At 35.3% G+C, this 57,671-nt stretch carries 52 protein-coding genes and 1 tRNA gene (2 of these 53 cut by a window edge); 31 read left to right on the plus strand and 22 right to left on the minus strand.

The genetic code is table 11. The annotated features are described in order from the left end of the window. Positions 1–270, plus strand: partial view of a 2-C-methyl-D-erythritol 4-phosphate cytidylyltransferase gene (locus J7604_RS04240; RefSeq protein WP_293891544.1) — the end only. 414 nt of this gene lie to the left of the window's left edge; 270 of the gene's 684 nt are visible here — the last part of the coding sequence; its start codon lies off the left edge, out of view; it ends in the stop codon at positions 268–270. On the opposite strand, the gene J7604_RS04245 is transcribed toward J7604_RS04240, so the two are convergent. Continuing rightward, on the minus strand, positions 254–979 hold the full coding sequence (locus tag J7604_RS04245; RefSeq protein ID WP_293891547.1) for an ABC transporter ATP-binding protein: 726 nt from the start codon (positions 977–979) through the stop codon (positions 254–256). The two genes, J7604_RS04240 and J7604_RS04245, sit on opposite strands and share 17 nt — an antisense overlap. Before the next feature lie 2 nt (positions 980–981). Next, entirely contained in the window at positions 982–1,203 is a 222-nt protein-coding gene (locus tag J7604_RS04250; RefSeq protein ID WP_028981867.1) for a DUF2795 domain-containing protein, read from the minus strand. Between the two features lie 296 nt (positions 1,204–1,499). Between J7604_RS04250 and ettA the strand changes: the two genes are divergently transcribed. After that, positions 1,500–3,170, plus strand: a complete 1,671-nt coding sequence (ettA, locus tag J7604_RS04255) for an energy-dependent translational throttle protein EttA (RefSeq protein ID WP_293891552.1) — start codon at positions 1,500–1,502, stop codon at positions 3,168–3,170. 38 nt (positions 3,171–3,208) lie between these two features. On the opposite strand, the gene J7604_RS04260 is transcribed toward ettA, so the two are convergent. Continuing rightward, complete coding sequence (locus J7604_RS04260; RefSeq protein ID WP_293891555.1) at positions 3,209–4,144, minus strand: zinc dependent phospholipase C family protein; 936 nt, start codon at positions 4,142–4,144, stop codon at positions 3,209–3,211. 119 nt (positions 4,145–4,263) lie between these two features. Here J7604_RS04260 and rpsT point away from each other — a divergent pair, with 119 nt between their 5' ends. From rpsT to J7604_RS04300, 8 genes are all read left to right on the plus strand, one after another. After that, a complete protein-coding gene (gene rpsT / locus J7604_RS04265) occupies positions 4,264–4,518 on the plus strand; it encodes a 30S ribosomal protein S20 (RefSeq protein ID WP_028981865.1) in 255 nt (84 codons plus the stop codon). A gap of 106 nt (positions 4,519–4,624) precedes the next feature. Continuing rightward, on the plus strand, positions 4,625–5,320 hold the full coding sequence (gene radC / locus J7604_RS04270; RefSeq protein ID WP_293891559.1) for a DNA repair protein RadC: 696 nt from the start codon (positions 4,625–4,627) through the stop codon (positions 5,318–5,320). Continuing rightward, positions 5,283–5,948 carry a DUF1684 domain-containing protein gene (locus J7604_RS04275; protein WP_293891562.1) on the plus strand — a complete coding sequence of 222 codons (666 nt, stop codon included), beginning with the start codon at positions 5,283–5,285 and terminating at the stop codon, positions 5,946–5,948. Before radC ends, J7604_RS04275 begins: the two co-directional genes overlap by 38 nt. 50 nt (positions 5,949–5,998) lie before the next feature. Continuing rightward, positions 5,999–8,404: a phenylalanine--tRNA ligase subunit beta gene (gene pheT, locus J7604_RS04280; protein ID WP_293891565.1), complete on the plus strand. Its 2,406-nt coding sequence runs from the start codon at positions 5,999–6,001 to the stop codon at positions 8,402–8,404. Between the two features lie 3 nt (positions 8,405–8,407). Next, positions 8,408–8,707 (plus strand): hypothetical protein, encoded by a 300-nt coding sequence (locus J7604_RS04285; protein ID WP_293891568.1) that lies wholly within the window; start codon positions 8,408–8,410, stop codon positions 8,705–8,707. 21 nt (positions 8,708–8,728) lie between these two features. Next, positions 8,729–9,016 (plus strand): cell division protein ZapA, encoded by a 288-nt coding sequence (locus J7604_RS04290; protein WP_293891571.1) that lies wholly within the window; start codon positions 8,729–8,731, stop codon positions 9,014–9,016. 100 nt (positions 9,017–9,116) lie between these two features. After that, positions 9,117–10,682: a ribonuclease Y gene (gene rny / locus J7604_RS04295; RefSeq protein WP_293891574.1), complete on the plus strand. Its 1,566-nt coding sequence runs from the start codon at positions 9,117–9,119 to the stop codon at positions 10,680–10,682. Positions 10,683–10,798: 116 nt separating this feature from the next. Next, positions 10,799–11,128 carry a hypothetical protein gene (locus J7604_RS04300; RefSeq protein WP_293891577.1) on the plus strand — a complete coding sequence of 110 codons (330 nt, stop codon included), beginning with the start codon at positions 10,799–10,801 and terminating at the stop codon, positions 11,126–11,128. A 69-nt stretch (positions 11,129–11,197) separates the two neighbouring features. Here J7604_RS04300 and J7604_RS04305 read toward each other — a convergent pair whose 3' ends face one another. The 3 genes from J7604_RS04305 to J7604_RS04315 all read right to left on the minus strand — a co-directional run bounded on the left by J7604_RS04305 (position 11,198) and on the right by J7604_RS04315 (position 13,624). Further along, positions 11,198–12,127, minus strand: coding sequence for a hypothetical protein (locus tag J7604_RS04305; protein WP_293891580.1), 930 nt, complete (start codon positions 12,125–12,127; stop codon positions 11,198–11,200). Between the two features lie 23 nt (positions 12,128–12,150). Further along, entirely contained in the window at positions 12,151–12,654 is a 504-nt protein-coding gene (locus J7604_RS04310) for a hypothetical protein (RefSeq protein ID WP_293891583.1), read from the minus strand. A 115-nt stretch (positions 12,655–12,769) separates the two neighbouring features. After that, positions 12,770–13,624 (minus strand): substrate-binding domain-containing protein, encoded by an 855-nt coding sequence (locus J7604_RS04315; RefSeq protein ID WP_293891586.1) that lies wholly within the window; start codon positions 13,622–13,624, stop codon positions 12,770–12,772. Between the two features lie 260 nt (positions 13,625–13,884). Here J7604_RS04315 and J7604_RS04320 point away from each other — a divergent pair, with 260 nt between their 5' ends. After that, positions 13,885–14,418: a hypothetical protein gene (locus J7604_RS04320; RefSeq protein WP_293891589.1), complete on the plus strand. Its 534-nt coding sequence runs from the start codon at positions 13,885–13,887 to the stop codon at positions 14,416–14,418. Here the strand turns inward: J7604_RS04320 and J7604_RS04325 are convergent. After that, positions 14,410–14,895, minus strand: a complete 486-nt coding sequence (locus tag J7604_RS04325; RefSeq protein WP_293891592.1) for a cupin domain-containing protein — start codon at positions 14,893–14,895, stop codon at positions 14,410–14,412. The genes J7604_RS04320 and J7604_RS04325 overlap by 9 nt on opposite strands. 86 nt (positions 14,896–14,981) lie before the next feature. Between J7604_RS04325 and J7604_RS04330 the strand changes: the two genes are divergently transcribed. Then, entirely contained in the window at positions 14,982–15,551 is a 570-nt protein-coding gene (locus J7604_RS04330; RefSeq protein ID WP_293891595.1) for a chalcone isomerase family protein, read from the plus strand. Positions 15,552–15,592: 41 nt separating this feature from the next. Here J7604_RS04330 and sucD read toward each other — a convergent pair whose 3' ends face one another. The 4 genes from sucD to J7604_RS04350 form a co-directional block, all read right to left on the minus strand. Further along, a complete protein-coding gene (sucD, locus tag J7604_RS04335; RefSeq protein WP_045456943.1) occupies positions 15,593–16,480 on the minus strand; it encodes a succinate--CoA ligase subunit alpha in 888 nt (295 codons plus the stop codon). A 120-nt stretch (positions 16,481–16,600) separates the two neighbouring features. After that, on the minus strand, positions 16,601–17,515 hold the full coding sequence (locus J7604_RS04340; protein WP_293891604.1) for a DUF6089 family protein: 915 nt from the start codon (positions 17,513–17,515) through the stop codon (positions 16,601–16,603). A gap of 154 nt (positions 17,516–17,669) precedes the next feature. Next, on the minus strand, positions 17,670–18,167 hold the full coding sequence (locus tag J7604_RS04345; protein ID WP_293891607.1) for a DUF892 family protein: 498 nt from the start codon (positions 18,165–18,167) through the stop codon (positions 17,670–17,672). A gap of 95 nt (positions 18,168–18,262) precedes the next feature. Then, positions 18,263–19,513 carry a replication-associated recombination protein A gene (locus tag J7604_RS04350; RefSeq protein ID WP_293891610.1) on the minus strand — a complete coding sequence of 417 codons (1,251 nt, stop codon included), beginning with the start codon at positions 19,511–19,513 and terminating at the stop codon, positions 18,263–18,265. Between the two features lie 119 nt (positions 19,514–19,632). Here J7604_RS04350 and J7604_RS04355 point away from each other — a divergent pair, with 119 nt between their 5' ends. After that, positions 19,633–20,535, plus strand: coding sequence for a DMT family transporter (locus tag J7604_RS04355; protein WP_293891613.1), 903 nt, complete (start codon positions 19,633–19,635; stop codon positions 20,533–20,535). 29 nt (positions 20,536–20,564) lie between these two features. Here J7604_RS04355 and galE read toward each other — a convergent pair whose 3' ends face one another. Continuing rightward, positions 20,565–21,593, minus strand: a complete 1,029-nt coding sequence (galE, locus tag J7604_RS04360) for a UDP-glucose 4-epimerase GalE (RefSeq protein WP_293891616.1) — start codon at positions 21,591–21,593, stop codon at positions 20,565–20,567. A 224-nt stretch (positions 21,594–21,817) separates the two neighbouring features. On the opposite strand from galE, the gene galT reads away from it, so the two are divergent. Continuing rightward, positions 21,818–22,798, plus strand: coding sequence for a galactose-1-phosphate uridylyltransferase (galT, locus tag J7604_RS04365; RefSeq protein WP_293891619.1), 981 nt, complete (start codon positions 21,818–21,820; stop codon positions 22,796–22,798). Positions 22,799–22,854: 56 nt separating this feature from the next. On the opposite strand, the gene lpdA is transcribed toward galT, so the two are convergent. Beyond that, complete coding sequence (gene lpdA / locus J7604_RS04370) at positions 22,855–24,249, minus strand: dihydrolipoyl dehydrogenase (protein WP_293891622.1); 1,395 nt, start codon at positions 24,247–24,249, stop codon at positions 22,855–22,857. Between the two features lie 186 nt (positions 24,250–24,435). On the opposite strand from lpdA, the gene fabG reads away from it, so the two are divergent. From fabG to J7604_RS04385, 3 genes are all read left to right on the plus strand, one after another. Beyond that, complete coding sequence (gene fabG / locus J7604_RS04375; RefSeq protein WP_293891625.1) at positions 24,436–25,182, plus strand: 3-oxoacyl-[acyl-carrier-protein] reductase; 747 nt, start codon at positions 24,436–24,438, stop codon at positions 25,180–25,182. A gap of 71 nt (positions 25,183–25,253) precedes the next feature. Then, positions 25,254–27,326, plus strand: a complete 2,073-nt coding sequence (locus tag J7604_RS04380; protein WP_293891628.1) for a VWA domain-containing protein — start codon at positions 25,254–25,256, stop codon at positions 27,324–27,326. An 83-nt stretch (positions 27,327–27,409) separates the two neighbouring features. Further along, positions 27,410–28,108: a TIR domain-containing protein gene (locus J7604_RS04385; protein ID WP_293891631.1), complete on the plus strand. Its 699-nt coding sequence runs from the start codon at positions 27,410–27,412 to the stop codon at positions 28,106–28,108. Positions 28,109–28,175: 67 nt separating this feature from the next. On the opposite strand, the gene J7604_RS04390 is transcribed toward J7604_RS04385, so the two are convergent. Both J7604_RS04390 and J7604_RS04395 read right to left on the minus strand, forming a co-directional pair. Next, complete coding sequence (locus J7604_RS04390; RefSeq protein ID WP_293891633.1) at positions 28,176–30,713, minus strand: ATP-dependent Clp protease ATP-binding subunit; 2,538 nt, start codon at positions 30,711–30,713, stop codon at positions 28,176–28,178. Between the two features lie 151 nt (positions 30,714–30,864). Next, positions 30,865–31,485, minus strand: coding sequence for a WbqC family protein (locus J7604_RS04395; RefSeq protein WP_293891636.1), 621 nt, complete (start codon positions 31,483–31,485; stop codon positions 30,865–30,867). Positions 31,486–31,562: 77 nt separating this feature from the next. On the opposite strand from J7604_RS04395, the gene J7604_RS04400 reads away from it, so the two are divergent. Then, positions 31,563–32,417: a lysophospholipid acyltransferase family protein gene (locus J7604_RS04400; RefSeq protein ID WP_293891639.1), complete on the plus strand. Its 855-nt coding sequence runs from the start codon at positions 31,563–31,565 to the stop codon at positions 32,415–32,417. Between the two features lie 20 nt (positions 32,418–32,437). On the opposite strand, the gene J7604_RS04405 is transcribed toward J7604_RS04400, so the two are convergent. Continuing rightward, complete coding sequence (locus J7604_RS04405) at positions 32,438–33,067, minus strand: L-threonylcarbamoyladenylate synthase (protein ID WP_028981838.1); 630 nt, start codon at positions 33,065–33,067, stop codon at positions 32,438–32,440. A gap of 111 nt (positions 33,068–33,178) precedes the next feature. Here J7604_RS04405 and mltG point away from each other — a divergent pair, with 111 nt between their 5' ends. From mltG to J7604_RS04425, 4 genes are all read left to right on the plus strand, one after another. Then, positions 33,179–34,213, plus strand: a complete 1,035-nt coding sequence (mltG, locus tag J7604_RS04410; protein WP_293891644.1) for an endolytic transglycosylase MltG — start codon at positions 33,179–33,181, stop codon at positions 34,211–34,213. Next, complete coding sequence (locus tag J7604_RS04415; protein WP_293891647.1) at positions 34,213–34,632, plus strand: thioesterase family protein; 420 nt, start codon at positions 34,213–34,215, stop codon at positions 34,630–34,632. Before mltG ends, J7604_RS04415 begins: the two co-directional genes overlap by 1 nt. Before the next feature lie 62 nt (positions 34,633–34,694). Continuing rightward, positions 34,695–34,779, plus strand: a tRNA-Ser gene (locus tag J7604_RS04420). 374 nt (positions 34,780–35,153) lie between these two features. Continuing rightward, complete coding sequence (locus J7604_RS04425; RefSeq protein WP_293891650.1) at positions 35,154–35,465, plus strand: hypothetical protein; 312 nt, start codon at positions 35,154–35,156, stop codon at positions 35,463–35,465. 431 nt (positions 35,466–35,896) lie between these two features. Here J7604_RS04425 and J7604_RS04430 read toward each other — a convergent pair whose 3' ends face one another. Further along, entirely contained in the window at positions 35,897–42,514 is a 6,618-nt protein-coding gene (locus J7604_RS04430; protein WP_293891653.1) for a glycosyl hydrolase family 8, read from the minus strand. A gap of 330 nt (positions 42,515–42,844) precedes the next feature. Here J7604_RS04430 and J7604_RS04435 point away from each other — a divergent pair, with 330 nt between their 5' ends. From J7604_RS04435 to J7604_RS04445, 3 genes are read left to right on the plus strand one after another with little or no spacing between them, the layout of a single operon-like run. Further along, entirely contained in the window at positions 42,845–43,039 is a 195-nt protein-coding gene (locus tag J7604_RS04435; protein WP_028981833.1) for a hypothetical protein, read from the plus strand. Between the two features lie 60 nt (positions 43,040–43,099). Beyond that, complete coding sequence (locus J7604_RS04440) at positions 43,100–43,534, plus strand: Hsp20/alpha crystallin family protein (protein WP_293891658.1); 435 nt, start codon at positions 43,100–43,102, stop codon at positions 43,532–43,534. 57 nt (positions 43,535–43,591) lie between these two features. Continuing rightward, complete coding sequence (locus tag J7604_RS04445; RefSeq protein ID WP_293891661.1) at positions 43,592–43,921, plus strand: MGMT family protein; 330 nt, start codon at positions 43,592–43,594, stop codon at positions 43,919–43,921. 2 nt (positions 43,922–43,923) lie between these two features. Here J7604_RS04445 and J7604_RS04450 read toward each other — a convergent pair whose 3' ends face one another. Next, positions 43,924–45,411, minus strand: a complete 1,488-nt coding sequence (locus J7604_RS04450) for a sodium:solute symporter (RefSeq protein WP_293891664.1) — start codon at positions 45,409–45,411, stop codon at positions 43,924–43,926. 87 nt (positions 45,412–45,498) lie between these two features. On the opposite strand from J7604_RS04450, the gene J7604_RS04455 reads away from it, so the two are divergent. From J7604_RS04455 to J7604_RS04465, 3 genes are all read left to right on the plus strand, one after another. Continuing rightward, a complete protein-coding gene (locus tag J7604_RS04455) occupies positions 45,499–45,774 on the plus strand; it encodes an ATP-dependent Clp protease adaptor ClpS (protein ID WP_028981829.1) in 276 nt (91 codons plus the stop codon). A 67-nt stretch (positions 45,775–45,841) separates the two neighbouring features. After that, the gene (recR, locus tag J7604_RS04460; RefSeq protein WP_028981828.1) at positions 45,842–46,447 is read left to right on the plus strand and encodes a recombination mediator RecR; all 606 of its coding nucleotides are present in this window, start codon (positions 45,842–45,844) and stop codon (positions 46,445–46,447) included. Between the two features lie 4 nt (positions 46,448–46,451). Next, the gene (locus J7604_RS04465) at positions 46,452–48,392 is read left to right on the plus strand and encodes a glycosyltransferase (RefSeq protein WP_293891667.1); all 1,941 of its coding nucleotides are present in this window, start codon (positions 46,452–46,454) and stop codon (positions 48,390–48,392) included. Here the strand turns inward: J7604_RS04465 and J7604_RS04470 are convergent. Then, positions 48,389–48,610 (minus strand): hypothetical protein, encoded by a 222-nt coding sequence (locus tag J7604_RS04470; protein WP_293891670.1) that lies wholly within the window; start codon positions 48,608–48,610, stop codon positions 48,389–48,391. The two genes, J7604_RS04465 and J7604_RS04470, sit on opposite strands and share 4 nt — an antisense overlap. A gap of 93 nt (positions 48,611–48,703) precedes the next feature. Here J7604_RS04470 and J7604_RS04475 point away from each other — a divergent pair, with 93 nt between their 5' ends. Beyond that, positions 48,704–49,651 carry a DMT family transporter gene (locus J7604_RS04475; protein WP_293891673.1) on the plus strand — a complete coding sequence of 316 codons (948 nt, stop codon included), beginning with the start codon at positions 48,704–48,706 and terminating at the stop codon, positions 49,649–49,651. A 4-nt stretch (positions 49,652–49,655) separates the two neighbouring features. Here the strand turns inward: J7604_RS04475 and J7604_RS04480 are convergent, their stop codons facing one another. Then, a complete protein-coding gene (locus J7604_RS04480; RefSeq protein WP_293891676.1) occupies positions 49,656–54,080 on the minus strand; it encodes a translocation/assembly module TamB domain-containing protein in 4,425 nt (1,474 codons plus the stop codon). A 345-nt stretch (positions 54,081–54,425) separates the two neighbouring features. Then, complete coding sequence (locus J7604_RS04485) at positions 54,426–55,007, minus strand: DUF4136 domain-containing protein (RefSeq protein ID WP_293891679.1); 582 nt, start codon at positions 55,005–55,007, stop codon at positions 54,426–54,428. 235 nt (positions 55,008–55,242) lie between these two features. On the opposite strand from J7604_RS04485, the gene J7604_RS04490 reads away from it, so the two are divergent. Next, on the plus strand, positions 55,243–56,454 hold the full coding sequence (locus J7604_RS04490) for a pyridoxal phosphate-dependent aminotransferase (RefSeq protein WP_293891682.1): 1,212 nt from the start codon (positions 55,243–55,245) through the stop codon (positions 56,452–56,454). After that, the gene (locus J7604_RS04495) at positions 56,433–57,458 is read left to right on the plus strand and encodes a bifunctional heptose 7-phosphate kinase/heptose 1-phosphate adenyltransferase (RefSeq protein WP_293891685.1); all 1,026 of its coding nucleotides are present in this window, start codon (positions 56,433–56,435) and stop codon (positions 57,456–57,458) included. The genes J7604_RS04490 and J7604_RS04495 overlap by 22 nt, the downstream gene beginning before the upstream one ends. Positions 57,459–57,512: 54 nt before the next feature. On the opposite strand, the gene hemE is transcribed toward J7604_RS04495, so the two are convergent. After that, a protein-coding gene (gene hemE, locus J7604_RS04500) for a uroporphyrinogen decarboxylase (protein ID WP_293891688.1) crosses the window boundary here: on the minus strand, positions 57,513–57,671 show its end. It continues 882 nt past the right edge of the window; 159 of the gene's 1,041 nt are visible here — the last part of the coding sequence; its start codon lies off the right edge, out of view; its stop codon occupies positions 57,513–57,515.

The raw sequence follows: 57,671 nt of genomic DNA on the forward strand, positions 1-57,671 counted from the left end.
AAAGATTCTCTGAGAGTACTAAAAGGAAATGAGTCTGAAGCTGTGGATAGAAACTTGTACAAATGCATTCAAACACCACAATGCTTTGATCTCACTTTACTGAAGAAAGCCTTTGAAACCGAAGAATTATCGACTTTTACAGATGATGCTACAGTATTTGAACACGCAGGTCATAAAATTTCATTAGTGGAAGGTGGTTATGAAAACATCAAAATAACTACCCCTGAAGATTTGATTATTGCTGAGGCTCTGCTCAAAAAATTTTATTAGGCTTTCGCTTTAAAATTAAATCAATATTTTTTTCTAGACACTCATTGTTTAAAACCTGAGGTTTTGGATCTGGTTGTGAAAAATTCAACAGATAACCGTCCATTTTTTCAAGATAATACAGATCATGCGTGATACAGAAGACTGTCTTATTAAATCTTTTCACCCAATCACCCATTAAATCAAAAAGTACTTTTTTATAATAAAGATCAAGATACTGAGTGGGCTCATCCAGAAGATAAACATCAGCTTCCTGGATCATCATCTGAGCAATCCAGACAAGCTGTTGCTCACCTCCAGATAAATGATTGAAATCCTTTTCATAAAGATCCTGCCTTCCCAAAAATTCCAAGATCTCTAGAACCCTTTCGTAGTCCAAGGTTGTATAATTCTCAAAAAATCCTTTTCCTCTAAAAAGACCCATCACTACAATATCCTTTACCTTAATCTGAAAATTAACCAGATTTCTTTGCTCAAGAATTGCAATCTGTCTAGGACTTGTTTGGCTCCCGTTTACTTTTTGATCAAAAAGAAAAATCTCACCCTTATATGGGTGAGATTGTATCAAAGACTTGAAAAATGTCGTTTTACCGCAACCATTATGACCGATAATTGCCACAAAAGAAGGTTTTTCAATAGCAAAAGAAATTCCTTCTATTATTAACTTTCCTTCAAAGCCTAATGAAAGGCCTTTAACTTCAAGTACAGGCAATTTTAATACTCGTCTTCATTGAAGAAGAAATCATCTTTGGTCGGATAGTCCGGCCAGATTTCCTCAATACTTTCATAAGGCTGACCATCATCTTCCAGTTCCTGAAGGTTTTCAACAACTTCCATTGGTGCTCCGGAACGAATTGAGAAGTCTATCAATTCATCTTTGGTAGCAGGCCAGGGAGCATCTTCCAGGTAAGAAGCCAATTCTAATGTCCAGTACATAGTCTATTCCTAATTTTGTTTTCGCAAAAATAAAATTTATTTTATTATAATAAACAAATTTTCTATAAGATTATGAGGTAATTATATTTCCTTCGTCGTACGAGTGACTTTTGAAAAAGTTGTCTTATAAAAAATTTGCCGTCTATCCCATTCTCGCTAATTCGCAGAATTATAAATTATCTATTCATTTTATTCTTTAAACCTTATATACCATAGATTGTTTCTCATTGCACTTTATCCGTTTTCAATAAAATTTTCTGATATTTGTTTTTCACAACAAGTTTAAACTGAGTTTAATGAGCGAAACCATTATTTTTTCAATGGCCGGAGTGAGCAAAATCATTCCCCCAAAGAGACAGATTATTAAAGATATATACCTTTCTTTTTTTTATGGAGCAAAGATAGGTGTACTCGGACTTAACGGTTCAGGAAAATCTACACTTCTTAAAATTATAGCAGGCATAGATAAAGACTTCCAAGGCGATCTTGCCTTTTCTCCTGGGTATTCTGTAGGATTTCTTGAGCAGGAGCCTAAGCTTGACCCTGAGAAAACAGTAAAAGAAATTGTCGAAGAAGGTGTACAAGAAGTTGTAGATCTGTTAAAAGAATTTGAAGAGATCAATCTCAAGTTCGGAGAGCCTTTGAGCGATGATGAAATGACTAAGCTTATTGAAAAGCAAGGTGTAGTTCAAGAAAAGCTGGACCAATTCAACGCTTGGGATTTGGATAGCAAGCTTGAAAGAGCAATGGATGCCTTGAGATGCCCTCCGGGAGAAGCTAAAATAGGTAATCTGTCAGGTGGAGAAAAAAGAAGAGTAGCACTTTGCAGGCTCCTTCTTAAAGAGCCAGATATATTGCTACTTGATGAGCCTACTAACCACTTGGATGCAGAATCAGTTCAGTGGCTTGAGCAACACTTACAACAATATAAAGGTACTGTAATCGCAGTAACCCACGACAGATATTTCCTCGACAATGTTGCAGGCTGGATCCTTGAACTAGACCGCGGTGAAGGTATTCCATGGAAAGGTAATTACACTTCTTGGCTTGAGCAAAAGAAAAGCCGCTTAGCTCAGGAAGAAAAATCTGAGTCTAAAAGACAAAAGACATTGGAGCGCGAGCTTGAATGGGTTCGTATGGCACCTAAAGCAAGACAGGCCAAGTCTAAGGCCCGTATCAGCTCTTATGAAAAATTATTAGGAGAAGAAGCAAAACAGAAAGAAGATAAACTGGAGCTTTTCATCCCGCCAGGACAGCGACTTGGAAGCAAGGTTATAGAAGTGAATAATGTTTCAAAAGCATTTGGAGATAAAATTCTTTTCGAAAACCTTTCATTCTCCCTTCCTCAAGGTGGTATTGTAGGAATCATTGGACCCAACGGAGCTGGTAAGACAACTCTCTTCAAGCTTATCACAGGAGCTGAAACGCCTGATGCTGGTACATTTGATGTTGGTGAAACTGTTGACATCGGATATCTTGATCAGGAACATGCAACCATTGATGCCAATAAAAGTGTGTTTGAAACCATCACAGGTGGAACTGAATTTATCAACCTTGGAGGAAAGCAAATCAATGGAAGAGCTTATGTCAGCAAATTTAACTTCACCGGATCAGATCAAGAGAAAAAAGCTGGTGTACTTTCAGGTGGAGAAAGAAACAGACTTCACCTTGCTTTGACACTTAAAACAGGAGCAAACCTTCTGTTACTCGATGAGCCTACCAACGACCTTGATGTGAATGCGATTAGAGCTCTTGAAGAAGCACTTGAAAACTTCGGAGGTTGTGCTGTTATTATCTCACACGACAGATGGTTCCTTGATAGAATAGCTACTCACATCCTGGCATTTGAAGGAGATTCGCATGTACAGTGGTTTGAAGGAAACTATTCAGATTACGAAGAAAATAAGAAAAAGAGGCTTGGTGATACTGCCCCAAAAAGGATTAAGTACAAGAAGCTTGTTAAATAAAATAACAAAAGGCCGCGGATTGCGGCCTTTTTGTTTAATCAGTGATTACAATCAGAAGGTGCTTCAGCAATCTCCTCCTTTTCTTGTTTAGCAGGCGATTCAGGAATATTATGTTCATTCTTCAGATCAGGCATGCCCGCATTTTTCCAGCAGGTATACCATACAGATGCAACCATTAATATCGAATTTCTCATTTGTCTTTCGACCATTCCTGCGAGGAGATCATTATAATAGGAGGAATACTTCCTGGAATAGACCTTAACTGTTGCAGCCCCTCGTTCTTCAAATGAATATTTCTGATCCTCCGGAATTTCAATAGTGGCTTGCTTTTCATATGAAAGGACTGAATCAAGAGCCGCGTGAGCTATCCAAACATTATCCCAAATCACAGATCTTAAATCATTTATATACAAAGCCCGACCTACAAAAAAATCATACTTTTCAGAAAACAATTCAGGGATTCTGCTTTCCCAAAGGCCGTGAATACCATGCTGATTGGTCTTTTGCCCATTATAATTGCTTGTTGTATGAAGCGGCACATTTGAGTCAGCAATATAATGCCCTAGCTCGGCCGAAACTTTAAGTATTTTATCAATATCCTTTTCCTGAAAAGCATTTTTAAGTTGAAACGTCATTTTGTAAATCTGCCAAGGCACGATCCCGTGCCTTAAAAGAGTATCCTCTGTGAAAACTTCTTTTGCCTGCTCCCACCCTTCCGGAATGTTTTTATTATAACTTTCATAGACATCTATATCAATATAATGTCTGCAAGCTTCATCTTTAATTATATACCTCCTTTTATCCGGTAAAACAGCCTGATTTTGAAGGTAAGCAAGATGAGGCTTATAAAAAGCCATTAGTTCAGATGGCAGCGCAAATACTGCCAGGCGATTAATTTCCTTATGGGCATAAAACCCCCAGGCATACAAATAGTTAGAAGTCAAAAATCCGGTAATAAATAGTAAAAATCTCATAGCTGTAATTTGATTAGGTGAAAATAAAGGAAATATTTACAAAGTTTTTGTTTTTCTCAAAATAGTCGTATCTTTGCAATCCTATTTAGGAAAAGTCTAATATAAGAATTAATAATAAGATGGCTAATCATAAATCCGCTTTAAAAAGAATAAGAGCTAACGAGGCTAGAGCTTTAAGAAACAAATATCAGGCTAAAACTACTCGTACTTTTATCAAAAGATTGAAAAACACTACAGATAAAACTGAAGCTCAGGAACTTTTAAAAGAAGTTTCTGGAATGATCGACAAACTTGCAAAGAAAAACATTATTCACAAAAATAATGCTGCGCACAAAAAGTCGGCCCTTGCAAAACACGTTGCTGCTTTAGCTTAATTTGCCCTAAGTAACAAAGAATAAATTAGTTTATAAAAAAGCCTTGTACAGAGCCTTGTACAAGGCTTTTATTTTTATATTTATCCCAGTATTTTTTTCAATAGCTATGGAAGACGTTAAATATTTAAAAATTTTAAGTTGGGCTGAAGAAGATCGGCCAAGAGAAAAACTTATCCTGAAAGGAAAAGAATCCCTTTCAGATGCTGAATTAATGGCAATATTATTGGGGTCGGGAACGGTATCTTTAAGTGCCGTAGATGTGGCCAAGCTCATTCTAAATGGATGTAATAATAATTTGAACGACCTTGCAAAATTGAGTATCAAAGACTTACAAAAGTTCAAAGGTATTGGAGAAGCTAAAGCCATTACAATTATAAGTGCGCTTGAACTTGGCAGAAGACGAAAAGAAGCAGGTCAAAATAAGAGAGAAAAAATTACCTGTGCGTCTGACGCATTTGACATAATGAAACCACATCTTCTGGATCTTCAGCATGAGGAATTTTGGATTATTTTACTCAACAGATCCAATGATGTTATAAAAAAAGTTTTTATAAGTTCAGGTGGCGTTGCCGGAACTGTGGCAGATCCTAAAATGATCTATAAACATGCACTTGAGCATCTTGCCAGTGCAATCATTCTTGTACACAATCATCCCAGCGGCAACCTGAAACCAAGCGAGGCCGATATTTCGTTAACCCGTAAATTAAAACAGGCAGGATCTTTTCTAGAAATTCCTGTATTGGACCATCTGATCTTTACCGATCATGGATATTATAGTTTTGCAGATGAAGACAAACTTTGATACAATAAAAACCAAACACATCCTTTGGACCGGTATGGGTGTTGCTTTCGTATTGGTAATTCTTTCTTTTGTGTTTAGCAATATTAAAACGAGCTATAAGCAAAATGTAGAGGATTACAGAAGACAGAGAAATGACTTTTTCAGACATTCTCCATTTTCTCCAATTGAAGACAAGGAAGCTTTCACCACACTAAATTATTTTATACCTAATGTTAAGTATAAAGTAGAAGCAGAACTTTACCCCCTTTCTGATTCTTCAGAAATCACAATCACCAGAAACGATGGTAGAAAAGACACTTATAAAAAATTTGCCACTGCTTCCTTTACTTTAGAAAAAAAGCCGTTACAGCTAACTCTCCTAATTTCAAAAGATTCATCAAATAATGAACTAAATGCTTTTATTCCTTTTTCTGATAAAACCAATGGAGGCGAAACTTATAGCGGAGGCAGATACCTTGATTTAAAAATAACTGATAAAAAACATGCTGTAATTGACTTCAACTTTGCTTACAATCCATTTTGTGTGTACAGTTATAAATACAGCTGCCCTCTACCGCCGCCAGAAAATCATCTGGATATAGAAATTCGTGCAGGCGAAAAAATATGGGAAAAGCCTCAGGAGAAATAAGTGTTTTAAGTAATTTTACAGATTCCACATTTCAAGGTTAAAATTTACAAATGAAAATTTCATATAATTGGCTACAGCAGTTTATCCAACTTACCGAACCTGCTGAAGAAATAGGTGCTCTGCTTACAAAATCAGGTTTAGAAGTTGAAGGAATTGAAAAGTTTGAAAGCATACAGGGGGGCCTTAATGGCGTCGTAATAGGTAAGGTTTTAACCTGTGAAAAACATCCGGGGGCTGACAAACTAAAGAAAACTACTGTAGATATAGGCAATGGAACAATTCTGCCAATCGTTTGCGGAGCCGCAAATGTCGCTGAAGGACAAAAGGTGGTTGTAGCAACTGTCGGTGCGACCTTATACCCAACTGAAGGTGAGTCATTTAAAATCAGTAAAGCGAAGATAAGAGGAGAAGTTTCTGAAGGAATGATTTGTGCTGAAGATGAAATCGGATTAGGCAAATCTCATGACGGGATTATGGTACTTCAGACCGAACTGCCTCTTGGCACTTCTGCTGCTGAATATTTTAAAGTAGAAAATGATTACACCTTTGAAATAGGCCTTACTCCGAATCGTGCAGATGCAGCTTCTCACCTAGGTGTTGCAAGAGATTTGAGAGCACTTTTGAAAAGAGAAATTTGCCAAGGAGAGGAAAAATCTTTGCCAGCTCCAAAAGAAAAGCTTGCTATCCATGTTTCTGTTGAAAATTCAGAAGCATGTCCAAGATACTCAGGTATTGTCATCAAAGGTGTTTCAGTTAAAGAATCTCCTGAATGGCTTAAGAACAGATTGAAATCTATCGGCCTCTCTCCGATTAACAATATTGTTGACTGTACCAATTTTATTCTGCATGATCTTGGCCAACCGCTTCATGCATTTGATCTTGCAAAAGTTGGCAATACAGTTAAAGTCAAAACAATAGCAGAAGGGACCGAATTTGTTACCTTAGACGGAAATAAAAGAAAACTGACTGCCAAAGATCTCGTGATATGCAATGCAAACGAACCGATGTGTATAGCAGGAGTATTTGGTGGATTAGATTCAGGTGTAAAACCTGACACTACCTCCATTTTCCTTGAAAGTGCATATTTTTCTCCGGATTTTGTAAGAAAAACTGCGCAACATCACGGGATCAAAACAGATTCCTCTTTCCGTTTCGAAAGAGGAACAGATCCAAATATGACAGTTACCGCTTTGACTAAAGCTGCAAACCTGATCTTGGAAGTTGCCGGAGGAGAAATTTACTCAGACTTAATTGATATCTACCCTACCCCAATTCAGAACTTTGAAATAGAAACTTCATTTTCCTATATCCACAGATTGATTGGGAAAAAGATTGCTACTGAAACAATTGTAGAAATTCTTTCTAATCTTGGAATCAGTATAATTGAAGCTAAAGATGATAAACTCAAAGTTTCAGTTCCACCTTTCAAAGTGGATGTCCAGAGAGAAGCTGATATTGTTGAAGAGGTTCTAAGAATTTATGGCTACGATAATATTGAAATTGATCCGAAAATCGGAACAGAGTATATTGCCGATTTCCCTAAAAAAGACAAAGCCAAACTTCACGGCAAACTTGGTAATTTGCTTGCAGGGGCAGGATTTTCTGAGATAATTACAAATTCTCTCACAAAAGAAAGCTATCAAAAGCTGGTTGAAAATAGTGACAATCCTGTATTGATTTTAAATAAACTTAGTGAAGATTTGGGGGTAATGCGCCAAACATTGCTCTTCTCAGGCCTTGAAGTCATTGCTTACAATGTAAACAGAAGACAAAAAGATCTGAAATTCTATGAGTTTGGGAAAACTTATTTCAAAACAGAGAAAGGCTATACTGAAAAAGACCGTCTTGCACTATTTATTACAGGAAACCAACAACAGGAGACTTGGATAGCAAAAGATGCTCCCTCTGATTTCTTCACTCTGAAAAACTTCATTCAGAGAATTATTGAAAAACTTAATATTAAAGGAACAACTGTTCAAACAAACTCAAGTAATTACTTCTCTGAAGGCCTTGAATATCAAATAAAAGGTAAACCTCTGGTTCAGTTCGGGAAAGTTGCGGATAAAATATTAAAGGCTACTGATATAAAACAATCTGTTTACTATGCAGATTTTGATGCTGCCCTTCTTTTAAATCTTCTATCTGAAACTACTGTTTATCAGGAAATTTCTAAATTCCCTGAAGTAAGAAGGGATCTATCATTAGTTATTGACAAAGGAGTTACTTTTGAACAAATTAAACAACTGGCTCAGAGTAAAGAAAGAAAACTTCTACAAGAAGTTAACGTCTTTGACGTATATGAAGGTGCAAATTTAGGAGACAACAAAAAATCCTATTCTGTAAGTTTTTATCTTCAGGACAATGAAAAAACTTTAACAGATAAAGTTATTGATCAAACCATGCAAAAACTCATGGATTCATTTGAAAAAGACCTTGGAGCTATTATCAGAAAGTAATTAATGAAAGATAAGCGGGAGTTATTGGTAAAACTTGATTTTTTTGAGTATAAAATCAAAAGCATTCTGAATGAATTGCATTCGGCCAAAGCTGAATTGATTAAGATTAAAGAAGAAAATCAAGACTTAAAAGCGATAATCGAACGCCAAAATCAGGAGATAAAAAACTTTCAAAATCAAGAGAAAATTAGTAAAATTGTATCGTCAATAGCAGAGGATGCTCATAATCCTTCAGAATTAAAGCTGAAAATTAATGAGTATATTAGAGAAATTGATAAGTGTATAGCACATTTAAGTGAATAATTCAAGATCATAAATCCCTGAATGGGAGAACTTTCTATAAAAATCAGAATCGCAGAGAGGGAATACCCGATGCGTGTAGATGCTGCTGAAGAAGAGCGACTTAGAATCGCTGGCAGATTGATTAATGAAAGAATAAAAATGTATAGGGATCAGTTTGGAATAGATGACAAGCAGGATCTTCTGGCGATGGTCGCTTTTGACTGTTTTGCTGAAGGACTGCGGACAGATGCTGAAAACCAAAAGTATATAAATGAATTAGAGTCCAAAATAACCCATTTGGACAATCTGATTTCAAATTCTGGTATCTGATTTAGAATCCCTGTTTCTGATCTATTATTTTTACTTAAAAGTTAGAAAACTTTTTCATTTCCCCTTCTGCCTTTTTTAATAAACCCCTAAAACCAAAAAAATGGTAGATGTTCTATTTTATATTATAACTGCAATTGTATTCCTGGGAGCCGGGATCGCAATTGGCAGATACCTTCTCATGAAGGTTTTCAAAAAGCACGAGGAAGAAGCGCTGGCTAAATCACAATTAATTATTAAGGAAGCTGAAATTCAAGGAGAAAGCATTAAAAAAGAAAAAATTCTCCAGGCCAAGGAAAACTACTTGAAAATCAAAGCTGAATTTGAAGAGGAAGCCAACAAGAAAAAGAACATCATTATTCAAAATGAGAACAAGCTGAAACAAAGAGAAGGTAATCTTTCTAAACTATTGGAAACCAATTCAAGAAAAGAAGCGGAATTAGAAAGTATGAAAGAAAACCTTTCTGCACAGATGGAAATAATCAACAAAAGAAAAGATGAGCTTGAAAAAATGAAAGCTTCTCAAGTAACCAAACTTGAGAAAATAGCCAATCTTACTGCTGAAGAAGCGAAACAAAATCTGGTAGAAGCCTTGAAAGATGAAGCTCGTTCCAAAGCATCTTCTTATATAAAAGACATAGTTGACGAAGCTAAGCTTACTGCTACTAAAGAAGCTAAAAAAGTCGTTATTGAAACGATTCAGAGAACTGCCACAGAAAATGCGATAGAAAACTGTGTTTCCATTTTCAATATTGAAAGCGATGATATCAAAGGTAAAATCATTGGTCGTGAAGGTAGAAACATCAGAGCATTGGAAGCTGCAACCGGAGTTGAAATTATCGTAGATGATACCCCTGAGGCAATCATCATCAGTGGTTTCGACCCTGTTAGAAGAGAAGTTGCAAGATTATCATTGCACAGACTTGTTCAAGATGGCAGAATTCACCCTGCCAGAATTGAAGAAGTTGTTGCCAAAACTTTCAAAAACATAGAAGAAGAAATTATTGAAATCGGAGAACGTACCGTTATAGATCTTGGAATTCATGGATTGCACCCTGAATTGATCAAAATGGTTGGAAGAATGCGTTTCAGATCTTCTTATGGCCAGAACCTTCTTCAACATTCAAGAGAAGTTGCCAAACTAGCCGCAACTATGGCTGCAGAACTTGGACTTAATGCCAAACTTGCAAAAAGAGCCGGACTTCTTCACGATATTGGAAAAGTTTCTCCTGAAGAGCCTGAATTGCCTCACGCAATCCTCGGAATGGAACTTGCTAAAAAATACAAAGAAAGTCCGGAAGTTTGCAATGCCATTGGTGCACACCACGATGAAATAGAAATGACCTCGCTCCTTTCTCCAATCATTCAGGTGTGTGATGCTGTTAGCGGATCAAGACCTGGTGCAAGAAGAGAGGTTATGGAGTCTTACATTAAGAGGCTTAAAGAACTGGAAGAACTTGCACTGTCATTTGACGGGGTAACAAAATGTTATGCGATACAGGCAGGTAGAGAGCTAAGAGTTATGGTTGATGCTGAAAATGTAACGGATGAAAAAGCAGGTGCACTCTCTTTCGATATTTCCAAAAAGATAGAAAATGACATGCAATATCCTGGTCAGATCAAAGTAACTGTAATTAGAGAAATGAGAGCTGTCAGCTACGCGAAATAATTTAGAAAACAAACTAAAAAAAAGGCTGACCAGTTAATGGTCAGCTTTTTTTTTAGTGTTAGCAATACTTTTAACTTTTTTAATTCCTGGCCAGTTTCCTTATAAAGGAATTAGAAATGGAAACTATACTTTCTTCAACCACTACAATGGATATTGCTTCTTCAGAAACAAGAATGACAGGAGCTTTTTCCGGATTTTTTGCCAAAATTTCAATGGATGCACAACCTGGAGATAATGAGGTTATCATCCACAGTTTACCTTTCGGAACGAAATGTATAACAGTCTGGATGATGGAGTGGTCAATTCCTAACAACCCCCATGTGGGAGATGCAGTATTTTATACCGATAGTGTTCAACTCTTTGATAATGGAACAAAATGTAGGGTAAAATATCGACTCGACTATCCAACAGCTCTTCCTGCAGCAGCTTCAATCATTTGTGGATAACATAATAATGTCGGGAAATAAAAAAAGCTGCCTTTTGAGGACAGCTTAAGTATTTATATTAATTACTTATTAAAAATAGAAATGTAGGTTCAGATTAGCATTAAAATTATCCAATCCTAATCCAAAGTTATTAATTCCTGTAGAATTGTTTGGAGTTGGTTTCGCTTCATATTCTACAGCACTTCCGCTTGCACTGTTCATTGCTTGAAGCTTTACTGAATCGCTTTTTTTGCTGGCAAAACCTAATGTATAACCAAATTCAGCACCTAAGGAAATCTTTGGAGCGAAGAAATATTCGATTCCCGCAAATCCTCTAACACCAGCAAAAAATGTAGCTCCATGATTGTATTCTGTCCATCTTGAAGTAGTAGAATCTGCTCCTGGAATTCTGTTGTAGGCATTTTCATAAGAAACCGGAGTCGGGAAATTAGCACCCATTCCATTTCCATAATCAGCCTTTTCCTTTACTTTATTGAAGCCTAAAAGTATTTCTCCTCCATATACCCCCTGAACTCTGCTCACTCCTCTTCTTTTTTCAAGTCCTAAAGCCAATAATACTGCGTTATTTCTTATAGTTACTTTATCTTCCGCAAACTGTGGAGCAAGATTATTTGCAGTACCATCATCATTTGCTGCAACAATGTATTTATTAGTTGCTTTAGTAAAGTTAAACTGGAATCTTGCTCTAACAGCAGTATGATCATCAAGAAGATATTTACCAGTGAATGCATTACCAATTCTGCCTCCTAATACTGTATTGCTGAATCCACTTGGATAATCAACTGCTGGGGCCTGGTTACCTCCATTGAAGAAATTACCAAGGTACAACAAAACTGGATCAGCAGAGAATCCAATAGCATATTCTCCTTTTTTTGGTAAAATTAAAACACCTCTTTTTGATCTTAATTCAACAGTTTCCTGACTTGCTCCTGTTTCCTGAGCAGTCGCAAGTTTGCATGCTGATATAGCCAGCAATGCTACTAGGATTATTTTTTTCATTATTATTTGCTTAAAAAATCAAATTAAAAATTAGCCTTTACATAATCATCATAAACCCTATAATTCTCATAAGTGATGGTTCCTGCATAAACGTCATCTGAAACATAGAATGATCCAGGAAATTTGTAAATCATAGCTATTTCGTCCCCATTATTGTTTTGTTTTGCTTCAAAATCCTGAGGTATGATTCTTACATCAACTGATCTTCCATTTGCATCTATATTGAATGTATATTTTCCATTCACATCAGTTACTGTGTTGTAAACAATATTTGGATAGTTTTTATTTGGATCAGGGTTAGTTACCAGGTCCGCAGAGTTAATAATAGCTTGAACTTTAACATTTGCTGCAGGCTCTAAATCTCCATTGTTAGTATTTAATTCAGCCTTTAAATATCCAATGATTGTAGCTTTTCCATTTGATACAACAGGACCATTATCATCATCCTTTTTACATGCAACCAATGTAATTCCTATAAATAGAGCAAGAGATCCACCAATAAGTAGCTTTCTAAAATTTTGTTTCATGATTTAAAAATCAGTTTTGTTTGTTAAAAATTTGAATTATTAAACTTAAAAGTTGTACCCAAAATTAATTAAGGTCATCCATTTATAAAAATATTAAGGGGATTAGCTGGAAAATTTAATACCTATAAATCAATTGAGTCGATAACTTTTTAGCAAAAATTATATGCAATCTATATAGCCAATCCTGAATATTATCTAGAATTTTTTCATCAATCCCACTTTCCGTATTCCACTTCGTACTTTCAAACCACACCTTTGCATCTTCTTTCTTCAAAGAATACCTCTCTGAGACTATATTCGAAGCTTCCGGGTTTTGCATGAAGGCTTCTACCGATTTATTTACAATTTTAAAGAATGTTGTCAGAATGGAGCCATGCTTTTCGATAAAGCTTTCTGATGCAGCAAATACAAAACAAGGCCAGGGAGTGAGCCTTTCTCCTATCCTCCGGAATTCTCCTGCATCAACTAAAGGTTTTGTCATATATTTTTCCCATAAAAAAATATCTGCTTTTGCTTGAGATAAAAAATTCCTTGCACCTTCAAGATTACCTACAACAACCATCTGAGATTCTGAAAGCTTCCAACCTCTTTGGTCTGCATCGACATAGGACATAAGATGAGAGCCTGATCCTTGTCTGCTTATTGCATACCTTTTACCTTCCATCTGATCCATATTGATATATGGCGAATTTGCAGAAACATGAATTCCCCAAATTAATGGACTTTCCACATATACTTTAAGAATTTTAAGAGGACTTCCTTTTACGATATCAGCTGTGATTCCTTCGGTAAGCAATATTGCGCAATCAATCTGATCCTCCTTAAGTGCAGAACACATTGCTCCGGTCCCCCCAGGAAAATCTGTCCAGACAAGATCAATGCCAGCCTCTTCAAATTTTCCACTTTGCTTAGCTAAATGAATAGGTAAATTAAAATGCTCCGGCACTCCGCCTAATCTAAACGTTATCATTTTTCATGTATAAATAGAAGTCCAAAGGTATTACCGGAAATTCACTATTGAAAGGTTAGGGTTGTAAATCTGCTGATTTGTTTAAAAAATGAGTAACTGGACTTAGTTCTATTTTTCGATAATGAACTTTGTATCGAGGAACTATTAATTTTTGACAAATAATTAACTCCGAAAAAGAGCGAGAAAACCAAAATTAGTTTCAACAGTTTCATTTTATAGAAATAAAGACCAATTAATATTTTATGTTAATTATTCAACAGATGCAAAAATTGAAAAATTCCTTAGTTTGGGCTTTTTTCTTTCTAGTCCTCATTTCCTGCAAAGAACCACAAAAGAACACTTTTGCTGAACACGGGGTTTCTTTTACTATTCCTGAGGGCTGGGTTATTACACAATCAGAAAGCATAAATGATACATTGGGATTTTTCCTTACCTGTGAAAAAAAAGGGATGAATGAGAGTGGCATGTTCACTCTAAGCTGGATTAACCAGGAGGTTAGCAAAGAAGAGTTTTTATTACTTCTCAAAAAACAGTTATCTCAAAATTCTTTTTATAAAAATACGGGGATCCTGTTTAATGAAATCCAACCAATTAAGAACCTTGGTCATTTTCAAGTTTCAAGTACAGGATTTATCACACAATTATCCGGGCTTAAACATTCTGGAAAAATCGTCTGCTTCAATTGCAAAGGCAGGACATTAGGTCTTATTTTTCAAACTGCTCAAGAAGATGAGGAGAAAAATAATACTGGTTTTGAAGAAATTCAGAAAAGCTTTGTTTGCAACTTACCTTGAAAGTTCCTTAACAATATTAGCCTGCTTAGGAAATAGTTTCAATAAATCTTCTCGTTTGGCCAGTTCAAAATCATCAAACGAAAACCCTGGAGCCACCATACAACTCACAAGAGTACATCCTTCTCCAACTACTTTGGCACTAAACCAGGTATTTTTGGGTATAAGCAATTGAAAGTGGTCTCCAATTTGCGTACCTAACTTTTTAACGTTCAGACCTTCTTGAGACAACATATAAATTTCTATAGAATTTCCTTGATGGAAATACCAAATTTCATCTGATTTAATCTTATGAAACGCAGAAAATTCTTTATCTGTAAGTAAAAAATAGATGCTCGTTGCAGTGTTTCTTTTTCCTGAATAATCTTTAGATAAGACTGATTCAGGAATTTCAGATTCACTTCTGTACATCTCTTTGAAATAACCTCCTTCGGGATGCTTTTCCAGGTTTAGTTGGTTGATCAGTTCCTCTGCTTTCATAATTCAAATTAAATCAGATTTTCAATTAAATCATCGAATCAAACAAAATATCATTACTGCTATTATTACTAAAACTGACTAAGAATATGACAAAAAATCAGATACTTTTTTTCATTGGCTTTTTAATCCTTTCTACCTTTAAAAGCCATGCTCAGACAAAAATTAAAGGTGTGGATGTTCCAGCTACTATAGATACTGAAAAGGGCAAGCTTCAGTTAAACGGTGCCGGAATAAGAACTAAATACATATTTGACCTCTATGTTGGCGCTCTCTATTTAAAAGAAAAAAATAAAGATCCTAAATCTATCATCAATCAGGATGCTCCTCAAGCCATTAGAATGTATGTTATATCTGATAAGATCACAAACAAAAAAATGGAAGAAACCATTAAAGAGGGGTTTGAAAAAGCTACCAAGGGCAATACTGCACCATATAAGGCAAAAATTGACCAGCTAATGCAGGCATTTAAGGAAGAAATTCATAACAAAGATGTCATAGACATTACCTATTCGCCGGGAGCAGGAGTAAAACTCTATAAAAATGGCAAACTAAAAACTCAAGTGGAAGGTCTGGATTTTAAAAAATTGTTGTTTACTATCTGGCTAGGTGATGATCCTGCAGATGAAGATCTTAAAGATAGTATGCTTGGAAAATAAAAAAAGGAGAGGCTGTTTCAATGAAACAGCCTCTTTATGTTTTAAGCAGTTGCTTTGCTTTTTTGAAGTGCTTTTAGCATTGTCTCTCCGATATCAGCAGGAGATTCAACAACAAACAGACCACAGTCTTTCATGATTTTCATTTTTGCAGCAGCAGTATCATCCGCACCACCTACAATAGCACCAGCATGTCCCATTCTTCTACCTGCAGGGGCAGTCTGACCAGCAATGAAACCAACAACCGGTTTAGTACCGTTTTCTTTGATCCATTTAGCAGCTTCAGACTCCATACTTCCACCTATTTCACCAATCATGATGATACCTTCTGTGTGAGGATCGTCCATCAATAACTTAACAGCTTCTTTAGTAGTGGTTCCAATTACAGGATCTCCACCGATACCAATACAGGTAGATTGTCCCAAACCAACTTTAGATAGTTGATCTACTGCTTCATAAGTCAATGTTCCGGAACGAGACACAATACCTATTTTACCAGGCTTATGGATAAATGCCGGCATTATACCAACCTTAGCTTCTCCCGGAGTCATTACTCCAGGACAGTTAGGTCCGATAAGAGTTAGATTTTTTCCTTTGATATATTCTTTTGCTTTGATCATATCCTTTACAGGAATTCCTTCTGTAATACATATGATTACTTTGATACCTGCATCGGCAGCTTCCATAATAGCATCTGCCGCGAAAGCCGGAGGTACAAAAATTATAGAAACATTAGCACCTGTTTCTTTAACTGCATCTTCCACTGTATTAAATACAGGTTTATCAAGATGTTTAGTGCCGCCTTTACCGGGAGTTACTCCTCCAACAACGTTTGTTCCGTATTCGATCATCTGACCGGCATGGAATGTTCCTTCAGAGCCTGTAAAACCCTGCACTATCACTTTGGACTGTTTATTGACTAGTACGCTCATGAATCTTTAGTTAGATTATACCCCACAAAAATAAAAGTTTTTGGTTCTTATAAAAAAATCCTAAGCATAAAATACTGAAATCTTTAAAAAATGAAATTTTCCGGCTACTTTTTAGGCTAACTATCTGAATTTTGGGCAATATATCTTACCAGGAATAATGTAAATTAACCTCAGCGAAACCAAAGCATAACTATCAGGCCCCCCTTTACTTCCTCTCTTGCTTCCAGGAGCTTTGGAAGTTGAATAGGAATATCCCGAACCCAGATTAACAAATTGTTCTTCTAGAGTATTATTGATGAATTCAATGTCTCTCTTTCCTCCGTTATAAGATCCGACTAGAGATGCGGAACGATTTGACATTTGTCTGGACTGATCACTTTTTAAAAGGTCAGGATTGATATATCTACCGCTAACATCATCAAGGTAATCAGTAGAAGTATACCTATATGTGAATTCCAGCTCAAGGTCCCATTGAATAGCAAGCTTATACCGGAATCCCAAACCGGCAGGTATTGAAAATTGAATATTTGAATATGACTTACCCTCAGTTTCCAATTTTCTAAGATTTATCCAAGACCCTGCATCATTTTTGGCCATTGGATTATGGTAAAAAACACCACCTCCCAGTAAAACATAAGCATTGTAAATAGGACGTTTGCGATAATGATCTGTATTAGGTAGCAAATCATATCTTATAGTAAATGATAACTCTTTTATATCATTCCTAAAATGAAGGTTTCTAAGATAATTATCAGATTCCAGTTTTTTATCTGAAGAAAGGTAATCGTCTCCTAAAAGTCTAAACCATAGAAAGTCGAATTCATATGAAAGTCTTGGATATATTCTTTTATTAAAACCTAATGAAAGTCCTGGCCTTATGGTGACCAATGAGGATTTAATATCTCCATTTGCATAGCTACCTACTCCCCCTATGATAACAGAAGGATATTTACATCTGTAATTATATGGCTGTGCACTTACTGAATGGCAAGCAATTAAGAATAACAATAAAAAAATGTATAAAAAATTTCTCACGAAGTTAATTTAAACTATACGTTTTTCACGTTCTTTACTTAATATAGAAATTCGGATTTAAGTAAACACAATTTACTGCAAAAAAGTAAAATAACCCTGAAAAGGTTGAAATCATATTCTTTTAGTTTCAACCTTTTCATAGTCAGGATTAATATTAATAATGAAATAATGCTTTTTCATTGATCATGCCTTTCGCAAGATTGGTCAAATCCGCATCATCTTCCTGCTTTTCATCCTTTATTTCATGAAAGACATTTCCAACATTACCATAATCTAATATATGGGCAAATGCAGCAACTGTTCCAAAACTTGCAATTTCATAATGCCTTGCCTTTTGAAGGCCCACAATCAGAGCTGCATCCAATACATTTTCATCTTCAACATCTTTAAAGAATTCTTTTATCTCGCTTATTAAGCCTCCCATTACTGGACAAGTTTGTCCATATGGATCAACTTCCATTTCTCTTGCAATACTATCCAGTCTTTCAATGTCTTTTTGAGTTGTATTCAAACTTTTTTCAAAAGCCTTTCTTAAGTCTGGATTCGAACAGCATTCTATAATCTCCGGCAAAGCTTCTGCCAGTTGGGTTTCTGCACTATATAGGTCTCGAAAGAGATCTATGAATAGATCGTCAAAACTTCTCACCTTCATAATTCTGAATATTTTACGCTTTAATAAATTAACAAATATTGCAGATTCTTTAGTGCAAGCTTATTTTTAAAACCTGAATAAATACTGTTTAAATTTTAATATCCATATTTGGTTTTCCATAGTTTTTTCAGCCTTGTTCGGAGTTCGTTTTCTCTGGCATTATTTCCAGGTTCGAATAATTTTCTTCCTTTAATTTTATCTGGCAAAAACTCTTGCTCAACAAAGTTATTATCATAATCATGGGCATATTTATAATCTTTCCCATATCCTTGTTCTTTCATTAATTTGGTCGGAGCATTCCGCAAATGAATTGGCACAGGTAAGTCTCCTGTCTGCCTAACAAGCTCATGCGCTTGTTTGATAGCAACATAAGATGCATTGCTTTTAGGAGAAGAAGCAAGGTAAGTAACACATTGGGAAAGGATAATATCAGATTCGGGATAACCAATAACTTGGACAGCCTGAAAACAGGTCGTAGCCATGACGAGAGCAGTAGGATTGGCATTTCCAATATCTTCTGAAGCAAGTATAACCAATCTTCTGGCTATGAATTTTACATCCTCACCACCTTCTATCATTCTTGCAAGCCAGTATACAGCGGCATTCGGATCACTTCCTCTTATTGACTTTATAAAAGCGGAGATAATATCATAATGCATCTCTCCTTGTTTGTCGTATAATGCAACTTTCCTCTGCGCAATATTTAAGACAACTTCATCTGTAATTTCAACTGGTTCCTTATCACTTAAATTATCAACTACCAGCTCAAACAAATTCAATAATTTTCTTCCATCCCCGCCTGAAAGATTGAGCATCGCAGCATATTCCTTTATTTCAATCCTTTTTTGTTTCAAAAGAAAATCTTTTTCCATAGCCTGAGTCAACATTCCTTTCAATTCTTCCTCTTCCAAGGCTTTAAGAGTATAAACCTGTGACCTGGATAAAAGAGCGCTATTGACTTCAAATGAAGGATTCTCAGTAGTAGCTCCTATAAGGGTAATTATCCCTTTTTCAACAGCATTTAACAAAGCATCTTGCTGAGATTTATTAAACCTGTGAATCTCGTCAATGAAGAGGACAGTCTTACGGGTGCCTTTAGCTCTTTCAATTACCTCTCTTACATCTTTTACACCTGCGCTTATAGCACTGAGTGTAACAAAGGGAGTCTTTAACTGTGCTGCAATGATATTTGCAAGAGTCGTTTTTCCCACCCCAGGTGGCCCCCAGAAAATCATAGATGGAATAGATCCTGTCTCTATAATTTTCCTTAATACAGCGCCCTTTCCTACAAGATGTTTCTGACCTATAAAATCATCTAGGCTTGTAGGCCTTAATCTTTCGGCCAATGGTTGTCCGGATGTATATTTATTTTCTATGATTTAACGGGTTTAGGAATTCAAAATTTGAAAATTTTCTTATGTTTAACAAATTAAAAAAAATTCCGGTTTAACAACGAAACAGAATCGTGAAGCAGGATTTAAAATCTCATGGGTTGTTATTATTATCAACCTTTATAGCAGGAGCTAATTATACAATTTCAAAATTTGCTACCCCGGAATATATTGCGCCTTCTGCAATTATACTATTGAGAATCATTTCAACTATTCTTCTTTTCAATGCATTAGGATTATTCATTAAAGAAAAGATAGATGTATCTGACCGGAAAAGGCTCTTTTTTTGTGCACTCTTTGGTGTTGCTTGCAATCAATTATTGTTTTATAAAGGTCTGAGTCTTACTTCACCGATCAATGCTTCTTTAATGATGACGGTAAGTCCGATTATTGTCCTGGTTATTTCCGCTATCAACGGTTTTGAAAGAATTACTGCTTTCAGAATTTTAGGATTATTATTGGGTACAATTGGTACAGCTGCACTGCTGCTTTCGGGTAAAGATCAGTTTAATGAACTATTTGTAGGTGATATCCTTGTTCTTTTAAACGCTGTTAGCTGGGCCTTATTTCTTGTAATAGCTAAACCTCTGCTAGCAAAATATCACTTTATTACAATTTCCAGATGGATGTTTAACCTGGGCTTCTTCCTAGTGCTACCTTTTAGTTTTAATTCGTTTATGGAAACTGAATGGCAAAACTTCGATACGACTGCTTATTTGTCAATTGGTTTCATAATAATTTTTGCAACATATATTTCTTATATTCTCAATGTGGGAGTATTAAAAAAAGTAAATCCTTCTGTTGCTGGAAGTTACATTTATTTACAACCCATGGTTGCTGCAACCATTGCTTTGACGATGGGAAAAGATGAATTGACGCCAGAAAAAATTGCTTATAGTATTTTAATTCTAACAGGTGTTTTTCTTATAAATAAGCTACCCCACAAAAAAATAAGAGATCAGCTGTACTCAAACTGATCTCCTTAATATTTAATTATTTTAATAAATTAAATGGCGTTTATTTCCTTGCTTTTAGGGGTATATCTTCCATTCCTCTCTCCATTATGCCATTTCCAGGCAGTTTCAATGATTTTAGAAAGATCCTGGTACTCAGCTACCCATCCAAGAATGTTTTTTGCTGCAGTAGGATCTGATACCAAAAGCGCTGGATCTCCATCTCTCCTTGGTCCATATATGACTGGCACTTTCAAACCAGTAACTTTCTCTACTGTTTCAATAACTTCTTTTACAGAACAACCTTTTCCTGTCCCTAAATTACAAATTGCAGATCCCTTATTTTTCAATAAATGCTCTAGTGCAAGTATGTGAGCCCTTCCAAGATCTTCCACATGAATATAATCTCTGATACATGTTCCATCGGGTGTGTCATAATCTGTTCCAAATACAGTAACTGGGCCTCTAGTACCCTTCGCTGCTTCAATTACCAATGGGATTAAGTGTGTTTCCGGATCGTGATCTTCACCAATTAGTCCATCTCTTGATGCACCTGAAGCATTAAAATATCTTAAAAAAAAGTAATTAAGATTATAAGCAGTACCATAATCCTTAAGGATTTTTTCAAGCATCAATTTGCTTTGTCCATAGGGATTAATGGGATTCTGAGGATGATTCTCATCGATAGGCAATCTTACAGGATTTCCATATGAAGCACATGTAGAAGAAAATATAAAATTGTTGCAGTTAAATGCCCTCATTACTTCTATCAGGCTTAAAGGAGCTGCTATATTATTCAGATAGTATTTTGCAGGATCTTTAACAGACTCACCAACATAAGCGTATGCAGCAAAATGAAGTACTGCATCTATTTTATTTTCTGAAAACAAGGTAGTCATAGCCTTTCCATCTGCGATATTGGCTTTTACTAACTGTACATTTTTATCCAGGATTGCCTCCTCATGACCATAAACAAGATTGTCAACGACAATTACCTTATATTTTTTTTCCGCAAGAAGTCTCACGGTATGAGAACCGATATATCCGGCTCCGCCAGTTACTAATATTGTTTTACCTTCCATTATAATAAAAAATCCTTTCTATTAAAGTTAATTAATTTGCATTTATAAAGTTTCGAGATTTTGATATTTTTTGAAAAATTAACGTAAAAAGAACTTTAATCATCATTAATATTACTTTTTAAAGAAAATTAATATCCTGGCAACCTTTTAAATCTATATCCAGTTAAAAATTATAGTTCCCGGTTAATTTATCTGGAAATTTATTTTGTTTAAATTTTTACCGCATGAATCATTTAAGGTGGAATCCTTTACTAAAAACTTACACTTTAATCGCCACTAATAGAACTCAGAGACCTATATTTCCGGATGAATGTCCGTTTTGTCCAGGAAGTGGAAAAATAAAAGACACTTATGATGTTCTTTCTCTTCCAAACGAGTTTCCTGTATTGTCAAATGAATTCAAAGCTCCCGAACAAGAAACTGGATCTTTTTTTAAATCTGGAGCAAGTCACGGCCAATGTGAAGTTATACTATACTCTCCGGATCATTTTGCGACTCTATATGACTTGGAAAATTCTCATGTTGAGAAGCTCATAAAATTATGGAGAGACCGTACGCTCGAAATGAGTAAAGATTCTTCAATTGAGTATATTCATATATTTGAAAACAGAGGTCAGGAGGTAGGTTCTTCAATACACCATCCGCATGGGCAGATTTACGGTTATCCCTTTGTTCCCCTCAAGCTTAAAACAGAACTAGATTCTTGCAAAGAATATTTTTTACAAACCAACAAGAACCTTATTTTGGAATTAAATGAACAGGAAGAAAGTGAACAAAAAAGGATAATTACCTCAAACAAAAGTTTTCTAGCTTATATTCCATATTTTGCAGAACATCCATTAGGAGTATTCATTTCTTCAAGAAGACAAAAGAGTTATTTGGCAGATTTTACAAATGAAGAAATAACTGATCTGGCGATGATTTTAAAAGACATTACTGGAGCTTTGGACGCTGTATATAAAAAGCCATTGCCATACACAATGTCCATTCATCAGGCTCCACATAGTTCAAAGGATTATTCTGACTGTAAAAATTACTACAGTTTACATATAGAATTTTCTCCTGTACTTAAAGACGCAACCAATGTAAAATTTCATGGGGGATCTGAAATGGGTGCATGGGCTAATATAAGCTCAAAACCTGCAGAAGAAAGCGCTGAAATATTACGGAATGCTTTGCAAATCTTTAAAAAAGCAGGTAGATGATAAAAACAAAAGAGGCAGATTTTACTGCCTCTTTTGTTTTATTTAAATGATATCAATTACAAGTGTATCACTTCATTATAAGCTGCAGCCGCAGCTTCCATGATAGCTTCTGACATTGTAGGATGTGGGTGAACTGATTTTATAATTTCATGCCCTGTAGTTTCAAGATTTCTAGCAACTACAACTTCTGCAATCATTTCAGTAACATTGGCTCCGATAAAATGAGCTCCAAGCCACTCTCCATATTTCGCATCGAAAATAACTTTAATAAATCCTTCGCTTGCTCCTGCAGCCTTTGCTTTCCCTGATGCAGTGAAAGGGAACTTACCAACTTTAACCTCGTACCCTTTTTCCTTAGCTTGCTTTTCAGTAAGTCCTACTGATGCAATTTCAGGAGTACAGTAAGTACAGCCAGGAATATTATTATAGTTTAATGGATGAGGATTTTGGCCTGCAATTTTTTCAACGCAAATAATACCTTCAGCAGAAGCAACGTGAGCAAGCGCTTGTCCTTTTACAATATCTCCAATTGCATAAACGCCAGGAATATTAGTCCTGTAATAATCATCCACTATAACTTTTCCTTTGTCAGTGGCAACTCCAACTTCCTCAAGTCCTATCCCCTCTATGTTTGTGGCAATACCGACAGCAGAAAGAACTATATCAGCTTCAATTGTTTCTACTCCAGAAGCAGTTTTAACTTTTACTTTACATTTAGCTCCGCTTGTATCAACAGATTCAACAGCTGAGTTAGTCATCACTGCTATGCCTGCTTTTTTAAATTCTTTTTCAAGCTGCTTAGATACATCTTCGTCTTCAACAGGAACAATATTAGGCATAAATTCTACAATAGTAACTTTAGTTCCCATTGAATTGTAGAAATAAGCAAACTCAACACCAATCGCTCCTGATCCCATTATAACCATAGATTCAGGTTTTTTCTCCAAAACCATTGCTTTTCTGTACCCAATAATCTTTTCGTTATCAATTTTCACATTAGGCAACTCTCTAGATCTGCCGCCAGTTGCAAGGATAACATGGTCAGCATTGTAAACTTCTTTTTTACCAGCCGCATCAGTTACTTCAACTTTTTTTCCCGGAAGTATTTTACCGAATCCAGAAATATGATCGATCTTATTTTTACGGAAAAGGAATTGAATACCTTTACTCATTCCACTGGCAACATCGCGGCTTCTTTTTACGACAGCTGAAAAATCTGCCTGACTTTCACCGACATTGATACCATATTCTTTAGCATGCTTTACATACTCAAATACCTGAGCGCTTTTCAACAAAGCTTTTGTAGGAATACATCCCCAGTTGAGGCAGATACCGCCCAACTCTGCTTTTTCCACTACTCCTACTTTCATTCCAAGTTGAGAAGCTCTGATAGCAGCAACATATCCACCAGGACCGCTTCCTATCACAATTAAATCATATTTTGCAGACATAAAGTACTTTTAGTTTTACAGGGGGCAAATTTAAATTATTTAGGATTATAAAAAAATTCAGGGAAATTTAGTGCGCTAAATATTATTAATCTAACCAGATTTCAATTAAACGGGTCTGAATTTGAAGCATCATTTTAGGTTTTTCAGATTATATAGTTATTTTTGGGCCCAAAACATAATATTTAAATGGGACTATTATCCGGAAAAAATGTACTAGTTACAGGTGCTTCAAAAGGAATAGGCAGAGCAATAGCTTTAAGATATGCTCAGGAAGGAGCTAATGTAGGCTTTACTTTTCTTTCAAGTATAGAAAAAGGTCAGGCTTTAGAAGCAGAGTTACAATCTAAAGGTATTAAAGCTAAAGGGTTCAGATCTGATGCATCCAATTTTGTTGCTGCAGAGGAATTAATCAACAGTTTCATTGCAGAATTCGGAACATTAGATGTATTAATAAATAATGCAGGTATTACTCGTGATACCCTTTTGATGAGAATGACAGAGCAACACTGGGATGATGTTATTAATACCAACCTAAAATCGGTTTTCAACCTTACCAAAGCTGCTACCAAACAGCTTATGAAACAAAAATACGGTTCTATAATTAATATAACATCGGTTGTCGGAATAAGAGGTAATGCTGGTCAGGCAAATTATGCAGCATCAAAGGCTGGAATTATTGGTTTCACCAAGTCTGTCGCATTAGAATTAGGGTCTAGAAATATTCGATGCAATTCAATTGCTCCTGGATTCATTGAAACTGAAATGACTGGAGAACTTGATGAGAAAGTAGTTCAGGGTTGGAAAGATTCAATTCCGATGAAAAGAGCTGGTTTACCTGAAGAAGTAGCTGATTGTGCTGTATTCTTGGGTTCTGATTTATCTAAATATATAAGCGGCCAGGTTCTTCAGGTTGATGGTGGTATGCTTACCTAGTTTTACAAAATTATAAAAATAAAAATACAGCCTTTCACGTTCTTTGAAAGGCTGTTTCATTTATAATCAAAATGTCAAGCTTTAGACTCATTACAGAATATTCCCTTTGGTTTATACTTCCTGCACTTTGTGTTGCAGGTGCTTATTCGTGGCTCCTATATTCCAAAAAAGGCCCTTGGTCTCCCCTGTTAAACAAAATACTTTTTTCTGTCAGGTTTATTCTGATTTTTCTACTTTGTTTTTTACTTATCGGACCATTGCTTCAATACATCAAAAATGAATTCGAAAAACCAATTTTTGTATTTGCAATAGATGATTCTGAGTCTAATACTATTTCAACAGGGGTAGCAAAACTAAGTGCCCTTAAAAAGGAAATAGAGCAAGCTAAAAAAATCCTCCAACAAGAAGATTATACTGTTGATATAGTTACCTTATCAGGTAAACTGTCCATTGATGATATAACCTTTAAAAATCCTTCCACGAATCTTGATTATCTGCTCGACAAGGTTGAATCAAATTATGAAAATAGGAACCTTGCTGGCACTATTCTGTTTTCCGATGGTATTTATAATCAAGGTTTATCGCCTGCATACAAAGAATTGGGATTTCCATTATACACAATAGGTCTAGGAGATACGGCCGCAAAGAAAGATATTATCCTCAAAAATATTCTTTACAACAAACTTACCTATCAGGGTAATTCGTTTCCGATTGTAGCAGAAATTCAAAATCAGGGTTTTGAAGGGAAAGACATCACCGTTATTATAAAAAATAAAGGAAAACTACTTGACAAAAAAATCATTACGTTTTCCAGAAACTATGATTTAAAAGAAGTAGAATTTCGACTGACATCTGACGAAAAAGGTCTTCAGCATTATGAAATTGAGGTTGTACCCCTAGAAGGTGAGTTTACTGATAAAAATAATACAGGTCATGCATACATTGATGTTATTGAAGGGAAAGAAGAAATTCTATTGGTAGCTTCCTCACCTCATCCTGATATCAAAGCGATTAAAAGTGTAACCGATCAAAAAGAAAACTATAGTTTGAATATATATATTCCGGGAATCACGGAATTCAAAAACGAGAAATACGATCTTATCATTTTTCATCAAATTCCAGATCTACAAAATACAGCAGCTGAAATATTAAATAAATATGGTAAAGATAATAGCTCAATATGGTATATCACGGGTAACAAAGTAAATTATGCAAGCTTTAATCAGATCAACAATGCTTTAAAGATAAGTCAGAGAGGTCAACAACTAGACCAGGTTACGGCGGTATATAATCCAGATTTCAACAAGTTCTCACTTACCACTGAAGAAGCCTCTGTTATTTCCAAATACCCTCCAGTATCAGTTCCATTCGGAGAGTTCAAGCCAATGAATAACGCTGAAGTAATTTTATTTCAGAGATTGGGAAATGTCCAAACAGTAAAACCACTTCTTCTTTTTTCCAACGCTAATGATAAAAAAGTAGCGGTATTTTCCGGCGAAGGACTTTGGGAATGGAGATTGCTTGAATTTAAAGAAACCGGGACTACAAAAGTATTTGACAAACTAATAGGTAATCTCATACAACTTTTATCTTCAAGAGAAGAAAAAAGAAAATTCAAAGTTTATCCTATAAACTCAGAATTTTATTCAAGTGATCCTGTACTTTTTGAAACAGAAGTGTACAATGACATCTATGAAAAAATTTATGGCCAAAACATAAATTTGACAGTCACTTCAGAGAAAAATGAAAAAAAACATTATTCCTATGTAAATACTGAAAATTCCAGATTTGAAATCAAAGGATTAAGTCAGGGGATTTATAAATATGTTGCGAGTACGATTCTTAATGGTAAAAAGGAAACTTCAGAAGGTGAGTTTTTAATTAAAGAATTAAATATTGAATTGATAAACGGAACTTCAGATTTTGATTTATTAAGGACTATATCAGACAAAAATAAGGGGGTGTTTCTTCCTGTTACCAAATTATCCTCATTACCTGAAATATTAAAAAACTCTTCTCCTCAAAGTATTATTCACAGCAATGAAGAGCTATCTGAAATTATTAATCTAAAATGGGTCTTCTTCCTGTTAATCAGTCTCGTTACTTTAGAATGGTTTTTCAGAAAATTTAAAGGAGGTTATTAAGCTTAAGTTAATCTTTAAATAAGACTATAACATTTTAGCGTTTATTTCGCTATAGTTCTAGTCTATTCTTTAAATTTGTATTGATGAAAGAGGTTAATTTTTTACTAAAACGATTCCAGGATTTTGGGTATAAGGGAGAGTGGAAAGAGCAATATTATCATTTGTATGAAAAGTCCTATGAACTGTTAAACAACTCTCTTTATCCTAAAAGAAACATTTACATAAAGTCACTTGATGAATTCAATGGCATAATGATGGATCTACCTCACAGCCTTGGTCATGAAGAGAAACTAACCTTCAGAAGAAACCAGAAGCATATTATTGATTTGCTTTATCAAATAAAAGAAGAGAACAAAAAGATCTTCGTAAGTTTTGGCAGGGAATCAAGAATGAAAGATAAGGTTTGTACTTTTCTTGGTAAAACCAAAATGGATTTTGTAGTTATTGATGAAGAAGACGTCCCTTATTCTCCCGAAACATTCGTAAAATATGCTAAGGATTGTGAATATGGAATATTCTTATTTTCCGGAGATCAGGAGATTGGAACTACAGGTAAATTTCAGACCAATTCTAATGTAATGCTAGAACTTGGGTATTTCATTGGACAATCATCACTTAAAAATTTAATAGCTTTTTATCCAAGTGATAAATTCATTGAAACAGGTTTAAATTTTCAGGGCATATCTTATGAAGAATTTAAGCCTAAAGGAGGTTGGAAATTAACTTTGCTTAACCATATGAAAAGCTCAGGAATATACGTGGATCACATTCTTGAAGAATAAAGATTCTAGTCACTAATCAGACACATTTAAAAATATTGAAATAAAAAGGCCCTTAACGGGCCTTTTTTTATTCATCAGTTTTCTCAACCTTTTTCTTCTTTACTTTGAAAGTAAGAGTTTCACTCTTTCCATCATAATCAGCAGTAAGAGTATCACCCTCCTGAACTTCTCCTTTTAGGATCTCCTCAGCTACAGGATCTTCAAGATACTTCTGAATGGCCCTGTTTAAAGGACGAGCTCCATATTGTGGATCGTAGCCTTTTTCTGCTAGAAAATCTTTTGCTTTTTCAGTCAATTCAACCGAGTAGCCAAGAGTATTGATTCTTTTGAAAACATTGTTCAATGTGATATCAATAATTCTGTGAAGATCTTCTCTACCAAGAGAGTTGAATACGATCACATCATCAAGTCTGTTCAGAAACTCTGGAGAAAATGCTTTTCTAAGAGCATTTTGAATAGTTCCTCTCATCAATTCATCAATATTATCTTGTTTAGCTTTTGTAGCGAAACCGATACCGGCACCAAAATCTTTTAGATCTCTTGCACCAATATTAGATGTCATGATGATTATAGTATTTCTGAAGTCAACTCTTCTTCCTAAACCGTCTGTAAGGATCCCATCATCAAGTACCTGAAGCAATAAGTTGAATACATCAGGGTGCGCTTTTTCAATTTCATCCAAAAGAACAACACTATATGGCTTTCTTCTGATTTTTTCAGTAAGCTGGCCACCTTCTTCATACCCAACATATCCTGGAGGCGCTCCCACAAGCCTGCTTACGGAGAATTTCTCCATATACTCACTCATATCTATTCTAACGAGTGAATCTTCCTTGTCGAACAGATATGTTGCGAGCACTTTAGCAAGCTCTGTTTTACCAACCCCTGTAGGACCTAAGAATATAAATGATCCTATTGGTTTTTTAGGATCTTTCAATCCAACTCTTGTTCTCTGAATTGCCTTTACAAGCTTTTCAATTGCTTGATCCTGACCGATAACTTTGCCTTTAAGCTCGCTACCCATTCCCAGCAGTTTATTACCTTCATTCTGTGCTACTCTGTTTACAGGAATTCCTGTCATCATAGCAATTACTTCCGCAACATTTTCTTCAGTAACAGAATATCTCTTTTTACGAGTTTCTTCTTCCCATCTTACTTTGGCAGCATCTAGCTGTTCAAGGAATTTCTTCTCTTTATCGCGTAATTGGGCAGCTTCTTCGTATTTCTGGCTTTTTACAACCTTGTTTTTCTCCTTCTTGATATTTTCGATCTGCTCTTCCAGCTTCACGATATCAGCTGGAACGTGAATATTATTAATATGCACTCTAGCTCCCGCTTCATCAAGAACATCTATTGCTTTATCAGGTAAAAACCTGTCGCTAATATATCTATCTGATAATTTTACACAGGCAGCAATAGCTTCATCAGAATAATTCACATGATGGTGATCTTCATACTTATCCTTAATATTAGTCAATATCTCTATTGTCTCTTCAGGAGTAGTAGCATCAACCATCACAATCTGGAATCTTCTGGCAAGGGCTCCGTCTTTTTCAATGTATTGTCTATACTCATCCAGAGTAGTAGCACCTATACATTGTATATCTCCCCTAGCAAGAGCTGGTTTAAACATATTAGAGGCATCAAGCGAACCTGAAGCACCGCCTGCTCCCACAATAGTATGAATTTCGTCAATAAAGAGAATTACTTCAGGAGATTTTTCAAGCTCATTCATAACGGCTTTCATTCTCTCTTCAAATTGTCCTCTATATTTGGTTCCTGCGACTAAAGATGCAAGATCCAGAGTTACTACTCTTTTACCGAAAAGTACCCTTGAAACTTTCTTTTGAATAATTCTCAAAGCCAAACCTTCAGCTATAGCAGTTTTACCCACACCAGGTTCACCAATAAGAATAGGGTTATTCTTCTTTCTACGGCTTAGTACCTGCGCTACTCTTTCGATTTCTTTCTCTCTTCCCACTATAGGGTCAAGTTTATTCTCTTCTGCGAGTTTTGTAAGGTCTCTGCCAAAATTATCCAAAACAGGTGTTCTGGATTTTTCTGTGGTTCCTTTGGCCGGCTCTTTGCCAGCACCCGAACCACTACCTCCGAAGATTCTTGAGCTATCTTCGTCGGAATCGTCTGTATCGCCTGATGCCATAGGATTTTGCTGATGATATTCTAATAATTCTTTGATCACATCATAACTCACTTCAAATTTTTCAAGAATCTGAGTTGCGATGTTGTCTTCATCTCTTAATATTGACAGAAGCAAATGCTCTGTCCCTATTAATTCACTCTTAAAAATTTTGGCCTCCAGGTAAGTAATTTTTAATACCTTTTCTGATTGCCTTGTTAGGGGAATGTTGGCCAGGTTTTTGACATTGCCTGTAGCAGTACCTTTTGTAGCTTGCTCCACCGCAAGTCTCAACTCTTCAAGAGAAACACCCAGTTTTTTTAACAAGCTGATTGCAACTCCTTCCCCTTCCCTGATCATTCCAAGCAAAAGATGTTCTGCTCCAATATAATCATGGCCTAAACGAAGTGCCTCTTCCCTGCTTAGGGAAATTACTTCTTTAACTCGGTTTGAAAATTTTGCTTCCATATTATAAAGGAGCTATTTAGTAATAGCGTAAATCTAAATTATTTTTACTATAAATAACCAACTATTTAATATATTTTATTTTCTCTTAAATAGAGAACAAACTGATTTTTCCCTTTGTTCGATCAGCTTCACTTTTCCCTAATAGAATCCCTTATGTATTCATAACATTTATTGCATTATTTCCTTCACAAAACAGTAAATCAATTATGCTCATGTTATTTACAAAATTCCTGCCAAACACTTGTTTATACGTTATTCTGCCAAGTTGGGGGGCTTCCATTTGATTTTTCTTAGGGATAATACGATTTCGCATATCAAAAACGCCCTCATATTCTTTTATATAACTGTTTGTAAAGGAAATATTCTTTTCAATTTGAAATAATTTCAGACAAAGTGTCAGAAAATCAAAATTCATATCAAATAAAGACTTGTGATTTTTGGAATAAATACCCTCAAAAAACGGCCAGTAATACTCAAAATAAGGAGCATTTCTATAAGCTGAAACAATTGCCCTTTGATGGACCTGAAGCCATTTTTGGGAATAATCGATTTCTACTTCCGTATATAGCTTTTTACCTTCATGCTTTACAGGAACAGACAATTCCAAAACCTTATCTGCCGTTAATATTTTACAACGATTTCTGTAAGTATGCCTGAGATAATTTTCCGAATTTTCAAAAACAACTTCCTTCGCTTTCAATATATTTAAAAAATATTCGATACAGGGAAGGTACTGTAAGTCTAATACTATTCTTTGTGATTCTTGTTGCATTAATATTCTAAAAATTAAATACAATTTTAAAAATGATTTTAATAAATTTATCCATTCCTATTAATTATCTCCCTTAAATGTATTCAATATTAAAAGTTGTCTTTTATTTTATCCCAAATTCATGGATTTATTTATTCTCTGATTTTTTAAGCTTTATACTTTATCATATTATCAAATACAGAAGAAAAGTTGTATTTCAAAACCTTCAAAATTCATTTCCTAAAAAGTCTATTCAAGAGCTAAATAGAATCTCCAGAAAGTTTTATTCTAATCTTACTGATACTATTTTAGAAACTCTACTAATTCCTTCCCTGACCAAAGAACAATTAAATAAAAAAGTCATACAAAAGAACATTGAGCTTCCTCTGGAATATCTGAGAAATGGCCACTCAATTCTAGTTCTCACAGGCCATCAATGTAACTGGGAATGGCTCCTATTAAGTTCCTCTATGCTTTCAGAATACAGTGTTGATGCAATCTACCGACCTTTAAAAAATAAAAACTCAGATCTTTTTTTCTTAAAAATGAGGTCCAAATTTGGAGCTAACTTAATTCCAATGAAAGATACGTTAAGAAGTATTATCAAGAGAAAAGACATTACTAGAGGTATTGCGATGGTCGCAGATCAAACACCTCCGGGAGGTGAAATTCAGTATTGGACCAAATTTTTAAATCAAGACACGCCTTTTTTCGTGGGGGCTGACAAAATAGCACGAAATACGTCCTTTCCTGTGTTTTATCTCAGTATGAAACGAATAAAGAGAGGGTTTTATGAAACAAAATATGAACTTTTGGCTGAACCTCCATTTCCTGAAGAAAAATTTTCTCTTGTTGAAAAATACGCTAAAGCACTTGAAAAAACCATAATAGAATCTCCCTCAGACTGGCTTTGGTCTCATAAACGCTGGAAAAACGTTTGGCTAAAAAGCTAAAAGTATTATAACCAAACAGGTTATAATACTTCCTCAATCTTTCCAAGACCTTCACGTAAAATTTCAGGCTCGTCAGTCGTACAATCTACAATAGTAGAAGCCTCAATATTCCCCAACCCACCATCAACGACGATATCCACAAGTCCTTTGAATCTTTCGTAAATCAATTCAGGGTCTGTTGAATATTCCAGTATTGCATCTTCATCTTTTATTGAAGTTGTAATAATAGGGTTTCCTAATTCCTTAACAATCAGTCGAGGAATTGTATTATCAGGAACTCTTATTCCTACTGTATTTTTTTTAGTATGAAGAATTTTAGGAACTTTCCCACTTGCATTTAAAATAAATGTAAAAGGACCTGGTAAAGCCTTCTTCATAATTTTAAAAATGTTTGTTGGTAAATTTTTTGTGTATTCCGAAATATGACTTAAATCGTAGCAGATAAAAGAAAGATTTATTTTTTGAGGGTTGATATTTTTAATTTTACAAACTCTCTCTACCGCCTTTTGATTATGTATATCACATCCAATTCCATATACAGTATCCGTTGGATATATAATAACCCCACCTTTTTGCAAAACTTCTACCACCTCCGCTATTTTATTCATTTGCGGATTTATTGGGTTAATTTTTATTAATTTAGCTTTCATCCCTGCTTTTTAATATAAACCTTATTTTATTTATTAAAAATTCACACTTTAAATAGAACCTCTTAATACCCTTTTCCTGTTTCCAAATGAATTGATTATTTTTGAAGACTTATGAAAGATAGAAAGTACAAAATTAAAGTCTTTGCAGTTGTTTTTGCAATTTCATTTGTATGCTTTTCATTTTATGCATACCAGATTTTCTTCACACCTAATCTGCAGTTTAAAAAAGGTGATACATACTTGTTTATTCCTGAAGGTGCTAATTTCCAAACTGTTTCAGATAGTTTAAAAAAGAATGAAATAGTAACTGACTATTTGTCTTTCGCATTTATATCCAGGCTTTTAGGTTATCAAGAAGCAGTAAAGCCAGGCATGTATCGTATTTCTGCCAATATGTCAAATTTAAATGCAGTTCGCATGCTAAAACGAGGCAGACAAGAACCTGCTAAGCTAGTTTTTAATACAATAAGACTTAAGCAAGATTTAGCTGAAAAACTTGATAATCAATTGTCTCTTTCTAAAGAGGACATTTTAAAATTATTAAATGACACAAAGTTTGTTTCCCAGTATGGTTTTGACACAACAACAATCATTACCATGTTTATTCCCAATACTTATGAAGTATACTGGAATATTAAAGGGAAAGAGCTGTTTGATAGGATGAAAAAAGAATACGATAATTTCTGGAACGATGAAAGAAAAGCTCAAGCTAAAAGTCTTGGATTTACTCCTGTAGAAATTACAATTCTGGCGTCAATCGTTGAGGCTGAAACAAACAAACAAGATGAAAGATCAATCATTTCAGGAGTTTATATAAACCGACTAAGACAGGGAATGCCGTTGCAAGCAGATCCTACCGTTAAATTCGCTGTAGGAGATTTTACAATTAAGAGGATTTATGATGGTCACCTTGCTATTGATTCGCCATATAATACATATAAATATACAGGACTTCCTCCAGGACCCATAAATCTTCCTTCAACTAAATGTATTGATGCTGTTCTAAATACTGCCAATCATAAGTATGTATACTTCTGCGCCAGTGACGATCTTACAGGACACCATAATTTCGCAGAAACATACGAACAACATCAGGTGAATGCTGAAAAGTATAGAAGAGCTTTAAATAAACTGAATATTAAATAATGATTGAATTTGAAGTTCAGGTAAGGGTCAGATATGCTGAAACTGACAAAATGGGCTATGTTTACTATGGCAATTACGCTGCTTTCTATGAAGTAGCCCGCGTGGAGATGATGCGTCATTTAGGATTAAGTTACAAAAGTTTAGAAGAAAGCGGTATCATGATGCCCGTGCTAGAATATAAAACAAAGTTTATCAAACCAGCACTATATGATGATTTGCTAAGGATTAAAGTTTTTATCAAAGAAATACCGAAAGTCAGAATAAAATTTGAATACGAAACCTATAATGAAAAGAATGTTCTGCTGAATATTGGCGAAACAACATTGGTATTCGTGAATTCTGAAACCGGCAAACCATGCTTGGCTCCGGAAGAATTTGAAAGAACAACAAGCAGTTATTTTCTTAAGGAAAAAATTTAAAAAAAATTGCTCTAATTATTTGGACACAAAATCATTTTACCTATCTTTGCAGTCCAAATCACAGAGAGATGGCAGAGCGGTCGAATGCGGCGGTCTTGAAAACCGTTGACTGTAACAGGTCCGGGGGTTCGAATCCCTCTCTCTCTGCAGAAAACCTCAGTTTGAAAAAACTGAGGTTTTTTTTTCTATTCGTCTTAATGACCTTTGGTTATAAAATATTTTAAAAATAGGTGCATATAACTATATTAACATTAAGCTCCCTAATCTCCTTTTTTAATTATCATCAAACTTTAAAATTTGTGGAAAGAATACCTTATGCGGTCATTAATCAAATGATTCTTGAACTCCTCCCGATCTCTATATCGACAATTTGAAAAATGACCTACCTTACAACATACCTTGTGAGTGCCATAAAATACCATATGCACAGGAAGTTTAGATTATGAAGACTGAAGCCAAGCAAGTCTAACACCTTATTTCTTTATGAAGAAATATTTGGAAGACGGGAAATTAAAGAAGGCATGGTTATTCTCTTCCCTATTCATGATTCGAATGAAGAAGCCACTTCTGGTATTGGCTTTCGTGCTTCTGACTTAAAAAGGATGTTGGGTCATGATTACTATAAGCTTTACCACAATTATAGATTATACTGGGGAGCTAATGAAACAACCTATTTTTTCTTCCCAGATCAGAAAGAATTGTTTTTGTATGAACATCCCGGCAGCATTACTCATATCAACTTGAATACCATCAATCTTCAGACAGGACCACATTATCCTTTAATGATTAATAATATGCTATTCAATTATTTTTCGACACTGAAAAAGGGATGAAATCAATTTGTTTCTTTTTCTGAAGAATATTGTGTTGAAATAAATAAGAAACTTTATGAATGTACTTCTATTCATAGTATTTCAAAATTTGGTAAACCAACGTTAAATGAAGGTCACATGTTCATTACTATTACAAACATTTCTGAGAAAGATTATGAATGTATATTAAATTCTATTCAAGAAAACTATGTAGGGATTCAGAAATGAGAGTCTTCTTTATATGAAGACAGATTTTAGGAGAATTAGAAGAAGGTATTTGTCCAAGAGATACTAATTTATTAGCTCTATAGACCTTTACAAATAAACTGCTTAGGCTCTGGCTCAGCTAAATTTTAAATTTTATAATAAAAAACTAATTCAGTCTGGTATAAAAAGAAAGCGGCTGCCCTTATAAGGCAGCCGCTTGGTTTTATTATAATCAAGAAGTATTACTATTGTTTTATCAATCTCTTAACTGCGCTACCTTGCTCAGTTCTGATTTCAAGGAAATAAATCCCAGAAGCAAAACCACTTAGATTAACATTGTAATCAGCAGAAGAAGAACCTTTAAATACATTTTCTTCAAGTACTGAAGTACCAAGAGCATTTTTCACAATAATATTAACATTTCCAGTAAATACTTCACCTAAAGTAACCACAAAGTCAACTCCAGGGTTTGGCATTACATTAACTGAACTGCTTAACAGTGCAGATATTCCTGCAGGTGTAACAACCACATTCACAGGGTCAGAATCAGTAGATCCGGCAGGATTTGTTTCGCGAAGCACTATGCTTCCTCCATTAGATCCGAATTTAACAGTGATTGTTGAATAATCCTGATTGTGATCTACGATTGTGGCGCCCTCAGGAAGTGTCCATGAATAAACAGAACCTTCAGGTGCCGCCTCAGTCGTATAAGTTGCTTGATCACCTGCTGTAACTGATGCAGGTCCTATTACATTTTTCTTAGTAGGGGCAACGCAAATATTGGTAGGTGCACTTGCAATTGTAATAACGTTTGAAGTTGCAGGAGAACCTATTGCACAAGCAAGGTTTGAAGTCATTACAACTTTTACGATATCACCAGGTTTTACCAATGCAGTATATGTTTCAGCGTTAAGTCCAGCATTTATATTATTTATTGACCAAGCATAAACAGGGGTAGTGCCTCCACCTTGAGATGTTAATGTGAATGTTGCATTTGTTCCTGCATCACAAGCCTTATCAATTGAACTAACAATTGTTACCTTAGCTTCTACTGACGAGCTTACTTTAACCAAAGAAGTTGCTGCAGCACTTTGACAGCTTTTACTATCTGTCACAACTACAGAGTAAGTAGTTTCAGCAGTTGGAGAAACTGTTACACTTGCAGTATTTCCCACAACATTTGTCCACTGATAGCTGAATGGTGCAGTTCCACCAGTTACAGTAGCAGTAAGAACAGCAGACTGTCCAGTGCAAACATCTGTAGATGAAGGTGTAACAGCAACTGAAGGTTTAGCATTTACAACAACTTGTTTAGACGCAGCTAAAGTGTTTTTGCAATTATTAGCATCTGTTACTTGAACTGAATAAGTAGTAGTTTCAGTCGGACTTAAAGATGATCCAGCATCAGCAGGTTTATTTCCTACAGAAGATGTCCACACATAAGCATATGGAGCTTTACCATTATTTACTACGGCACTTACATTAACTGATCCTCCATTACAGATTTCTGCAGCTGAAGTATTTACTGCTACTGAAGGAAGAGAATTAACTGTAACAGTCGTTGCACTTGAAATAGCAGGAGAACCTGTAGCACAAGCAATGCTTGAAGTCATTTTAACTGTTACCTGAGCATTGTTTGGAAGTGCTGAAGAAGTAAATTCTCCACCGTTAACACCTGCGGTAACTTTATTTCCATTAACATACCACTCATAAGTCGGAACACCACCATTAGCACTATTAGCAGTTAAGGTAACTGGAGTTCCATCACAAACAGCAACAGTGGCTGGTGAAATAGTAACAGAAGCAACACCACCAGAGGTGACATTAACTAAAGCACTTTTCTTGTCACTTGTACAACCATTTGCATCTGATGCAGTCACAAAATAAGTTGATGTTGCAGAAGGCGATGCAGTTGCTTTGTCATTATTAATAACCAATGCAGGAGCAGAATCCCAAGCATATGAATATGGAGCAGTTCCTCCAGTTGCATTTGCAGTCAATAAAGCAGATCCACCAGAACAGATGTCTGAAGTTGCAGGAGTAACGGTTAATACAGGTTTTGCATTAACAGAGATTACTTTCTGAACAGCTACGTTTGAACAATTATTCGCGTCTTTAACAACTAAAGAATACGTTGTTGTTGTAGATGGGGTAACAGTTGGGATAGCTCCAGTTGGTATTGTACCTGCACTAGCAGTCCAAGTATAAGCATAAGGCTGACTTCCGCCAGTTACAGTTGGGAAAAGATCAACAGATCCTCCGGCACAAACTGAAGATACATCAGGGAAAGAAACATTTGGTGTTACATTTCTTGTAATTACTACATCGTCAAAGTTTGTTCCGCAAGTATTAGCAATAGTCCATCTTAATGTTACACTTTGACCTGCTGTCAAATTTTCAACTACCGAAGTAGCAGAAGATGGAGTTTTAATAGTTGCAGAAGACGTTCCTACAATGGACCAAGTCCCAGTTCCAACAGTTGGAGTATTTCCGGCAAGAGCAACTGATGCATCACAAGTTGACTGATCAGGACCCGCAAGAGGTGCCGTAGGTAGTGGACAATCTCCGTTTCCTGTTACTTTGAAAGTATAAGGATTTACAGAAGAATTATTTCCGATATTGATTACAGCATTTTTAACACCAGAAGTTGTTGGCTTAAATGTTACTGTAAATGTAGTTGTAAGAGCTGTACCTGTTGAAGGGTGTAATTTAGTTACAACTGGCTGACTTACTGAGAAGTCAGTAGCATTAGTACCAGTTATAGTTACAACAGGGGTACCAGACAATCTAAGAGTATCGTCACCTGTACTTGTAATTGTGAAAGTAACAGGAGTGGTAGCTGTATTCAACAAAGAAGTACCGAAGTCATATGCAGCAGAAGTAGCATTGTAAAGTGTTGCTCCCTGCTTTACAGACATTGTAGGCTGTTTCGCCGTTCCGTTTAAATAGATAATGTAAGAGCCTTCATTGCTATCATTATTTTTAATAGTAATTGAAGCAGATCTTGCACCACCAGCAGTTGGTTTAAATCTTACAACAAAATTACTTGCAGAAAGCGCTCCTACATTAGTAGTATAAGTTGGGCTCTTCGAAATGATAAAATCTCCTGGATTTGCTCCCGCAATTGCAAGGTCAGGAGTTCCATTTAATAATAAATCAACTAAACCATTATTCTGGATACTGAATGTAATGGCAGCACTGCTATCACCTACACTTATAGTACCCATGTTAAATGACTGCGTAGTAAGTATATTGGTTGGTGTAGCTGTCTGCGCTCTAACATTGATTTCTGGTTGAGCAGGATCATAACCATATCTCAAGTTATCTACAAGATAAGTACGGGCTCCAACTGAGCTTCCTGCTGCCGAAAACTTAGCATTCGGATCAACTATTACATCAATAAATGCAACATCTGTAGAGTTCAGAATAGCAGAATGGTCGAATGAAAGTTCTTCCCAAGTACCGGCAGTTCCAGCAGTAGTAGCTTCAACACTACTTAATTGTGTTCCAGCGGCATTTTTCAGAGACATCACAAATGTAGTACCTACGTTCGGAGAATTTACCATTAAGTTAATAATAGCTTTACCAGCACCCAAGTCAATATTTGATTGACAAGCCTTGAATCTGAAAGAAGTACCTGTTGTAGTTCCAGCATCTCTTACAAATTGTCCTACAGTTGCACTATTATTGATTCCTGCAGTAACAGGGTTTGGATAGATAGTATTGAAAGTTCCGGGGAAGGCAATGTCAAGATATCTATTATCATCAAAGTCGTTCAAAATTTTAGTTGCAGGAATTCCTGCTACGCAAGGAGCAGCTGTTTCATACCTGATATCGTCAAAATAATAAGTTTGAGCGCCTTTAGTTGCTAAAGGGTCTATGAAAATATCAAATGCAAAAATTTGTGATAGTAAACTTGTAGGAACAGCAGATAGGTCAAAATAAATTCTATGCCATCTATTTGCAAATACAGTTGTAGCTGTAGCCGAAACTGCATCATCAGGATCTATATTACCCGCATCAGGCCCGCCAGGTCCCATATCATCCGGAACTTTAGCATTAAAATTGATAGGAGCCCCAGCAACTGAAGAATATACAAGCATACTCACCATTTTCTTTGATGAAAGGTCAAAAGTACCTGCACATCCTAAATATCTTATACCATCAGAATAATCTTTCGTATCTGCTTTCTTTGAAAATAGCGCAACGTTGGAACTGGTATTCGGAAGTATAGAAGATGGATTCGCTATAGGAGCTGACAATGATGAATTATCATAAGCTAAAGATACATTGTTATGATTATCAAAATCAAGGAGTACTTGAGAAGTCGGAAGATCATTTACGCAAGGTAATCCGGCATATCTGATATCATCTATATAGAAAGTCGCAGGCAACCCAGTATATTTACGCAATGGGTCTATTTGAATATCTAAAATTGTAAACTGATTTACTTTATTACTCTTTAATAGCCATGAAAAATCAAAAGTAATTCTCTCCCATTGATTAGCTTTAGTAGTATACATTTCTACATTGCTTTTATAATTAGTAGGATCAATTGGAGCAACAGTTTTATTAGCTTCAGACCCTGTTTGAGCAGCAACTGTAATTTTCACTCCCACACCAGGCGAATAAACCAACATACTTATCGCTGGTGTTGCTGCTGTAATTCCGTCAAATGTAGTACCCGCACATGGGTAATATCTTATAATTTCATAATCTCCCGTTGCTGGTCTTGTATAGCTGGCAACAGTCGCACTTAAATTCAAACCAGTTACTGATGGGTTTGCCGTTGTTTGGCTAAAAGCATTTACAGGATTAGGATCCCAGGTATGTTTAACATTGAGATTTCCGTCGTAATCATTTAAAACTTTTGATGCTGTTAGAGATGTAGCGCAATCTACTATCTTAGCCTTTAAATTTAAAGTAAAGGTTGCATTAGATGGATCATCTGTTGCAAATTTAAGAGTTGTTGTAGCGACTGGGTCTGTAGGTATAGTACCTGGGGCTACGAATTTAATTGTAATATATGCAGAGTCTCCTTTAGCGATTGTTAAAGGCAAAGTGTTAGTGACAGAATAACTTGTAGGATGAGTTCCTCCTAAAATAAAATCAGTTACCGGGGTTGGTTTACTTAAATTCAGAGGTGCATCACCTTTGTTGATTATCTTTAGCTTCTGAGTACCTGTTGCACCTGCTGTTACATTTCCTAAATTAAATGTGCCATTATTTACAATAACGACATCTGAAACGTCTTTTGCAATTAACTTTGGAGCTGTAGCATTTGTAGTACCTGTTCCAACTAAAGTTATTTTATATGTTCCTTCGTCGGCATCATTACTTGCAATAGTAATTGTAGCAGTTTTCAATCCTGCTGATGTTGGGTTAAATTTAACAGTAAAAACCGTATTGGCGTTCAGAGCAAGTGGACTACTTGCTGGCTGAGTCGTTACAGTAAAATCTGTAGTAGGAGTCAAAACAACTATTGGTGAACCAGAAAAGGTTAAAGGTGCAAAACCAAGGTTTTCTATTGTAAAATTAATAGATTTACCAACACCGATCTGTCCATTTTGGAAATCAAAAGTAGCATTGTTTTCTATATTAACTGATCCTTGTCTAACATTTATCTCTTGTTCAGAGGTCGTGCCATAAGGCCAGAAGTTACCAGTCATCATGAAAAGAGAAATACAACGTAACGTATTTCCATAATAACCTGACAACGTTTGATTTTGAATCAGATCTTTAGTATTTACAGTTTCAGTATACATCTGATCCATTAAAGTCTGATTCGTAGACCCCATCACAGCAACAGCAAATGTAGAAACGAATGTTGCATTATGTGCGTTTCCAGTGTAAAGTCCACCATCCTGATATAAAGGTCCTCTTACATTTGATGCACCCTTTCCTGCTAAATAAGTAGTTATTTTACCAAGTATACTTTTAGCTTTCGTTTCATTATTCCAGATTACATCCTGAGCCATTCTCCAAGGGTTACGGCATGCATCATAACCATAGCCATCAGTAGGAGAAGAACCAGTACCTGAATTATTACATGTATTTCTTACTCCAGTGTTACTCGACCAGTCAGAAACAAGACCAGTTGTTGCATGAGCGTTGGCATTGATCAAGTTATAACCACCATTTACAGCGTTATCCCATGAGTTATCTTTCGTATAATCTTTAAAAACCTTATAATATGCAGGCGATTGGTAACTTGGATTAACGCAAGCTTGTCTTCCGTTAGATCCATCCACAGATCCCATTCCCCAGCCATTACCATTGTTTGCAATCCCAGAAGAATGTATTTCGGATTGTTTGATAGCATTAATCAAGTTTGTCGCATCTGTTCCATATGTTCCTGATGGCCACTGTGTTTTGGCAATTAATAAGGCAAATGCTACATCAAGATCAGCATCTGTAGCTCCTCCAGTTGTTTCTGGGTTGGCCACACATCCATTTGTTTTCCAATTCATAAAGCTAAATCCATTATTTGAATTCGCTTTATAAAAAGCCCAAAGTCCGTCGAAAAGAGCCTTATCTGCAGCATAAGCAGATAACAACATACCATAAGCGATACCCTCAGAAACCGTTTTAGACGGATCATCAAATTTCACACGCCATTTACCGCTTCCACAACTTTCAGTGTATTTCTCCTTCCATTCATTGTAAGCGTTAGCCGCATCTGTTGATTTGCCAAACGCTCCTGAAGTGGGCAGGTTTTTAGGCATTATACCATTCGCATACTTAGGGTTTGCATTAAATGGTACAACCGCCCCTGCCGGTGTATTAATCTGAGCTATTGCCCCAAGGGAGAAAAAGCAGCAAATCAAAAACACACAAAGTCTGAGACTGTATTGTTTTATCATAGTTTAATTATAAAAAGATTTAGTTTTTGCATTTTTTATTTAAAAAATTGACTACAAATTAAGAAAGATCCGAATGGAAGACAAATAAATTATAAAATTGGCTAAAAAATCCAATCCACATTTTGTACATTAAAATGGAAAGCTAAATATTGTACTTGAGTTCTGGAAGCTTATAGGAAAACCCTCTTAAATAGGCCAAAAATATTCAACGAAAAGTACTATTAAGTATCTCTTACAAAGAGCAAATCCCCTCATATTTTCATTTTTTTTCAAAAAAATTTAACAAAATAGCTCTTCACGGGTAGTTGTACCAAACAAATCAGAACTACTATGCCATTCAGCTACAAAAACAAAAAAGGAATTACCTACTATCTTCATTTAAGAGGTCCGGCAAAACAAGAAGGTAAAGGTAAACTTTATTTTTTTTCCAAAAGCCAGGGAACCGATGTCATTGAAGACATGCCAGATGGCTATACAATTATTGAAAATGAAAAAACAGGCTTACCTATTCTGAAAAGAAAATAGGATTCCTGGGAAAGAATTATATTCCATAACCCGTTGTTTTTTATATGGAGGAATATAATTATGGGAATTGTTAAATTTAATAAATCCAGGGCCCCTGGTATCACAAACGTATTGGAAGACTTTTTTGGAAGAGATGTCTCTGATTTTCTCGGCACTTCTGCTGACATTGTGCCAGCTGTAAATGTGAAAGAGGAAGATAAAGGATTTCATGTGGATGTGGCTGCTCCTGGTATGGAAAAGGGTGATTTTAAGGTTAATATCGATAATGATACTTTAACCATTTCTGCTGAAAAAGAGGTAAGTGAAGAAGAATCGAATGAAAAATATAGTCGAAAAGAATTCAGCTATTCAAGTTTTTCAAGGTCTTTTGTATTACCAAAAACAGCAGATAAAAATAAGATAGAAGCAAAATATGAAAATGGAATTTTAGCATTATATATTCCTAAAATAGCCGACAAGGATATTAAAAATGTTAAATCTATCGAAATTAAATAAGGTCAGGGCAAATACCCTGACTTTTTAATTTAATTTTGTTTCTCCTACTTTTACACCATGCTATCTGAATCTTTCTTTGAAAATGTCTATGAAGTTGTTAAGCTCATTCCTAGAGGTAGAGTTACTTCTTATGGAGCAATCGCGAAGTACCTTGGAATAAAATCAGGCGCAAGAATGGTGGGATGGGCATTAAACTCCTCACACATCAAGAAAAATATTCCTGCTCATCGTGTTGTAAACAGCTCTGGATTACTTACAGGAAAAATTCATTTCACCCCTCCTACCTTAATGCAGGAAAAGCTTGAAAAGGAGGGAATTCAGGTTATTAATGATAAAATAAAAGATTTTAAATCTGTTTTTTGGGATCCTTCAATTGAAATGTTATAAAATCAAATAACTACTTTTTCTTCCTCTTTTGAAGAGTATGAAATCAGATATAATCCAAGAAAACAAATAAATCCGTTCAAAATCAGAGTTTCAAACGAAAATTTATAGCCCCACAATAAAGTATCTGAATTATAACTGATAAGAAGGGTAATGAACGGGCTTAAAACACATATAAGTGGCACTAAAGTATCCTTTACCTTTCTTTTAGTCAATATTCCAAAGCTAAATAATCCTAAAAGGGGGCCATATGTATAGCTGGCTGCAGACAATACCGCATCAATTACAGAGGTCTGTTTTAATTCTTTAAAAATCACAATAATTATCAAAAATGCCAGAGAAAATCCGACATGGACGATCGTTTTTTGCTTTGCTTTAACACTTTCTGGTTTATTCTTAAAATCAAGGAAATCAATACAAAACGACGTTGTTAAGGCAGCAAGTGCCGAATCTGAACTGGCATAAGAAGAAGCTATAATTCCAAGTAGAAAAAAAACAGCTGCCAAAGTACCAAATTCATTCATCGCCAGAAAAGGATATGCTTTATCGGCACCTGCAGGGAGTAGAATTCCTTTTTGTGTGGAATAGATATAAAGTAATGCTCCCAGCATTAAAAACATATAGTTTACAATAGCCATGATAATGGAAAAGGAGAACATATTTTTCTGTGCTTCCTTTATGTTTTTACAAGTTAGATTTTTCTGCATCAGGTCCTGATCAAGACCTGTCATTGCAACTGCGATAAAAATCCCTGCAATGAATTGCTTAAAGAAGTATTTATCGCTTTTTATATCATCAAAAAAGAAAACTTTAGAATAATCAGTGGTTTGAATCATGGTGAACATTTTAGGTACCGATAAACCTAATCTTTGGGAAATCAACACCAAACTGATTCCAACTGCACCAACCAAGAACAGAGTCTGGAAACTGTCTGTCCAAATGATGGTTTTTACACCTCCCTTGAAAGTATAGATCCAGATAAGAACAATTGTAATAAGTACCGTCATAAAAAACGGCACATTAAGTTTGTCAAATAAAAACAACTGCAGCACCATAGCAGCGAGAAAGAGTCTTAAAGAAGATCCTATTGTGCGGGAAAGTAAAAAGAAAAAAGATCCTGTTTTATAGGCCCAGAAACCGAATCGCTGTTCAAGATAAGTATATATGCTAATAAGATTCAAGCGATAGTATAATGGCATTAAGACAGTGGCAATGATAAAATACCCGACCAGGTGGCCAAGGATAATCTGGAAGTAAGAAAAAGCTTTTAATTCTCCTGCCTGGTTAACCAAGCCAACAGCTCCCGGAACCGAAATGAACGTTACTCCACTGATTGATGTTCCTATCATTCCAAAAGCCACCAAATACCATGGCGATTTGCGATCGGCAGTAAAAAAAGTTTTCGTGTCAGCATTTTTGCCTGTAAAATAAGCAATTACCAATAATGCGCTGAAATAGACTGCTATAATAGTGATAATCAGAGAAGGAGACATATTTTATCAATAAATAAGCGATAAAATTGTTTATTTTTTTTTAAATTTGCTAAAATGTCAATCACATATATGACCACAATTTCTAACATGCGTCCATTTCACGAAGAAGAAATTGAAGTTCTAGAGCTTGAAAAAACTTCAGAAAATTTTGATTTGGTTGTCTTTAATGATGATGTGAATACTTTTGATCATGTCATTAATACCCTAATCGAAATATGTGAACACTCATCCGAGCAGGCAGAACAATGCACTCTTATTATTCACTACAAGGGTAAATGCACTGTAAAATCAGGGAATTTTGAAAAGCTCATACCAATGAGGCAAGCCATCTGTAACAGGGGCATTTCTGCAGAAATACTTTAATTTTTAGGCTTTATTCGGAAATCATTTCTGTGAAAAACGGGTTGAACCTAAATAATTACATTAAAGTATGATATACCCCTCAAAGCTGATTGAAGACGCCGTTAATGAAGTTTCAAAACTACCCGGCATAGGGAAAAAAACAGCATTCAGGCTGGTATTGCACTTATTAAAAGAGCAAAGTACTGCTACAGAATCCCTTAGCTCAGCTTTGCTGACCCTGAGGAAAAATATTACCTATTGTAAAGAATGCCATAATATTGCAGATGATCACCTGTGTAATGTCTGTAATAATCCAAGAAGAGATCCTTCAGTTCTGTGTATTGTTGAAGATACCAGAGATGTTATGGCTATAGAAAATACGCATCAGTATAATGGAATTTACCATGTACTTGGAGGTATAATTTCTCCACTTCAAGGCATAGGTCCTACTGACTTAAAAATTGACGCCCTGACTCGCAGAATACCAGGTTCGGAAATCAAGGAAGTAATATTAGCCCTTAGTCCAACTATGGAAGGTGACACCACTGCTTTTTACATCACCAAAAAAATTAAGGATTTTAACGTGAAAATAAGTACCATTTCAAGGGGCATTCCCGTTGGAGGAGAATTGGAGTATACTGATGAAATAACTCTTGGAAGAAGTATTACAGCACGAACAACGTACGAACATTAAATCCTTGAAAAAACTTTCCATTATTATCGTCAATTATAATGTCTGTTATTTTTTAGAGCAGACTTTGATAAGTGTAAAAAAAGCTCTTTCCGGAATAGACGGTGAAGTTTGGATTGTTGATAACAACTCCGCTGACAACTCAGTGGAAATGGTTAAAGAAAAATTTCCTGAATACAATCTAATTGAAAATAAGGTTAATTGCGGTTTTTCAAAAGCCAATAATCAGGCTATTAGGCAAGCTAATGGCGAATATATTTTATTACTCAACCCTGACACTGTTGTGGAAGAAAAAACATTTGAAAAATGTATTTCTTTTTTGGACAGCAATCCTGATGGTGGCGGTTTGGGGGTAAAAATGCTGGATGGAAGAGGGAACTTTCTTCCTGAATCTAAAAGAGGTTTACCTACTCCATGGATTGCATTCTACAAAATGTTCGGCTTATCTTTCCTTTTTCCTAAATCGAAAAAATTTGGTAAATATCACCTCACTTATCTGGATAAAGATAAAATACATGAAGTAGAAGTGCTCAGTGGTGCCTTTATGATTGTCCGCAAGTCTGTGCTTGATAAAATCGGCTTACTTGATGAGGATTATTTCATGTATGGAGAAGACATTGATCTTTCCTATAGAATTCTTAAAGGCGGTTATAAAAACTATTATTATCCAGAAACACGAATAATCCATTATAAAGGAGAAAGCACAAAAAAAACGAGTATAAATTATGTGTTTATCTTTTATAAGGCAATGATAATTTTTGCTCAAAAGCATTTTCCTGATAGTAAGGCTGGAGCATTTTCATTCTTAATAAAAATTGCTATTTATCTTAGGGCATTTTTATCTATTTCGTCAAGATTTATACAAAAGTGCTCTATCCCTTTTGCCGAAGCCTCATTAATTTATTTCGGTATGTTTTTATTGAAAACATACTGGGAGAACAATCATAAATATGTTCCTTTGCCATATCCTCCTGTATATATGGAGTTTGTTGTACCCGCATACATTGGTGTATGGCTATTAAGCATCTATTTCTTTGGGGGATATCGTAAGCTATTTCAACCAAGAAAAATTATTCAAGGGGCTTTAATTGGAACTTTAATTATTTCAGCAGTAAGTAATTTTTTTGATGACTATCGCTTTTCAAAAGCTTTAATTGTGCTGGGCGGAATTTTGACAATAGCCTGTTGTTTTTTGATCCGCTTAGTTATCAATATTATTAAGTCAAAGAAACTACTCCCTGAAAATCTGAATAAAAAAGTAATTATTGCAGGACGTGAAGAAGAGTGTTTACGTGTTATCAGAACATTGAATACCCAGGATTATAACCTTGAAATACTGGGGTTTGTAAGTCCCGATAAAAGAACCAATAAAGATTTCTGGCTAGGAAATATTGATCGTTTAGACGAAATATGTCTTTTATACAAACCTCATGAAATTATCTTCTGTTCCAAGGGTTTAGACACCTCCCAAATCATTGAATGGATGCTAACGCATGGAGAAGATATACCAGAATATAAAATTGTCCCGGATGAAAGTAACTTTGTCATAGGTAGCAATTCATCCAATGCTCCTGGGTCATTTTATACACTTGACATCAAGCTTAATAAGACTGACGATGAAAAGGCAAAAACTAAAAGAATATTTGACACAGTAATCGCAATATTCTTCTTAATATCTTTTCCATTATTGATTTTTCTGGTCAAAAATCCTGGAAAATTTTTAAGAAACATCTTTAATGTTATAAGCGGAAAGATTTCTTGGGTAGGTCTTGAAACTAAAGATTTGCAACAGGGGAAAAATGGTATAATAAACCCTATCACAGGTATATCCAGCGAATCCCTGGATGAAGAGACCGTAAAGAGGCTTAATTATTTATATTCCAGGGATTATACACCAATAAACGATATACAGCTTATCTTCAGATCTCTCAGAAATCTGGGAACTTAATAAGGAAATGACCATTGATAGCAGTTTATTACTTTATTTTTGTAATAATCCTGAATCAGAATATCCGGATTGAATTTAAGCAGATCAAATACAGAATCATCTTTAGAGAAAAAATGTAATTTGTAATTATATTCTTTAAGATCTTCCGCTATTCTTTTTTGCAAAAGTTTATCATCTTCCTGAATGAAAACTTTCAATTTATTTCCTTGCATTACCATAATTCTAAAAATTTATTATTTATTAAATACCTCCCTCAGAAGTAATTTTAAAACGTTTTTTTTAGACGATTTGTTTTAAAAATGCTAGGGAAAATGCACCGTAATTTCACCAACTTAAGTCACCGGAATAATCCGGAAAACAATCAATTGAATACTAAGTACAAAAACTTCTGGGGATCGCTTATCATTTTTATTGGAGCAATATGCTTTTCTTCCAAAGCGGTAATAGTCAAATTAGCATATAATTATCATATAGATTCAGTTTCTCTTCTTGCCTTGCGCATGTTGTTTTCTTTTCCATTTTTCGTTGGAGCTCTTGCTTATTCAAGTCTCAAAGAACAACCCAAACCTATTGGAAAAAATGACTGGCTTTTCTTGATTGTTTTAGGGTTAATGGGCTATTATCTGGCTAGTTACTTTGATTTCAAAGGACTTGAATACATTACTGCCAGTCTTGAGCGCCTTATCCTCTTTATCTATCCTACTCTTGTAGTTCTTTTATCAGCTGCTCTTTATAAAAAGAAAATTACGCGCAATGAAATTATTGCTTTATTGCTGACATATAGTGGCATAGCAGTTGTTTTTCTGAACGATTTAAAGTTCGATCAAAAAAATGTAATTACTGGAGGACTTCTCATTTTTGGAAGTGCGCTCACTTATTCATTTTACCTGGTCGGAAGTGGAAAACTTATCCCTAAAATCGGTGCTGTCAGGTATAATTCCATTTCGATGATCGTATCAACATTGATAGTGTTGATCCATTATTTATTGAATGCTGAAGGTAATTTATTCCATTTTGAATGGCAGGTGTATGCACTTAGTATCTTTATGGCTATTGTAGCAACTGTTATCCCAAGCTTTCTTCTAGCAGAGGGAATAAGACTCATAGGAGCAGGAAAAGCGTCTATCATAGGTAGTATCGGTCCTGTTTCAACAATTATTCTTGCAAACATATATTTGAATGAAGAAATTACCCTCCTTCAGATTTTAGGAACTGCCTTCGTGCTTGCCGGAGTTTTACTAGTGAGTAGAAGCAAATAGAGAATCACTTAAATAACTCCCTAAATTCATTAAAAGACTTTCTATGCTGAATACTAACACCTGAACGTGTAGTAATATCATCATAATAGTAATAGTAATAACTCTGATATGTGGTACTGAAAAACTTCAGATTAACGCTTCCTGAACTATTCAATCTATAAACGACTGTATAGTCTCCTAGGAACTGTCCAGAATTTGGCACATTACCTACATTTACATTTCCTCCCGCTGTAATCGTTATCCTTTCACTAATCTGTCTACTGGCTTTAAACTGTAAGCTTTGAGCAAGTCCTGGATTATCAGGTGAAAGTGCTTCTATATTAACATCAATATCAAATCCTGCTATTGATTCAGGCGCAATTTTATTCAACTCAGAATTAAGAATCTGACTCACGCTTTGATTTGCCTGTTCCATTGCTATACCGCCTCCGGAATTTACATATCCTGTACCTTCCGGAAAAAATCTGTTCAGAACAATCAATCCAAATACCTGCCTCTGTAACTGTTGCTGATCGTTGTTAATTTCGTTAATCCTTTGTGAAATTATATTACCTAGAAAAGGATCATTACTTTCTGGCATTTCAATTTGAAAGCTCAGCTCAGGTTCAGCAAGCTCACCGGTAACATTAAGTTTTACAGTTACAGGATGGTTCCTTTTCGAAGATCTTACGAATTCATCACTTAATGCAGTTGTATAATTACTTATCAAGTCATACCGGGACGCCTTGGTTGTATAACTTGCCTTTACATTCAAAAGCCCCTCCATAATATCTCCATTCCAGGACAGCCTACTGCCTTTCTCTATAATAAAATCTTTCTTTACAAGGCTTGCAAAAGTAAAAGTGTAATTGCCTTCGCGTATTTGATATGTGCCATAAAGTTCAGGAACATTCTCCTGATCCACCTTTACTTCAAGCCTACCGGATCCTCTGGCTGAAATCTTATCTCCATTAGCTGGATCTACAATGATATTTATCTGAGCATCTTTTGTAATCGCAAGATTGCCTGTAAACTTAAATCTGGATAGATTTATAGGCACTCCATGAAATTCATCTTCAATTGTATCTGACATATCTTCTTCTCCCACAAAAATGATATAACTCGGTGTTTTAAATTCAGTATTAGAAGTTTGAAGAGGGATGTTTATTGTAGACTTAGGCCGTGTGGTGAGTTTAAGATTAATTGCAAGGTCATTTGTCGGTCCTTTGAGTTCCATATTAATATCAGCAAAGAGAACTCCATAAAAGCCCGCCTGATTCACCTTTTCAGTGTTCATCACTTGAAAATTTGTAGCTTCAAGAGAAAGATTGACGTCAAAGTTTTTAAAATAATCATGAAGAATATATCCATCAACACGCGCTTTATTTCCTTCAAAATCTCTGAAATCAAGATTATCAAAAATAATTTTGTTATTATTAAATGTTATGTGTTGGTTAGCTATCACATATTTGCTTTCAGTAAAATGAAGCCCTAAAACATTTCTTTCTTCAAATGCTAATTTTCCTTTCACATCGGGACGAAGAAGTTTTCCTTTTAAAGCCATTTTTCCGGACATATAACCATGCATAGCGAATAAATAATTCTTTAAAAACGGTTCAAAAAAATGTAAGCTCAATTTTGGTATGTCGACGTTTATATTTCCCGTGGCTTCGCTCATCTGCGTTACCTTATCTACAAATCCATGTACATAAGCATTGTTTTCTATACCTGACAAGCTAAGATTTATTGAATGTCTTTCCTTGCCAATTGGAGCAGCTAGCAGTGCTAATCTTCCTGCTGCTGTATTTCCAACTATCAAACTATCGATAATAAGATCCACATCAATGGCTGGTGATGTAAAAAGGTCTTTTACATGAAGACCTCCATTCAAAGACCCTTTTATAGAATACTTATTTAATGGCGTAAAGTATAGCACAGGTTCAAGCTTCAGGTTCCATAATTGGGCATCAAGCTCACCTTCTCCAAGCAAATCCTGTGAATGGATCTTTATCTTTTGCGTTCCCTGAGTTAGCAGAATATTTTGAATAGCAAGGCTTTTGTGATAATATATTACTCTAGCATTACCTTCAGATCTCCATTCTTCTCCTTTTAATTTGAGATCAAGGTCTTGAACACTCAAGTTCATAGTATCTCCAGGAAAAGTGAGTGCTCCGGTCATACTCAGCGCAGAGTTAGATTGATTCTCATAAAGATTTAAAACGAATGAAGTAATATTTTCCCGAAATTCTCCTCTGATTGAAGGACTGCTTAAGTATAAACCATTTGAAAGTTTCAACCTGTCCCCTACCAGATCAAATCTTAGACCATCAAATCCTCCCTCTGCATTGATTGCTAAATTTTCTACAGAGTATTTACTATAATTAAATCGTTCTACAAATCCACTTAAGACTCCAGTTTTGTTATAAAATTCAAAGCTCCCATCAACTTCAATATTACTAATGGAAACATCTTTCCGGAACATTGAAATCAATGAAGTAACCTGGCCTGCAGATATATTTAATTCAATATTTTCAGAAATATAATTTCTACTATTCTTCTCCTCCTTTAAATAGTCTTTACTTAAAAGCTCCGGTAACTCAGATAAAACAAATTTTCCCTCAGCTACAGCATCAATGCTATCTGAATGTAATGAAAGCCTCCTGTAACTATTATCACCTTTACATTTTGCAATAACTGTATCAGAGTAATATATTGATTGTGAATTTTGCACATAAAAATTCACAATGTTAACTTCTGCATCAAGGTTATCAAGTTTTGATGCTATAATGACTGCATTAAGATCTCCTCCAACAAAAGTCTTTTGCAAATTTTCATCAAATAAGGAAAGATCAAGTTCACCCAATGTTCCTTTAACTTTGTATTTATTTTGGTTGAGGTCAAGATCAGTCCATAGATCTGCATGAGCATAATTTCCAGCTGACTTCAATTGAAACCTTCCTCTATTTTCGATTAAAGATCCGACCACTGATAGATTAGTCAATGTCTTTTTATTGTATTCAAGTTTCTTAATATCAGATTCCAGATAGGATAAATTGTTACTTTCAAAATTAAAAATCGCACGAGCTGATAATCTTCCAAATGCATCCAATCCCTTTATTAATTTGGACACATGAACATCACGACCTGACAAGCTACCGGATGCACCCTTAAATTTCAAATGGCTATCAGAATTAATATTTACATTTCCATTGACCTCTCCAGCTTTAGTTACTGCAAGCCCGTTAAACTTAAGGTTTTTAAAGGATCCCTTTAAACTACCCTTTACATGGGATTGCCCCAATTCATTAAGATTGACATTTTGGAATTTGGGTGCTCTTATAAAAGAAAGAAACCATGGAACATCAAGGTTTAGTCTATGAATATCCGCATTTACTGCAGACTGTTTAAGGTCTGGCAAGCCATATAGAGAAAGATTTCCTTGGAAATAATTAGAAGAATCAAAGCCTATAAACGCATTGCTAAAAGTGAAACCAGACAAGTAGCCGTTAATATTACCATCAATAAAGATTTCCTTTTTTCTTTTATCGATAATAGTATATATATCCGGATAGAAGTAATGAATGTCTGTAAGTGATATTTTGTCTTCATTAAAGTTAGTTGCAGTAAAAATACCTGAGGTCGAATCCGACAGATGATCTACTGAAGGGAATTTAAGTAGTAAACTTCCATTAAACTCAGACTTTTCGGTCATGAATTTTCGAACATAAATATTCATTAGATCTCCTGGCATTTCAAGCTTGCCACTTAGGTCTTTAACAAAAAAACCATCTGAGTTTTTTAAATTCAGATCATTCAGTGAAAGAAATAATGAGTCACCTGTCATTATAAAGCTATTCAGCAAGCCATCAACCGATGTATTAAAATGATTAACATCAAAGCTTTTTTCTGCTAAAGGAAAGTTATGATTATTATAAATGAATTTTGAATTGCTGACTTTAAGATCTGATATCTGAATATATATTGATTCAGAATTTGCTGATGGAGTATCATTTTGTGCTTGTCTCTCCTTGCTTATCAGGTCAAGTTTAAAAAATAACCCATCGATCTTTGAACCAGTTACAATTAACTTTTTTGAAGACACGGGCAAATCTTCAAACTCTAGTTTTGCTGATTTTAAAAAATAGGAAAACACTACCCCAGAATAAAAATCATCATAAATCATTTGTGTAGTATGTAATTCCGCTTGATTCAAGTTAAAGCCGAAAGTTTGAGCATTCGAAGAATTATTTTTAAATGCATCAATGAGGAATTGATAATTAAAAGTTTTGCTGTTAGGCTTTCTTTTGATATTCATTATAGCATTGTCCGCTGCAGCATAATTTATATCAACAGATCTGTTTAGAAGTTTTGGTAAACTGACCCTTCCTTTGAGTTCCTCAGCAAAGATTAGTGTATCTTTGTTTTGATCTTCTATGTAGACATTCTTCAAAACAATTTTCCCTGTAAGGTCCAGATAAACTTTTTCTACAGTCGCAACTGTTCCTGTCTTGCCTGAGAAGTAAAGTGATAATTTATTTGCTATAACACGTTGAACTGCGGGTAATCTTAAAGAAATGACAATAAGAAAAAATAATATAATTAAGGACCCAATAAAAAATAGGGAGCCTTTAATAAATTGTAAGGAAAACTTCTTTATGGATTTAATAATAGTAAAAGAATTGGTACATTATACTAATAAAAATAAAGACCTGATTGTTTAATAAAGTCAAAAATGAAAAAAGCAAATCCAGCAGCATAGTTCATACTACTGGATTTGCCTTAGTGATAAACATGCTTAAGAAGGAAATTCCTGAAAAATTTCATCTACATCTTTAGCAAGTTCTTTTTCGACTTTTTTAGGTTTGATTTCTCTCTCGTCAGACCACCCTCTCCAAACCAGTTTTTTGGTTTCTCTGTCTATGATATCTACAACCAGTGTACCTTCAGTGTAGGTATAGTCATAGTAGTCATAGGCAAAAGGATAAGAATAATAATATCCGGGGTAAAGTGCGTAATATCCAGGATAATAGAAGTTATAATAACTACTATATAGCGGATATCCCACGAGGTCAGTTTTTTTCTCAAAAACTGCTTTTAAAGATACTAGAAAATCTGGATTGACAGTATCTATTGTAAACCCTCTTGATTGTAATTCGCTATTAATATTATTCTTCACATTTCCCCTTATAATCTGGTTATTATACGCGCTAAATTGCTGGTCCTGATTGGAACCTGAAGTATCGTTTTCTTCTCTAATCCAGGCATAAGTTTTATAATTCTTAAAATCAGCACCACTTGCAAGATTGGAATGTACTCTTGGCGAACAAGAAGCCAAAAACAAACCTAATATCCCTACAATACTCATTAATAGTCTCATATCCCTCCACTTTCTTTCTCACTATCAATAGAACAATAGAAAATTCAAGAATGTTGATTTTGGCAAAAAATAGCAAAGGGAACACTAGTAAAAACCTAGATAACTATCTAAAAATCAATAAAAAATAAACAAATCATTGAATAAAAAAAATTTAATAAAATAAAGAAAAAACCCAAAATTGATTAGCAATATAGGTGGATAATCCATAATTTTGACCCCGCAAAAAACATCTAAAATGAGTACAATCACAGAAACTAATCTTTTGTCTGAAAGACTCAGAGCCTTGTCAGAATCTGAAACACTAGCCATGACCAAAAAAGCGCGTGAGCTGGCAGGACAAGGACATAAAGTAATAAGCCTCAGCGTGGGTGAGCCTGATTTTCAAACACCACAACATATAAAGGATGCAGCAAAGAAGGCCATTGATGATGGTTTTACTTTCTATACCCCGGTTCCAGGTACTGCAGAACTGAGACAAGCTATTGCAGATAAGCTGAAAAAAGAAAACGGGTTGGATTATACTGCTGAGAATATTGTAGTATCTACCGGAGCTAAGCAGTCTATCGCAAATGTTCTTTTAAGCATCATCGATCCGGGAGATGAGGTAATAATTTTCGCTCCATACTGGGTAAGTTATGTAGAAATGGTAAAACTTGCTGAAGGTAAATCTGTAATCGTTGAAGGAACAATTGAGAATGACTACAAAGTAAAACCTTCTGATCTTGAAGCTGCTATCACTCCAAGAACTAAAGCAATACTTTTCTCTAGTCCATGTAATCCATCTGGTGCAGTATTCTCTAAAGAAGAATTAACAGCTATTGCTAACATCGTTGCTAAAAATGAAAGAATATTTGTTATAGCAGACGAAATCTACGAATACATCAATTTTGAAGGAAGCCATTTTAGCATAGGAAGTGTATCTGCCATAAAAGACAGAGTAATCACTGTAAACGGATTCTCTAAAGGTTATGCAATGACCGGCTGGAGAGTTGGATACATCGGAGCTCCAAAATGGATAGCTGCTGCATGTGATAAAATCCAAGGACAGGTTACTTCAGGTACATGCTCAATTGCTCAAAAAGCAGCATATGCAGCTGTTACTGGAGATCTTTCTGCAGCAAAAGAAATGGCTGTTGCATATAAGAGAAGAAGAGACCTTGTGACAGGATTATTAAAAGAAATTCCAGGAGTTAAGGTGAACGTACCTCAGGGAGCATTCTACACATTCCCTGATATCAGCTCATATATTGGAAAAAGCTATAATGGAACTGTAATCAATAAAGCAAGTGACCTTGCAATGTATCTACTTAATGAAGGACATGTTTCTTCAGTAGGTGGTGATGCTTTCGGTGCACCAAACTGTATTCGTATTTCATTTGCAGCTTCTGATGAAAATCTGAAAGAAGCATTGAGAAGAATCAAAGAATGCCTGGCAAAACTAAAATAACCAATATTGATTCTATAGACGGGCTTTTCAAGGCATTTGAAAGTCTGAAAGTATTAATCTTCGGAGATGTTATGATTGACTCCTACCTTTGGGGTAAGGTCGAAAGAATATCTCCGGAGGCTCCCGTCCCTATTATTAATGTCCAGAAAAAGGACCAAAGACTTGGAGGAGCGGCCAATGTTGCATTAAACGTGCAATCATTGGGCGCTACACCAATTCTATGTAGTGTAATAGGTAACGATACCGAAGCCAAAGATTTCATCACACTTTTGGAGCAAAATAACCTTTCCACGGAAGGGATTATTAAAAGCGATTCCAGGATTACTACGATTAAACACAGGGTAATTTCCGGTTCCTATCACATGTTAAGAGTGGATCAAGAAATTGACACTCCCATTAACAAAGAAGAAACCATTCTTCTAATTGAAAAAGCAAAAAAATTAATTCAGGAAGCAGATGTCATCATTTTTGAAGATTACGACAAAGGAACACTGCATAAAGATCTGATTGCTGAAATTGTAAAACTGGCCAAAGAACACAACATTCCAACAGTTGTAGATCCTAAGAAACGAAACTTCCTGCATTATAAAGAAACAACTCTTTTTAAACCCAATAAAAAGGAAATGAAAGAGGGATTAAAACTTGATGGAGATCTTGATAATATCAGTGAGCTTAAAAGCTCTATTGATCTGTTAAGGACCGCATTGAATGCAGATACAATATTAGTTACCCTGTCAGAAAAAGGTGTGATAATTGCCAATTCAGAAGAAACACATCATATACCAGCACATCTTCGCGAAATTGCAGATGTTTCCGGAGCTGGAGACACGGTAGTAAGCGCTGCTGCATTGTGTTGTGCCTTAAATGTAAACCATAAAGGTTTGGCTGAATTATCTAACCTTGCAGGTGGAATCGTTTGCGAACATGTAGGAGTCGTTCCTATCGACAAAAAAATGTTAATTGCAGAAGCCAAAAGGTTGAATGTGCAGGTAAGCAATAGCTAATAAAAATCTTAACACCAAAAAAAATGGAGTTCTTAATTTAAGAACTCCATTTTTTTATCTCATCTTAGAACTGTATTCCTTGACAGTTTCAATAAAACACTTAACCTTTTCAGGATCTGTATCGGGATAAACTCCATGCCCCAAATTCGCTATATGTTTATAAGGCCCAAAAGCATTTAGCATTTTATGAGTTTCCTTTTTTATATCATCAAA

It is taken from the genome of Sporocytophaga sp. (genome assembly GCF_017745095.1).
Taxonomy (GTDB): Bacteria; Bacteroidota; Bacteroidia; order Cytophagales; family Cytophagaceae; genus Sporocytophaga.

Bases quoted from the DNA above. Each gene is read 5' to 3' on its own strand.
- fabG (WP_293891625.1), top strand. From the start codon at position 24,436: ATGGGACTATTATCCGGAAAAAATGTACTAGTTACAGGTGCTTCAAAA.
- pheT (WP_293891565.1), top strand. From the start codon at position 5,999: ATGAAAATTTCATATAATTGGCTACAGCAGTTTATCCAACTTACCGAA.
- J7604_RS04415 (WP_293891647.1), top strand. From the start codon at position 34,213: ATGATTGAATTTGAAGTTCAGGTAAGGGTCAGATATGCTGAAACTGAC.
- J7604_RS04380 (WP_293891628.1), top strand. From the start codon at position 25,254: ATGTCAAGCTTTAGACTCATTACAGAATATTCCCTTTGGTTTATACTT.
- J7604_RS04495 (WP_293891685.1), top strand. From the start codon at position 56,433: ATGCCTGGCAAAACTAAAATAACCAATATTGATTCTATAGACGGGCTT.
- galT (WP_293891619.1), top strand. From the start codon at position 21,818: ATGAATCATTTAAGGTGGAATCCTTTACTAAAAACTTACACTTTAATC.
- J7604_RS04475 (WP_293891673.1), top strand. From the start codon at position 48,704: ATGCACCGTAATTTCACCAACTTAAGTCACCGGAATAATCCGGAAAAC.
- J7604_RS04300 (WP_293891577.1), top strand. From the start codon at position 10,799: ATGGAAACTATACTTTCTTCAACCACTACAATGGATATTGCTTCTTCA.
- sucD (WP_045456943.1), bottom strand. From the start codon at position 16,480: ATGAGCGTACTAGTCAATAAACAGTCCAAAGTGATAGTGCAGGGTTTT.
- J7604_RS04490 (WP_293891682.1), top strand. From the start codon at position 55,243: ATGAGTACAATCACAGAAACTAATCTTTTGTCTGAAAGACTCAGAGCC.
- J7604_RS04455 (WP_028981829.1), top strand. From the start codon at position 45,499: ATGCGTCCATTTCACGAAGAAGAAATTGAAGTTCTAGAGCTTGAAAAA.
- J7604_RS04290 (WP_293891571.1), top strand. From the start codon at position 8,729: ATGGGAGAACTTTCTATAAAAATCAGAATCGCAGAGAGGGAATACCCG.
- J7604_RS04405 (WP_028981838.1), bottom strand. From the start codon at position 33,067: ATGAAAGCTAAATTAATAAAAATTAACCCAATAAATCCGCAAATGAAT.
- radC (WP_293891559.1), top strand. From the start codon at position 4,625: ATGGAAGACGTTAAATATTTAAAAATTTTAAGTTGGGCTGAAGAAGAT.
- J7604_RS04430 (WP_293891653.1), bottom strand. From the start codon at position 42,514: ATGATAAAACAATACAGTCTCAGACTTTGTGTGTTTTTGATTTGCTGC.
- J7604_RS04330 (WP_293891595.1), top strand. From the start codon at position 14,982: ATGACAAAAAATCAGATACTTTTTTTCATTGGCTTTTTAATCCTTTCT.
- J7604_RS04385 (WP_293891631.1), top strand. From the start codon at position 27,410: ATGAAAGAGGTTAATTTTTTACTAAAACGATTCCAGGATTTTGGGTAT.
- J7604_RS04445 (WP_293891661.1), top strand. From the start codon at position 43,592: ATGCTATCTGAATCTTTCTTTGAAAATGTCTATGAAGTTGTTAAGCTC.
- ettA (WP_293891552.1), top strand. From the start codon at position 1,500: ATGAGCGAAACCATTATTTTTTCAATGGCCGGAGTGAGCAAAATCATT.
- galE (WP_293891616.1), bottom strand. From the start codon at position 21,593: ATGGAAGGTAAAACAATATTAGTAACTGGCGGAGCCGGATATATCGGT.
- mltG (WP_293891644.1), top strand. From the start codon at position 33,179: ATGAAAGATAGAAAGTACAAAATTAAAGTCTTTGCAGTTGTTTTTGCA.
- lpdA (WP_293891622.1), bottom strand. From the start codon at position 24,249: ATGTCTGCAAAATATGATTTAATTGTGATAGGAAGCGGTCCTGGTGGA.
- J7604_RS04315 (WP_293891586.1), bottom strand. From the start codon at position 13,624: ATGATAACGTTTAGATTAGGCGGAGTGCCGGAGCATTTTAATTTACCT.
- J7604_RS04275 (WP_293891562.1), top strand. From the start codon at position 5,283: ATGGATATTATAGTTTTGCAGATGAAGACAAACTTTGATACAATAAAA.
- J7604_RS04310 (WP_293891583.1), bottom strand. From the start codon at position 12,654: ATGAAACAAAATTTTAGAAAGCTACTTATTGGTGGATCTCTTGCTCTA.
- J7604_RS04285 (WP_293891568.1), top strand. From the start codon at position 8,408: ATGAAAGATAAGCGGGAGTTATTGGTAAAACTTGATTTTTTTGAGTAT.
- J7604_RS04470 (WP_293891670.1), bottom strand. From the start codon at position 48,610: ATGGTAATGCAAGGAAATAAATTGAAAGTTTTCATTCAGGAAGATGAT.
- J7604_RS04320 (WP_293891589.1), top strand. From the start codon at position 13,885: ATGCAAAAATTGAAAAATTCCTTAGTTTGGGCTTTTTTCTTTCTAGTC.
- rny (WP_293891574.1), top strand. From the start codon at position 9,117: ATGGTAGATGTTCTATTTTATATTATAACTGCAATTGTATTCCTGGGA.
- J7604_RS04395 (WP_293891636.1), bottom strand. From the start codon at position 31,485: ATGCAACAAGAATCACAAAGAATAGTATTAGACTTACAGTACCTTCCC.
- J7604_RS04450 (WP_293891664.1), bottom strand. From the start codon at position 45,411: ATGTCTCCTTCTCTGATTATCACTATTATAGCAGTCTATTTCAGCGCA.
- J7604_RS04325 (WP_293891592.1), bottom strand. From the start codon at position 14,895: ATGAAAGCAGAGGAACTGATCAACCAACTAAACCTGGAAAAGCATCCC.
- J7604_RS04400 (WP_293891639.1), top strand. From the start codon at position 31,563: ATGTATTCAATATTAAAAGTTGTCTTTTATTTTATCCCAAATTCATGG.
- J7604_RS04390 (WP_293891633.1), bottom strand. From the start codon at position 30,713: ATGGAAGCAAAATTTTCAAACCGAGTTAAAGAAGTAATTTCCCTAAGC.
- J7604_RS04260 (WP_293891555.1), bottom strand. From the start codon at position 4,144: ATGAGATTTTTACTATTTATTACCGGATTTTTGACTTCTAACTATTTG.
- J7604_RS04250 (WP_028981867.1), bottom strand. From the start codon at position 1,203: ATGTACTGGACATTAGAATTGGCTTCTTACCTGGAAGATGCTCCCTGG.
- J7604_RS04425 (WP_293891650.1), top strand. From the start codon at position 35,154: ATGGTTATTCTCTTCCCTATTCATGATTCGAATGAAGAAGCCACTTCT.
- J7604_RS04305 (WP_293891580.1), bottom strand. From the start codon at position 12,127: ATGAAAAAAATAATCCTAGTAGCATTGCTGGCTATATCAGCATGCAAA.
- J7604_RS04440 (WP_293891658.1), top strand. From the start codon at position 43,100: ATGGGAATTGTTAAATTTAATAAATCCAGGGCCCCTGGTATCACAAAC.
- J7604_RS04485 (WP_293891679.1), bottom strand. From the start codon at position 55,007: ATGAGACTATTAATGAGTATTGTAGGGATATTAGGTTTGTTTTTGGCT.
- recR (WP_028981828.1), top strand. From the start codon at position 45,842: ATGATATACCCCTCAAAGCTGATTGAAGACGCCGTTAATGAAGTTTCA.
- J7604_RS04435 (WP_028981833.1), top strand. From the start codon at position 42,845: ATGCCATTCAGCTACAAAAACAAAAAAGGAATTACCTACTATCTTCAT.
- J7604_RS04345 (WP_293891607.1), bottom strand. From the start codon at position 18,167: ATGAAGGTGAGAAGTTTTGACGATCTATTCATAGATCTCTTTCGAGAC.
- rpsT (WP_028981865.1), top strand. From the start codon at position 4,264: ATGGCTAATCATAAATCCGCTTTAAAAAGAATAAGAGCTAACGAGGCT.